We start from the raw sequence: 57,671 nt of genomic DNA on the forward strand, positions 1-57,671 counted from the left end.
CCATTCCGAACACAGAAGTTAAGCCCACCAGCGCCGATGGTACTGCTAACGCGGGAGAGTAGGTCGCCGCCAGTTTTTATTAAAAGTCTCATAGATTATTCTGTGAGACTTTTTTTTGTTTGAAACTCAAAGAAACCCATACTCAAAACTCAAAGAGTTAGCTTTGCCTATTGCCTATTGCCTATTGCCTATTGCCTATTGCCTATTCCTATTGCCTATTGCTAGAAGCGTTCGTGATGACAACAGATGCTAATAATTATGACTTAAACCTAGCCCCGATTGCCGCGACATCCTTTTTTGCAAGGATTAGAAATGGCAAAAAAGATATAGCAGAAAGCGGGATTAGCTCCTGAAAATTCATCATATTAATTTTAAAATCTTTAGAGATTATTTTTAATCATAAAAATTAAAATAGATTAAATCTTTTGAAGACGTCTCGATTTATGTTGTAACTTTATCATATGAAAGAGCATATTGTGAGAGGGTTCAGATTTGAAACTTACAAAGCACCAGAATTATCTGTGTTTGATCGGTTGCTGGAAATTTTTACAGATTTGTTGACCCATACCTCGGGAGATTTTGATGAAGCGATCGACTGGCTTCGAATGTTGGATGAAGAATACCAGCTTACAACTCCGGAATATACTATTGATGATTTTATTGAAGACCTGAAAAAAAAAGGTTATATCCGTGAAGAAGTTGATCCAAATGGAAGCGGAAATGGTATGACTTTGAGTGCAAAAATGGAACAGAATATCCGTAAACAAGCACTTAAACAAATATTTGGGAACCTTGAAAAAAGTGGAAATGGGAATCATAAAACCAATAAAAGTGGAACGGGAGAAGATACAACAGGAGAATTCCGTAACTATAGTTTTGGAGATCCTGTTGAAAAAATTTCTATCACAGAAAGTCTTAAAAATGCCCAAATTAATAACGGAATCGGAGATTTTCATTTGACTGAGGATGATCTGATTGTAGAAGACAGTATTCACCAATCTCAGATGAGTACGGTTTTGATGATTGACATCAGCCACAGTATGATTTTATATGGTGAAGACCGGATCACTCCTGCGAAAAAAGTGGCGATGGCTCTTGCTGAGTTAATCACGACTCGTTATCCGAAAGATACTTTGGATATTATTGTTTTCGGTGATGATGCATGGCCCGTTAAAATCCAGGAATTGCCTTATCTGCAGGTGGGACCTTATCATACCAATACGGTAGCCGGACTTCAGTTGGCAATGGATATTTTACGCAGAAAAAGAAATACCAATAAGCAGATTTTCATGATTACAGATGGAAAACCGAGTTGTGTTCGCCAGCCGGATGGTACGTATTACATGAATTCTTACGGTTTGGATGATTATGTAGTTCAGAAATGTTACAATATGGCGTCACAAGCGAGAAGGCTACATATTCCAATTACAACTTTCATGATTGCGCAGGATCCGTATTTACAACATTTTGTGAGTGAATTTACAGAAGCCAATCAAGGCAAAGCTTTTTATACAGGATTGAACGGATTGGGTCACATGATTTTTGAAGATTATGAAACCAATCGTAAAAAAAGAATTCGTTAAAAAGTTACATTTTTCATAAAAATATATTTCAAGGAGTTTATAAATCAGATTTTAAATAAAATGACTGAAAAGCCAACTATCAAAACACTAGGCTCATTAAGGGCATCAGGATATACAACAAAAAATATTAAAGACGAGTTAAGAGATAATTTAAAAACTAAAATTCGTAATAAAGAATCTGTATTTGAAGGGATTTTCGGGTATGAGAATACGGTTATTCCTCAATTGGAGCATGCGATCCTTAGCAGACACAATATTAATTTATTAGGATTAAGAGGTCAGGCAAAAACAAGACTGGCAAGAATGATGACGTCATTGTTGGACGAATGGATTCCTTTCGTTGCAGGAAGTGAAATTAATGACGATCCATTTAACCCGATTTCCCGTTTCGCGAAAGAATTAATTGAAACAGAAGGTGAAAATACTCCAATAGAATGGCTTCACCGAGATGAAAGATTTTTCGAAAAATTAGCAACTCCGGATGTGACGGTTGCCGATTTAATAGGTGATGTAGATCCTATTAAAGCTGCCAATCTTAAACTTTCTTATGCAGACGACCGGGTAATCCATTTTGGGATGATTCCGCGTGCGAACCGTTGTATTTTCGTTATTAATGAATTACCGGATCTTCAGGCGAGAATTCAAGTTTCTTTGTTCAATATTTTACAGGAAGGAGATGTTCAGATTCGTGGATTTAAGGTGAGAATGCCTTTGGATATCCAGTTTGTGTTCACTGCGAACCCTGAAGATTATACGAACAGAGGAAGCATTGTGACTCCATTGAAAGACCGTATCGGATCGCAGATTCTAACGCATTATCCTGAAAATATTAATATTGCAAGAGAAATTACAAAGTATGAATCGAGCTTAGACAGCCGTCAGAAAAATGGAGTATATGTTCCATCGTTGGCAAAAGATCTTTTGGAACAAATTGGTTTTGAAGCTCGTGACAGCGAATATGTAGATTCAAAAAGTGGAGTAAGTGCCCGTATGAGTATCACTGCTTTTGAAAATTTATTGAGTACGGCAGAGCGTAGAGCTTTACTAACAGGCGACGAAGCAACTTCTGTAAGATTAAGCGATTTTGTAGGTGTTATTCCGGCAATTACAGGAAAAGTAGAATTGGTATATGAAGGTGAACAGGAGGGTGCAGAAGCGGTTGCCCAATTGTTAATTGATAATGCGATCAGAACTTTATTCACCTCTTATTTCCCAAAAGTGGAAAAGTTAGAGAAAAAGAGTGTTGACGGTCCTTTCAGTCAGATTACAGATTGGTTTTTGGAGGACGATGGTTTTTTGGAAATCACAGATGAATCTTCTGATGAAAACTATGCAAAATCTCTTAACAGAATTGATCCTCTTGATAAAATCATAGAAAAATATCAGCCAGATACACAACCGGAAGATATTTTATTCTTAAAAGAATTTATTCTTTGGGGGTTGGCAGTGAATAAAAAACTGAATAAAGAAAGATTCAGAACGGGAGTGTTCTTTTCTTAATTTAAAAATATTAAAACTAAAAAGGCTTAGATTAAAAAATATCTGAGCCTTTTTTAATATTAAATTTATTTTTTTTAAAGTTTAATCCCGCTTTCTGCACTCGCTATTTTTTTGTTTTCGGGTTCGGCGCGGCAAAGCCGCGCCGAACCCGAAAACAAAAAAATGAGCTCAAACAAATGCTGCAATCGGGGCTAAGATGCAGTCGATATTTTGAAGATTTGGAATATCTATTAAAGTCTATTTTTCTAAAATATCCAGAAAAGCATAAAAAAAGATGTGGAAAATCTATTCCACATCTTTTTTATTTTAAATATAATAAGATAATTATCAAACCTGAATAACGCCCAAATTGAATTTCTCAGTAATCGGAGAATGATTTGCTGCTTCAATACCCATAGAAATCCATTTTCTGGTATCAACAGGATTGATGATTGCATCCGTCCAAAGTCTTGCAGCAGCGTAAGTTGCCTCCGTCTGCTTCTGATATTTTCTTGTAATAGTATCTAAAATTTCCTTGTGCTCTTCCTCAGAAATTTCTTTTCCTTGTTTTTTCAAAGTGGATTCTTGGATTTGTGCCAAAACTTTCGCAGCCTGAGCTCCGCCCATTACCGCAAGATCTGCCCATGGCCAGGCCACAATCAATCTAGGATCATAAGCTTTTCCGCACATCGCGTAATTTCCGGCACCGTAAGAATTTCCTGTGATAATCGTGAACTTCGGAACTACAGAATTAGAAACAGCATTAACCATTTTTGCACCATCTTTAATGATTCCGCCATGTTCAGATTTTGAACCTACCATGAAACCAGTCACGTCCTGTAAGAAAACCAAAGGAATTTTTCTTTGATTACAGTTTGCAATAAATCTCGTCGCCTTATCCGCAGAGTCAGAATAAATTACTCCTCCGAACTGCATTTCTCCTTTTCCGCTTTTTACCAGCTTTCTTTGGTTGGCAACAATTCCTACAGACCAGCCATCGATTCTTGCCGTGGCACAGATGATACTTTTACCGTAATCAGGTTTGTATTCTTCGAATTCTGAATTATCCACTAAACATTTGATAATTTCGTAAGTATCATATTGTTCTGCTCTGGAAGCCGGCATAATTCCGAAAATATTTTCCGGTTTTTCTTTTGGCTGAGCACTTTCAATTCTGTCGAAACCGGCTTTGTCGGTGCTGCCTAAAGATTTCATAATATTTTTAATTCTGTTTAAAGCATCTTTATCATCTTTAGCTTTATAATCGGTAACTCCTGAGATTGAGCAGTGTGTTGTCGCTCCACCCAAAGTTTCATTATCGATACTTTCTCCTATTGCAGCTTTTACCAGATAACTTCCTGCAAGGAAAATAGAACCTGTTCCTTCTACAATCATCGCTTCATCACTCATAATTGGTAAATACGCCCCGCCAGCAACACAACTGCCCATTACAGCGGAAATCTGAACAATTCCTGCAGAACTCATTTTGGCATTATTTCTGAAAATTCTTCCGAACATTTCTTTGTCTGGGAAGATTTCGTCCTGCATCGGTAAATAAACACCCGCAGAATCTACTAAATAGATGATGGGAAGTCTGTTTTCCATGGCAATTTCCTGCGCTCTCAGGTTCTTCTTTCCTGTGATGGGAAACCAGGCGCCGGCTTTTACAGAAGCGTCATTTGCAACAATGATACATTGTCTTCCCGAAACGTAACCCATCACCACAACAACGCCGCCACTTGGGCAACCGCCGTGTTCTTCATACATTTCATATCCTGCAAAAGCACCGATTTCTATGGAATCTGAATCTTTATCAAGAAGATATTCAATCCTTTCTCTTGCCGTCATTTTTCCTTCGTCACGAAGCTTTTGAAGCCTCTTTTCACCACCTCCTTTTTTGATTTCCGCAAGCAAACGATTGATGTCGGATAATTTTAATCTGTTTTGATCTTCTCTTTTGTTGAATTCAATGTCCATAAAAATTTCAATTTTTTCCGCTTAAAGATACTATTTTTTGTATGGAATGAAAATTGATGTAAACAATTGTTTAATAAATTGGTTTTCAGAATTTTATGAAATATTTAACAAAAAATATATTTTTTATGGTGCGTATTTTGCTAACTTTACATTAGAGAAAGTGAGAGTGAAATCTTACACTTTACTCTAAGTTCCTAGTTTATTTTTTTAATAGTTTATTATTTGAAGGCCCTGAAAGTTGAACAAATTTTCAGGGTTTTTTTATTGTCGTTTTATTTTAAGATTGTAAAATAAATCATATAAAATTTTCAGTACTTACTTTATTTAAAAAAGTGATGTGACTTTGTATATTATTAAATCTCGCAAGTAAAATTTTTAAATAACCTTTGTCCTACTTTGCGTTTAAAAAACTATCGGAAGAATAAACAAAGTTTTTATTTAAATGGATTAAGTTTTAGGGTAGAAAAGGGCGCTTCGTTTATATAAGTAAAACAAATTATTTAAATTGCTGATTATTAAATATTTGATTTTTATTTAAAAAATTGAAATAATTTTTTAAAAATAATTTGGAAAATAAAATTTTCTCAAAAAAATCATAGTTTTTATACAAAATTATTGCAGGATTTGTAAAAGCTATTTGTATTTTTGCACTTAAATTAAAAAGAAGCGGGATATGCATAAATTGGCTCTTTTCAGATTGCATTTGATTGTGTTTTTATGGGGATTTACGGCAATTTTGGGAAAACTTATTCATGCAAATGCAGAAATTCTTGTATTTTACAGGATGTTGTTTGCAGCGATTTGCCTTTTTGTTTTTATTAGAGTTTTTAAAAAGGATAGCATTAAGGTTTCAAAGAATATTTTTTTCCAGCTGGCGGCAATTGGCTTCTCGATGGCGCTGCATTGGTATTGTTTCTTTCATTCCATAAAAATTTCGAATGTTTCGATTGCTTTAAGCTGTCTTTCTTTATCAACCTTATTTGCTTCGATTTTAGAGCCGATTATTTTTAAGCGAAAGATTGATGTTTCTGAAGTAGTAATGGGAATGGTGATTGTTGCCTGCATTTTATTAATATTTAAAACAGAGTTTCAATATAAAGAAGGAATTTTCTACGGAGTTCTTTGTGCGATTTTTGGGACGATATTTTCGGTTTTTAATGGAAAGATGTTTGGCAAAACGAGTTCAGGAAACATTATTTTTTATGAAATCTTCTGTGGATGGTTTATTTTGATGGTCATTTATTTATTTACAGGGCAAATTTTTTCAATGAACGAAATAAGTTACCGTGATATTGCGTTAATATGCTTGTTGGCAAGCGTTTTTACAGCTGTCCCTATGTTGGAATCGGTAAATCTGATGAAATATATTTCGCCTTTTACACTAATTTTAACAGTTAATTTAGAACCGGTTTACGGAATTATACTAGCTTTTTTTATCTTTGGGGAATCAGAACACATGAGCCCGATTTTTTACATCGCATCAGGAGTTATGATACTGGCAATCATTGCTAATGGATTAATAAAAGCTAAAAAACAGAAAACGTTAAATTAAGCATCAATTTATATGATGAAAAAATATTTTTTACTTGTATTTTCTCTGGTTTTTGGGATATCGCAATCTCAGATTATCAGAAAGTATTCCAACGAATTCCTGAATATCGGGGCAGGAGCCAGAGGTCTTGCCATGGGAGGAGCTGTGGTTTCTAACCAAGACGATGTCTATTCTCCGATGTGGAACCCGGCAGGTTTAATGGCCATCGAAAGAGATTGGCAGGGAGCAGCGATGCACGCCGAGTATTTCGAGTCTATCGCAAAGTATGATTACCTGGCGTACGCAAAAGTTTTGGAAACAGGGGTTTTTGGGGTCTCGGTGGTGAGATTGGGGGTTGATAATATTTTAAATACAACTCAATTGATTGATACCGAAGGAAATATCGATTATGATAAAATCACAAAATTCTCTCAGTCCGATTATGCGGCGATTTTGTCTTATGCATTCAATCCTGCAGGAAACACGAAATTAGATGTTGGTATCAATGCTAAAATTGTGTACAGAAATGTAGGGAAATTTGCCAACGGATACGGTTTCGGTTTTGATATCGGAGCGATCTATAAATTAGATAACGGATATAAAATTGGGGGAATGTTGAGAGATGCAACCACTACGGTGAACTTTTGGAGCGTTAATCAAAAAGAGTTATCCACAGTGGTAAATGGTGAAGAATTCAACCCTGCGCCGAAAGATAAGATGGAGCTTACGATGCCAAAACTGAACGTTGGGGTCAGTAAAAATTTTGAAATCAACAGCAGTGTATATGTTTTACCGGAAGCGGGTATCAACGTTGATTTTGCTAAAACAGCGGCATTGGTTTCTACCGATTTTGCCAGTTTAACACCTTATGCCGGAGCTGAATTAGGTTATCAGAAAATGATTTTTGTGAGATTAGGGGTCAACAGATTCCAGTCGATTACGGATATCGAAGATCTTAGAAGAAAGGTTTCTTTCCAGCCAAGTGCGGGGATCGGAATCAGATACAGAGGTCTTACACTGGATTACGCGATTACGAACTCGGGAATCGGCGGATCTAATTTCTATTCCAACTTCTTTTCTCTGAAATTGGATATGGGACAGTTTAGAAATGACTAAAATTTAAATGAAAATGAAAAAACTTTCACTTGTTATATTAACAGCTTGTTCAATGTTTGCCTTCGGACAGAATATTTCCGATTACAAATATATTTCTCTTCCCGCAAAATTCGAGACCTTTAAAGAAGATTTCGGATTAGGCGAAATGCTGACAAAAACATTAAAGGGCAAAAATTATACAGTTATTCCGGCGGACAAACTGCAGTGGCCTACCGAAGCGCAAAATAATCCATGTAATGTATTATTGGCAGATATCGTAAATGACAGCGGATTTTTACGGAATAAAGTACAGGTTCAGTTTAAAGACTGTCAGAATAAAGTGGTAAAATCCATTAAAGGAGCTTCCAGCATCAAAGAATTTAAAGAAGGTTTTCAGGATGCCCTTAAGCAGACGTATTCTTCAATTTCTCCCGCGAATCCTGTTAATCAGGCCAATACTAATAGTATTTCAAATACCAGCACTAATATCAATACCGATACGGCAGTTTCTGCAACGAAAGAAATTGATATTACTAACAGAAACTCAGGGGATAATAATGCCATCAAATTCAGTAATGGAAAACAGGAGTTGATCAGGATTCAGGTTGATAATAAACAATTTATCTTGGTAGGGCAAAACAGCTCTTCACCCTTTGCTACTTTCAGAACAACTACGAAAGAAGATGTTTTCAGAGTAAAGCTTCAAAATGGAGAATCTACTTTAGGATACTATGAAAATGGAAATATTGTCATAGAAATGCCTTTGTCGAATGGGGATTATGCTAAGGAGGTTTTTTCTAAAAGATAGTAAAAAAAAATATAAGAAATATTTTATCCTTAATTCAAACGAAAGAATGAGTTAAGGATAAATTTTAAAAAAAGAACCATGAAAAAGATTTATACGACATTATTAATCGTATTTTCGATGTATTCGTATGCTCAAACATTGAATACGCAACTCAATGAAATTAATTTTGGAGAGTCTAGCTCACCTGCTAATTTGATTAAACTTAATGATCAAATCATTTTTTCCGCTGAAAGAAATATGGATGAAGGTAGAGAACTGTGGGTTTATAATTCTGCAAATCAAAGATCTACTTTGCTGAAAGATATCTGGCAGGGACACAACAGCGGAATGTCCAATAATCCATATTTCGGTAAAATAAATAATAAAATATATTTTATTGCATCCGATAATTCATCTTATAACCAAATTTGGGTAACAGACGGAACAGTTGCGGGAACACAAAAAGTTAAAGATCTGAGTTCAAATTATGAAGCTATCGCGCAGGTGGCAGGAAATAAATTTTTTATTTTCTCCAACAAAGAACTTTCTGTTTACGATCCCTTAACCAATAATCTGACATTATTAAAGGCATTTGAATATACATCGGGAACGATGAGGCTGGAAACATTTAATAATCAATTGTTTTTAGCAGCAAACGACGGAATAAGCGGCAAAGAAATCTGGAAATCGGACGGAACTGTGGCAGGAACTACTTTATTGAAGGATATTGCAACAAATAGTGGAAGCGGAATTCCTGCTGATTTTAAAATCCTGACTCTAAATAATGGAAAGTTTTATTTCATAGGAAATACAGCAACAGGATACCAGCTTTTTGCAAGTGATGGGACAGAAGCAGGAACAATTCCTATAAGAGCAATGCAGAATATAGGTGAATTAAACGGTGCTTCTACAGGAAATTATTTCGTATTCTCAGGATTTGATTCTACAAACGGAGGTTCTGAACCTTGGGTGTCAGACGGAACGGCTGCCGGAACTATGCTTTTAAAAGATATTCTTCCGGGAACTTCAAGTTCTATGGGAAATGGGAAATTTTTTAAGTTTAATAATAAAATTTATTTTGAAAGCAATTCGAACGGAACTCCAGGTTATGGTAACTATATCTGGGAAACCGATGGAACTACTGCCGGAACCGTTTTATTTCCTACACCTACCAACAATTTGTTATATGGAACCAGCTCAGACGGGCAGTATTTAGTTTTAACAAAACCAAATGAAGGAAATCGTTATTGGATAGCCAATGGAAACTCTGCTCAGACATTTGAGATTACAGATATCGGAATGTCCTACAATAATAATTTCATCGATTTAAACTCAAAAATATATTTAACAGGAAATAAGGCAAAATATGGAATTGAATTGTTTTCCTTAGATCCCATTTCACACGAATCTATAATAGCTTCTGATATTAGTCGTTATTCCAGCAGTTCACCACATTCTTATGAATTACTAAATGATAATTTAATCTTTATTGCATCAGATAGAGAATTCAATAATCAGATTTACAAAAGAGACAAAGCAAGTCAGCAGATATCTCGTCTTACAAATTTTGGCGGAACTTCTTTTACAGGTATGTTTACAAGTTTTAATGATACCTTCTTTAAAGTCGGAAACTTCTTCTATACCAAAAACAGTAGCCCAAATCCGATAAGCGGAATTTATAGAACAGACGGAACTTCAGCTAATTCTGTATCGGTTTCTACGGGAAATACAAGTATTTATGACACTTCTTTTTTTGCTAATCTAAACGACAATACCTTATTATTTTCAGGATATAATAATGTAGTAGGGACAGAGCTTTGGAAGGTTGATAACAATTCTAATACGGCTGTTCTGGTAAAAGATATTTCGACAGAAAGCATGGGAAGTATGTATAATACAGACTCTAAAACGGCTGTAATTAATGGTTTTGCATACTTTGTTGCTAAAGAGAACGGAAAATTGGCAATTTGGAAATCGGACGGAACCGAAGTGAACACCACAAAAGCGATTCAGTTTAATTTCTCTGACGGAACAGACGGCGATATAAAAGTGTTGGGTAATTTCAATAATAAATTATTATTAACAACAAAAAAGGAAAATTTTTCCAGTTCTGCAAATACTGAGCTTTACGTTTCCGACGGAGATCAGGCATCTACAATGCTACTCAAATCACATAATGCATCTTTTGGATCTGCTAATCTTAACAGAGATACGGAAGTACTGAATAACAAGCTATATTACATTGTTACAGGATATCCGGGAGGTGTTTATTCTACAGACGGAACTATCGCAGGTACGACGGAAGTTTTCTCGAGTAACTTTTTTGGGGATATTAAGTTAAAAAAATGTGGAAACCAGTTATTTTTCACCAATAACAACGGAACCCAGCTTTGGAAAACAGATGGTACAAACGCAGGCACAGTGAATTTATCTTCTAATTTAAGTAGCGTTAAAGACATGATTTGTGCAAACAACTATCTTTATTTCTTAAATGGAGATTCTCAAAAAGTATGGAGAACAAATGGTATAGCAGGAAATACTATTCCTTTGGACATTTTCATTACAAACGATGATAGTCAATTATTAACAAATGAAAATATTCTGAAACTGGCTACAGATAATGAAAAACTTTATCTTACCGTTTATACGAAAGAGCACGGAAACGAACTTTATACAGTTACAGATCCACTTCCGCTTTATTTGGCAACAAATGATACAAAGAGTGACGAAAAAAGCTCAATAGGAAATATTCAGGTATATCCGAATCCTGTTGTAGATGGTTTCTCATTAAAGTTGAAAGACAACCAGAAAATAGAAGGAATCAAAATATTTGATACCTCAGGAAAAATAGTGAGAAGCCTTGTGTATGACAATGAAAAGATAAACGTTTCAGATCTTACTTCAGGAATTTATTTCATAAAAATAAAAACTGATAAAGGAGAATACATCAGTAAAATTATCAAGAAGTAATATAAAAGTCCTCAATCGTATTGGGGACTTTTTTTGTAAATTTAAATATGAAAGTGGTTAACTTTTTACAGAAAAATAATTTTCTAACACTAAATTATGAAAAAAAAGTTAATTTCCAAATTTTGTAAATAAATAATTTAAAAATAAATCGATTGGATTAAATAATTAACTGGTATTGTTGGTGTTTTGTTTAATTATTGAAAAAATCGTGAATTACCTTGGCCTTACTTTTTCCTAAAATTTCCTCTAAAGTTTCCAGATTAGATTCTTTAATCCTTTTTACCGACTTTAATTTAGATAACAGTAATTCAATCGTTTTCTCTCCGATTCCAGGAATTTCTTCCAGTTCAGATTTTATAGTCGAGTTTTTTCTTCTTGTTCTGTGATGTTTTACTCCGAAACGGTGTGCCTCGTCTCTTACTCTTTGTAAAATTTTCAAGGTTTCGGATTTTTTATCAAGATATAATGGGATTGGATCTTCGGGGAAGAAAATTTCCTCCAAACGTTTTGCAATTCCGACAATAGTTATTTTTCCGTATAGTCCTAATAATCGTAAACTTTTTACGGCAGAAGATAATTGTCCTTTTCCACCATCAATCAGGATCAGTTGTGGTAAATCTTCACCTTCATCCAGCATCCTTTTATAGCGGCGGTAAATTACTTCTTCCATCGTTGCAAAGTCATTCGGGCCTTCTACAGTCTTCGGGTGAAATATTCTGTAATCAGCTTTGCTCGGTTTCCCGTCTTTAAAAACAACACAGGCAGAAACGGGATTCGTTCCCTGAATATTCGAATTGTCAAAACCTTCAATATGTCTTGGCTCTACGGGCATTCTCAGCAGCTTTTGCATTTCAGCCATGATTCTGTTGGTGTGTCTTTCAGGATCTACAATCTGAACCTGTTTTAATTTTTCCAGACGATATTCTTTCGCATTCTTTTCGGAAAGTTCAACAATACGTTTTTTGTCACCAACTTTAGGAACAATTAGCTTCACATTTGGGATTTCCACAGACAAATGAAAAGGAAGCAGCACTTCTTTTGAATTTGAATCAAATTTTTGTCGGATCTCTATTAAAGCCTTTTCCATAATATCTTCATCACTTTCCTCAAGAATTTTCTTAATCTCTGTAGTAAAACTCTGGATAATATTTCCGTTTCTTATTTTAAAGAAATTTACGTAAGCTGCGGTCTCGTCACTCGTCATGCCAAAGACATCCACATCGTCAATACTTGGATTTACCACCGTATTTCTCGATTGATAATCTTCAAGAGCGTCGATTCTTTCTTTAATAATCTGGGCATTTTCAAACTGAAGATTCGTTGCATACTTCATCATCTGGTTTACCAGATAATCCTTAGCTTTCCGGAAATCCCCTTTAATAATTCCGCGGATAGCGTCGATCTTTTCATCGTAATCTTCCTTGCTTTCCAATCCTTCGCAAGGGCCTTCACAATTTTTAATATGATATTCCAGACAGACTTTATATTTTCCTTCGTCAATTTTATTGGGAGCTAAATTTAAATTACAGGTTCTTAATTTGTAGATATGCTTAATCGTATCGAGTAAAATTTTTGCCGGCCGCACTTTTGCGTAAGGACCATAATATTCCGAACCGTCTTTAATTTTAGTTCTTGTGAGAAAAATCCTCGGAAAATCTTCATTTTTAATGCAGATCCAGGGATAGGTTTTGTCATCCTTCAGCATGACATTATAAAACGGCTGATGTTCTTTTATTAAATTATTTTCCAATAAAAGAGCGTCATATTCGCTGTTCACAATGGTGGTTTCCAATCGTTGGATTTTTCCGACCATTATTTTTATCCTGTATCCTGAAAGGTTTTTATTAAAGTAAGAGAGAACCCTTTTCTTTAAATTTTTTGCCTTTCCTACATACAAAAGCTGATCGTTTTTATCATAATAACGATAAACGCCGGGTTCGGATGGTAATGTTTTGAGCTGTAATTCTAAAGAAGGATTCATATAACAAAATTAAGGAATTTAAAGCCACAAAAAAAGCCGCAGAAATCCCGCAGCTTTATAAATGTATGTTAAAGTTAATTTTATCCGTTGCTCATTTCAGTATACTGATATACCAAAAAGCTGAAATAATCCCATTCCACAGAATTTTTAGGGAACTTTTTTACAAATTCTGCATTGTCTCCGAAAAGAAAATCATAATTATCTTCAAAGTCATCTTTGTGAAGCCACATTACTTTATCTCCTTTTTTTACGTAATAAGATTTGATAACGCCGCCTCCTAAGCTTGGTGAGCCCATCACAGAAAATCCTGCGGTCTCTTTTGCTCTGGGATCGTGATATACAGAGATGATATCGTCAAACTCAGGGTTGATGACCTGCATTAAGAATTCTTTGTCGTCTTTTTTATTTTTTAAAGAAACTGTCTGGTTTACAAAATGGATACGGTCTTTGGTTGTTGTATTTTTTAATTTTTTTGTCTGATAATTTCTGATGTTGCCCATGTATTTTGCCACTTTCATAAATTTCTCAGCTTCATTTGGATACAGATACATTTCATCAATATTATCGGCAACAAGTACAGTTGGTTTTTTGGTAGCACTGTCTTTAATAGATACCTCGAAAATCTGTCCTTTTTTAGTGTCGATTTTGTTACAGAACCCTTTTACAGTTGTTCCGTCTTTTAAAACTACGGTTGAAGTTTTTTTAGGAGATGGAGTGTTGAAGCCTTCATTGAAAAGATACTGTTCCATTTTTTTGATCTCTTCTTTGGAGTATTTCACTTTCTGTGCGAAAGAAGCTGTGCTTACAAGAAACAGTGCAAGCAGCATTTTTTTAAGTTTCATAGGGATATTAATTTTTTATTTTCGGAGCAAAAGTAATGAATTAATTGAGTTGTTGTAAGAAAAACTTAGGACCTGAAAATTAGTTTTTCCAATTATTGTTAAATGTGTAATTTTAAGACAAATTTTTAGAGAATGATATACGGTGTAGATGTTTTGAGTTTCCATGATGTTTTGGAGATCTGCAAAACTCCAAATAAAGCTAAACTTAACAAGGCTGCTAAAGAACAGATTTTAAAATCTCAAAAGAACGTAAAGGAAATTGTAGAGTCAGACAGAACAGTTTATGGAATCAATACAGGTTTCGGACCTTTGTGTGATGTGAAAATATCTGAAGAAGAAACAGCGCAGCTGCAATATAATTTAATTATTTCCCATGCGGTGGGGGTAGGAAAGCCAATTGATAAGGAATTTTCAAAAATCATGATGATCGCTAAAGTTCATGCCTTATCAAAAGGATTTTCGGGAGTTTCTCTGGAAGTAATCGAAAGAATGATCTTAATGCTGGAGAAAGATATTATTCCTGTAGTTCCGGAGCAGGGTTCTGTTGGAGCTTCAGGTGATTTGGCTCCTTTGGCTCATTTGGTTTTACCGCTTTTAGGCTTAGGAAAAGTTTGGGTGGGAGATGAAATTTTTGAAACAGCCGAAATTTTAGAAAAAAATGATCTTAAAGCATTGACTTTAGGTCCGAAAGAAGGTTTAGGATTAATTAACGGAACTCAGTTCATCCTTTCTCATGCGATCAAAGGATTGGAGAAATTCGAGTATTTACTGGATTTGGCAGATATGACTGCAGCTATGAGTCTTGAAGCCTACAGAGGTTCTGAAAGTCCTTTCAAAAAAGAGCTTCATGAAATCAGACCGTTTGAAGGAAGCAAAAAAGTGGCAGCAAGAATGCTGAAATTTTTAAAAGGCTCTGAAAATATGAAAGCTCACGAATATTGTGACAGAGTTCAGGATCCTTATTCCATGCGATGTGTTCCGCAGGTGCACGGAGCGAGCAGAAATGCGTTTGAACACCTGAAAATGATGGCTGAAACGGAATTGAATTCTGTAACCGATAACCCAATTGTTTTAAGTGCTGAAGAATCGATTTCCGGAGGGAATTTCCACGGACAATTGATGGCTTTACCTTTAGATTATGCAACATTAGCGGCGGCTGAATTAGGAAATATTTCAGACAGAAGAAGTTATTTATTATTGGAAGGAAAATACGGTTTACCAAGATTATTAACGGAAAGCTCAGGATTAAATTCGGGATTCATGATTCCTCAGTATACTTCTGCAGCGTTGGTTACGGAGAATAAAACATTATGTTTCCCGGCTTCTGCAGATTCCATTCCGACGAGTTTGGGTCAGGAAGATCATGTTTCTATGGGAAGTATTTCAGGAAGAAAATTCAATCAGGTTTTGGGTAACTTGGTGAATATTTTAGCGGTTGAATTAATGTTTGCTGCTCAAGGTCTGGAATTCAGAAGACCTGCAAAATGCTCAAAAATAATTGAAGAAAACTATGCCGTTCTTCGCTCAAAAGTGGCTAAGCTTGAAGACGACCGATTGATTGGTGAAGATATGCTGGCTATTGCGGAATTGATTAATGAAAGAAAATTTGTGGTTAATTAATTTTTTAACTTAAATAATATGAAGACTTCCAGAATGGGAGTCTTTTTTGTTTTGTCCCACAGGTTGCACAGATTTGCACAGATGAATGATCATATTTTATAATTTTTAATGAGCATTATAAAACATAAGCATATGTGTAAATCCGTACAATCTATGGGGAAATTAAAAAACAAAAATCATTAATTTTGTAATGCAAAGACAATTTAAATGATAATAAAAAGAACAGATTCTTCCAATACAGACTTTCGATATTTAGTGAAATTTTTAGACCAGGATCTTGCTGTTCGTGATGGAGAAGAACATGCATTTTATCACCAGTTTAATGCTATTGATCAGCTGAAAAACTGCGCGCTTTTCTATATCGGTGAAAAACCAGTTGCTTGCGGTGCATTCAAGAAATTTGATGATGACACGGTGGAAATCAAAAGAATGTTTGTTTTACCTGAATATAGAGGGAAAGGTTATGCCTCAAGAATACTGGGAGAACTTGAGATATGGGCAAGAGATGAAGATTTTACCTTCGCTGTTTTGGAAACTGGGCTGAAACAGCCGGAAGCCATTGCTCTGTATACAAAAAATGGTTATCAGCTTATCCCTAATTATGGACAGTATGTCGGCGCAGAAAATAGTGTTTGCTATAAAAAGACTCTCTGATTCATTACGTTAATTTATATTTCAGGCATAATAAAATAAGAAATATTTAAAATTCATTTTTCTGTAATTCAATGTAAAGTGATATCTTGGTTTCACCAATCAAATATTATTTTTTTATGAAGAAAAATGCTTTTTACTTACTCATGCTGTTTTTTGTTTTTACGGCGTGTAACAGAGACGACCTTCAGAACAATCTTGCGGAAACAGAGATCACACAGAAAGATCCTTTAACGGCAAAGCAGATCAATGAAAAAATCAACGGAACGATCAAAACCAAAGGAAGATTTTCCTGGAAAGAATCTTCTGACCATTTCGTTTGGAGTGCCATCTTTCAGGGAAACCATATCGCATCAATAGGATTTGGATCATCTTTCGACAGAAATTTAGATTCAAACAACAAAACCATCGAAGCGGAAATTTTAAAAGTAATTGAACAATATGAAGGAAAAACCGAAAGAATTCTGTTGTCTTCCGACCAATATTTAAATCAAATCGATGTTGTGATTGAGAAGCAGGAAACGGTAATTGCCCTCAGAAAAATGAAAAATATCCGTTATCTGGAACCTGCAGATTATCATTATTTTGAAAACGAACGAAAATACGGAACAACAGCAAAATCAAGCAGCAGCTCATCAGGCTGTGGGTTTGAATCAACAGCTTTAAATGCATCAGATTACACGACAGTTACGCCTAATGCGAAAGCACCCTGGTCGTTCGCTAAACACGATATTATCAATGCATGGAACTACAGCACCGGAGCCGGAGTTACTATCGGAGTTATCGACAGTGGTGTTTCTCCTGAACAGACTTTGCTGGGGAGCAGTTTCAATAATGGGTTGTCTTCCGGAAGAACAATCAGTAAAAACGGAGTATACGTAGATTCTGTGTGGCCGTGGAGTACGGGCTATGATGGTTCTGCGGATCAATGCGGTCACGGAACAAGTATGGCTTCGGCGATGGCAGCGCCGAGAAATAACTTGGGGCAGCCAGTCGGTGTAGCTTATAATGCTAATTTAGTGACATACAGAGCGGCTTCCAATGTCGTGTTGGATGGTTATCATGAACAAAACGGAGTGAAAATTGCCTTTACGGAATTGGGAAATAATACCAGTGTGAAAATCATTTCTATGTCGATGGGACATATTTTTTCTGTAGGAAAAATTGAAGACGGAGTGAAATATGCGTATTCAAAAGGAAAACTGATTTTCTGTGCAGGAGGAACTTCTACAAGCTTTACAACTTTCGTAGGAGTGATTTTCCCGGCCTGGATGCCCGAAACACAGGCGATCACCGGTGTAAAAGAAAATACCTCTAATCAGAAATGTGACGTTTGCCATTCCGGATCTGAGATTGATTTTACCTATCAGATGGAAAGAGCTTCAGGAAACAGCATTCCTGTACTCAGCTACTACAACGGACAGACAGATTACGTGGGTGGCTCCTCGGTAGCAACGGCTTCCACGGCAGGAATTGCAGCGTTGGTATGGGCAAAAAATCCTTCATGGACGAGAGATCAGGTGCTGAATAAAATGAGACAGTCTTCTATCTATTATCCAACTAAAAATGCAGATTATGGGTATGGAAATATTAATGTTTTGCAGGCTGTACAATAAAAGTTTAAACTGAAAATTAATTTTAACCGCAAAAGAGGCGAAGACTTCTCAAGCAATTTTTGTCCCTTTTGTGGTTATTTTTTCTATGCTAAATAAGTTCAATTTAATCTCCCAATTGATAATCCAAAGGAAGCATATTTTCAATCCTGTTTTTAGAAAAATCCCCTTCTGTGATGAGCAAATCGGGAGTCGAAATATTTCCGTCCTTTGATACTTCAAAAGTTTCGCCGTCAGGATGAAGAAATGATGAAAGTACTACCGGGATTTTACTTTTTATAAATTCTCTGTTCTTCAGCTCGTAATAATATTTTTTATAATTCACCTGAAGCATATCTTTAAAGCTGAAAAGTACTACTTCTCCGTTTCTTTTCACATAGTCTGAATCGGGAATCAGGGTCCTGGTAATTGCCAGTGCATAAGGTTTCTCGTTATTTTTCCGGCGGGAAATCTCACTGATATTTTCAGGAATACTGAGAACTTTATTGGTTTTTACGGTTTCTGCAAAGTCCTGCAACATTTTTAATTCTTCTTTTGTCGGATATTTTGGATTGGGAACTTTCAAGACATGATTCACCACAAACTGATCTTCGGAAATCTTATTGCTGTATACACTTCTGAAAAAGTGGAGCAAACTTCCGTCATAGGCATTCATGCGATTTAGCCTGATCTTGTCACTATTTTTGATTTCTTTAAAGAGGCTCGTTCCAAAAGAACTTACAATTTTAGTATTAAAATCTGCACTGAAATTCACAAGATTATATTCAATTTCGTACCCCAGGTTTTTATTTTCTATGATTAATGTTTTCGGTGCTTTTACTTTAAGTGTTTTATTCTTTTTGTCGTAAGCGAATTTTAAGGATCTTTTATTTTTAATTTTCACATTTTCAAGATCGTAACCGATAAAATTCTGAAGAAAGTAAGTGATGTAATTTCTGTAGGCTTCTTCGGTGTAAGGTATGATGGTGACTTCTTCAATATCATTGGTTTTAAGAAGGATAACCTTTAATGTCTTGTCTAAAGCTTGTGAAACCGGTGTTGCAACGGTTTCATAATTTTCTTTCTGAAAGATAATATTTCCCAAATTTTTCGAAGGCAGATTCAGAATAAAAGTTCCGTCTTCTTTTGAGGTGGTCCCGATTTTTGTGCCGTCAATATATATACTGACATTGTCGATTTTCTGTCCGGCATCATTTACAATTCTGCCTTGGATAACCTGTGCAACTGAACAGCAAAAAGAAAACAGAAGTAAAAAAAGTAATATCGTTTTTTTCATGGTAAACAATATTACTAAATTTTTTGGTTTAAATATGTTTAATTTTCAGATGATTAAGTATTTCTACTAACTGTGAAAAATTAGTATATCTACGCTAACCCATTCGTTTTATCTGTTATACATTTGCTAAGTGATCACAACAACACTAATAACCATGGAGACCAGAAACCATTAAAAACGGGGCGAAATCCGAAAAGCCACAAGAGTAGGAACCCAAAAATATTAATTATGGAAACACAAGAATTAGTAGTAGGAGGCTGGACAAAATACCACACTCTTACGCCGGAAGATCAAAAAGTATTTAACGAAGCAATGCAGGGATTAGTAGGTGTAAATTACAAACCTCAAGAAGTCTCTACCCAATTGGTAAACGGAACCAATTACCGTTTCAAATGTTTAGCATCTTTGCCAGGCGGTTCTCAGGTAGTTTGGGAAGCTATTGTGGAAATTTATGCACCGATTAACGGAAATCCGCATATTGTTTCTATTCACAGAATTTAATTTCCCTTCATTCATAGAAATCGGAAGATGACTTTATCTTCCGGTTTTATTTTTATCCGATTCTCACACTCGTCATACTTAGTGAGCCACCAATCAGTTCATCATTAAATAAGGTCAGACTTTCAGGTTTTTCTTTTAGTCCTAATGTATAAATCAGCGGTAGATAATGATCCGGTGTAGGAATAGCGTACTGCAATGAAATTCCCTGTTTCTGATAATTGATGATATGTTGGAAATCGCCGTCCAGAAGCCAGTTATTGGTTTTCTCACGGGCTTCAATCGCCCAATCCCATCCGGCTCCGACTGTATTAATGTTTCGCCAGTCGATCAGTCTTAAGTTATGAACAATATTTCCGCTTCCAATAATCAAAATCCCTTTTTCACGAAGCTTATTCAGCCTTTTAGCGAGATCAAAGTGATATTGAGGAGGTTTTGTATAATCAATACTCATTTGGATTACCGGGATATCTGCATTAGGGTACATGTGTTTAATCACCGACCAGGCTCCATGATCCAGTCCCCAATTATGATCCTCTTCCACCAAAACTGGCGCCAATAATTCTGCCGTTTCTCTTGCCAGCTCAGGATTGCCGGGAGCAGGATACTGAACGTCAAACAAAGCCTGTGGAAAACCTCCGAAATCATGAATCGTGCGTGGCATATCCATCGCTGTCACTTTAGTTCCGTTGGTAAACCAGTGTGCCGAAATACATAAAATCGCATTCGGTTTCGGAATTTCGGTCGCTGCTTTTCTGAAGCCCTGTACAAACTCATTTTCTTCAATGGCATTCATCGGTGAGCCGTGTCCCAAAAAAAGGACTGGCATTTTCTCAGTGTTTGCAAAGTTTTCGCTGATATTTTGTAGATCGTTGAGGTTCATTGTATTGATTGTTAAATGAAAAAAGGTTCAAGGTTTTTAGAAAGCCCTGAACCTTTTTATGTTGAAATTTTTGTGGATTTTTATTTAATTCAAATAGGATTTGCATCCTATTCTTTACGAAGTCGCCCTTTCAGGGCTCTTAAAAAAAATCCCTTAATTTGTTACGCTTGTTTCACGAATTGTAATTCACCAGCGATTTTTACTTCTTCGCTTACCATTACACCTCCCGCTTCAAGAGCTGCATTCCAGTTTAATCCGAAATCTTTTCTGTTGATTTTCCCTTCAAAAGAGAAACCAGCTTTGGTATTTCCCCACGGATCTACGTTAATTCCGTTGAAATCTACATCCAAAACCACTGGTTTAGTGATTCCGTTGATGGTAAGGTTTCCTGTTACTTCGTTATTCAATGCAGAAGATTCGAAAGTAATCGTAGGGTTTGCCTCAGCATTGAAGAATTCAGCAGATCTAAGGTGGTTATCTCTGTCTGTGTTGTGTGTAGAGATAGAAGACGTCTGGATAGTGGCCGTAGTTTTTGCGTTGGCGAAGCTATCGTCTTCCGTTTCAATTTCAGCGGTAAAATCTGTAAAGTTTCCTTTAATATTAGAAATCATCATGTGTTTTACTTTGAAAGTAAGTTCACTGTGCGCTGGGTCTAGGTTCCATTTTGTTGCCATTGTATTGTATTTTTTGTTGTTATTTATAGTGCAAATTTATATCAAGTGACAGGTACAAATCATTGACGTAGGATAAGAAATGATTTTCGCATGCATTAAACGAAAAAGTTATCAATTTCAAAAAGAAGAAATTTTAGAACACAGCTTATCCAAAATGTTTAACTCCCATCCTTAAACTTTCAAACTCTAAAACACTCTTACTCTCAAACCCAATGAGGAGCTATTTCCCGCTATCCATTATATCTTTTTTGTTACGGCTTCCACTTCGTTCCAGCCGCAACAAAAAAGGATGCCATTCCTATCGGGGCTAGGGATTAGCTAAAATCAACATAGAAATTCCTTCAACAATCAACGAAAACCATTCATAAAACCGAACATTAAGGTAAGCAATATTTCTTATCAATACCACAAAATCATTTTTAATTTAACATTTCTTAACGAGTGGTTTTTATTTCTTATTTTTGATGGATTCAATTTTATACAATGAAATTATCTAAATTATCTTTAATGATGCTGGTTTTGGGAAGCAGTGCATTTGCTCAGACCCAAAAATTTACGATGGCGGAGGCCGTAAACGGAATGAGAACCAATTTAGCCGTTAAAAATATCGTTCAGTTTTCATGGTCTGCAGATGGAAAATCTTACATTCAGGCAGTGAAAGGCGGATATTTAATTACAGATCTGAAGACTAGCAAACAAGATACGCTGGTATCTTTAACGCAGCTGAATAAAAATCTGGCGGACAACAAATTGAAAGCAGTTCCACAAATTAAATTTATCAGCAATTCTCAGGGATATTTCAATTCAAACGGAAAGATGATCTGGCTTGAAAAATCGGGAAGCGACTGGAAAACAAAAAGCTCAGTTGCCGTTGATGAAAATGCATCGAATGTAAAAGTCTTCGGAGATAACCAGACGTTTGCATTTACGGTAAAGAATAATTTATTCATTAATAAAAACGGAAAAACAATTGCAGTAACCAACGATACCGACGAAAATATTCTGAACGGAGCTTCCAATGTTCACCGAAACGAATTTGGGATTGACACCGGAATTTTCCCTGCTCCCAACTCTGAAAGCGTTGCGTTCTACAGGATGGATCAGACCATGGTTGCAGATTATCCGATCATCGATTGGTCGGTAACTCCGGCTGTTAATGAAAATATCAAATATCCTATGGCGGGAAAAACTTCTCATCAAGTGACTTTGGGTGTTTTCAATATCAAAACTGAAAAAACGACTTTCTTACATATTGAAGGAGAAAAAGATCAGTATTTAACGGCTGTAACGTGGAGCCCGGATTCAAAATATATTTTTGTAGGTGTTCTGAACAGAGGTCAGAACCATCTGCAGATGAATCAATATGATGCAGCGACAGGAAATTTAGTGAAAACTTTATTCGAAGAAACAGACAGCAAATATGTTGAGCCTCAGCATCCGTTAACTTTTTTCCCAAACTCAAATACGGATTTCATTTGGCAGAGCCAGAGAACAGGGTACAATCATTTGTTTCATTACAGCCTGGAAAAAGGATTGGTTTCCCAGATTACAAAGGGAGATTGGCTGGTAACGGATATTTTAGGTTTTAATGAGAAGAAAAAAGAAATTTATTTTACTTCTACAAAAGAAACTCCTTTAGAAAAACATCTGTACAGAATCAACTGGGCCAACTTTAAAATGCAAAGACTGGACAATGCTGAAGGTGTACATACCGGAATTTTAAGCAATGACGGAAGTTACCTTTATGATGTGTACAGTAATGCGGATACACCAAGAGTTGCCAATATTATTAATACCAACACATTAAAATCAAACAATCTGCTTACGGCTGAAAATACATTAAAAAACTATCAGAGACCTGAAATTAAAAGTGTAAATCTGAAAGCAGATGACGGAACACCTTTGTACGGAAAAATCATTCTTCCAACGAATTTTGATCCAAACAAAAAATATCCTGTAATAGTTTATTTGTATAATGGACCGCATTTACAATTAATAACAAACACGTTTCCGGCTTCAGGAAACCTGTGGTACGAATACATGGCGCAGAACGGATATATCATCTTCACAATGGATGGAAGAGGTTCTGCCAACCGCGGAATGAAATTTGAGCAGGCCGTTTTCAGAAATTTAGGAACAACCGAAATGAACGACCAAATGAAAGGAGTAGAGTATTTGAAATCTCTTCCTTATGTAGATTCGGAGAAAATGGGAATTCACGGATGGAGTTTTGGAGGTTTCATGACGACCAGCTTCATGCTTAGACATCCGGAAGTATTTAAGGTAGGTGTGGCAGGTGGTCCTGTTATCGACTGGAGTATGTACGAAATTATGTATGGAGAAAGGTATATGGATACACCGCAGGAAAATCCACAAGGGTACGCAGCAGCTAATCTTCTGGATAAAGTACAGAACCTTAAAGGTAAGTTATTAATGATCCACGGAGCTCAGGATGATGTCGTGGTTTGGCAGCATTCGATTAAATTTATCAAATCTGCGGTCGACAAAGGCATACAGATGGATTATTTTGCATATCCGGGACATCCTCATAACGTGATCGGAAAAGACAGAGTACATCTGATGCAGAAAGTAACGGATTATTTTGATCTTTATCTGAAGAAATAGAATATTTAAAATCCAGCCGATGAGGTTGGATTTTTTTTTGATTAAAATTATTAGAATTAAACAACGTCCATTCTTATCAAAGATCAATGCGTCTGATTTTTAGTTGAAGTAAATTTGTATCTATAAAAATCAACAATATGGAATTAGGAATAGGAATGTTTGGCGACTTAGGTTTCGACCAAAATACCGGAAAATATAAAGATGCAGGAATCAAAATCCGTGAAATCATTGAGCAGGTAAAACTGATGGATGAGGTAGGAATTGATGTTTTCGCAATGGGAGAACATCACCGTCCCGATTACGCGGTTTCTTCACCGGAAATCGTTTTGGCTGCAGCGGCAAGCGTTACCAAAAACATTAAATTGGCGAGTGGGGTAACGGTTCTAAGTTCGTCTGAACCCGTAAAAGTGTATGAAGATTTTTCGACGTTGGATTTAATTTCCGATGGTCGTGCTGAAATTTTTGTCGGTAGAGGAAGTTTTATCGAATCTTTTCCTCTGTACGGTTATTCATTGAATGATTACGAACAGCTTTTTGACGAAAAATTAGAATTATTATTAAAAATAAATTCAGAAGAAAACGTTTCGTGGACTGGGCAACTGCGTGCCCCAATGCAGAATCAGACCGTTTATCCAAGAGCAAAAAACAACGGAAAACTTTCAATCTGGAGAGCAGTTGGAGGAACTCCGCAATCCGTTTTGAGTGCTGCAAAACTGGGAATGCCTTTAGTCGTTGCGATTATTGGAGGAATGCCGATTCAGTTTAAAAACTTAATTGAATTCTATAAGCAGGAATATCTTAACGCTGGTCACCCTGAATCTGAAATGCAGATTGCGATTCATTCACACACTTTTGTAAGTGATGATCCAAATGTTGTGGATGGATATTTCCATAATTATAAGTCTCAGATGGACAGAATCGGTTCTTCAAGAGGATGGGCGCCTTATACAAAAATGCAATATGAAGGCGGAAGAAGCAAAGACGGAGCATTATTTATCGGAAATGCCAATGAAGTCGCCGATAAAATTGCTTACATGAAAGAGATTTTTGGAATTACAAGATTTATCGGTCACATGGATGTTGGAGATCCTGCAAATGATGTGATGATGAAGTCTATTGAACTGTTTGGTGAAAAAGTTGCGCCACAGGTAAGATAAAACCAAACTCCGCTGAAAATATTTTCAGCGGAGTTTTTATTTAGATTGTCTCGAATCTAGCTTTGTACTCATTCAGAAGGTCTGCAAGTTTTTGTGCAGACATTCCGTAAGTATCAGGAAAAGCACCTGTTTTTGATTTAGTTTTGGAGTTTTCTAAAAGTTTCTGGTCGATATCAAAAACTACCATTTTATTAACGAAAATATACTTTGTTCTAAAACTACTAACTGCTTGCCAAGGAATAAAAGTGGTTCTAAAAAGGTTTTTCATTTCAATTCCTCTTTTGTCGATTTTCAGATAAGATGAATTTGGGAGCTGGTTGATAATGAATATAATCAGTCCGATTCCGAAGAAAACAATGTTCAGCACGGCAATCAGCATATTTTTTTCTAACAATGAAATTCCTAAAGCAACAAAACCGATACTGATCAGAATAAGAATGACACTTTTAACTTTCGAAGGTTTTAAGATAAGGGGTAAATTCTGCATGATAATTTTTAATGATTCAAATGTAAACAAAAATTGAAAATCTTTAATTTTCAACTCAAGTGTTCTAAAATATTACAAAGTATAAAAACTCATGTAACTGATGGATGTGTTAAAGAATTAAACAATCTCAATTAAGCTTCCTCTTTCCTCATCCTTTTTAATATTCAGTGACACCGGAATTTTCTCCTTCAGTTCCTCCACGTGCGAAATAATTCCCACAATCCGGTTTTCTTTCTGAAGATTCATCAGCGTTTCAAAGACGATATTCACCGATTCCACATCCTGAGTTCCGAAACCTTCGTCGATAAAAAAGAAATTTTTCTCCGACTGTGCATTTGTCTGTACACTTTCAGCCAAAGCCAGCGCAAGACTTAAAGAAACCTGAAAAGCCTGTCCTCCGGAAAGCGTTTTCACACTTCGGCTTCGCCCTTCATTCAAATAATCGATAATTTCAAAATCGTTATTTTCGTTCAACTGTAAACTTAGTTGATTTCTCGTCATCCGATGAAAACGAACATTGGCATGATCACATAACTGACGAAGATAAATCGAGGAAACATACTGCACAAAACCCGCTCCTTTAAAGAGATTGGTCATGATTTTCAGATTTTCTGCACGTTTATGAAGTAGTGCCAAATCCTTTAAAAGATTTTCTTTTTTCCTGAATTCTTTTTCAAGCCTTTCAATTTCTGTTGCGATTTTTACCACAGAATCGTTGGCGGTTTTTAAATCATTTTCAAAAGTTTTGAACTGATTTTCAATGGCTGAAAATTCTTCATCGTTGAATGAAAAATCTTTAAGCTTATTTTCCAGTTCAAGAATACTGTTTTTTAACGTCTCAAACTGAATTCTGAATTGCTGAATCTGATTTCTTATTTCCTGAACATTGATTTCCTGAGCAAGAATTTGATAAACTTCTTCCAAAGTGCTGAATTGCTGTTCAGACAAAGCTTTTTCAATCTGATTTATATTCTCTGAAATTTCTTTTTCCAGTTCAGAAATCCGTTTTTCCAATTGATGAACAATCGTTTTTTGTTCGGCTAATTTGGGCGAAATTTCTTTTTCTTCTTTGATGAATTGATTGTAATTCTGTTCCGTTTCAAGGTTTGATTTCGCAAGTTTCGTGTAAATTTCTTCTACCTCAACAATGGCTTTTTCTTTATAGTTAATCCACTGCAAAACCTTTAAATTGGCTTCATTGGTCTTGATTTGCTCTTCTTTTTTTGCCTCATCAAGCCTGAATTTTTCCAACGCTTTATTATAACTGTCGAGATTTTCTCTTTCCTTTTCAAGATTTTTTTGCTCTAAAGAAATCTGCTGATTCAGCTCATCGATTTGTTTTTCAATAGAAAAAGATTGCTGTCTTTTTTCTTCGAAATCATTTTGGTTTTCTGCATTAAATGTTGCCCAGTTAAAGTTTTTTAAATGTTCAGCAATTTGAGTTTGAATCTGTTTTAAACTTTCCTCTTCCGATTTCAACTGTTCCTCAAAAATCTTTTTCCGGTCAAGAATTTTTTCAATTTCTAAAGATTGTTTCTGAATATTTTCTTTTTGAATGTCAAGCTGCTCAATCTGCTTCTGAATTTCATTTAATTCTAAATTCACATCATTAAAATGCACAATATTCGGATGCTCCAAAGCGCCACAGAGGGGGCAGGATTCTCCGTCGTGCAGCTCATTTGCAAAATGTGCCAGTTTCTGCTGAACTTCAAGATGATTTCGTTTTTCGGCAAGCGCTTTCTTCTTATTTTCTAATGCTTCAACCTGCGTTTTAAAATCATTTTTAAAAGTTTCAGGATTGATTTCAAACGGCTTTAATTCATCAAGAATTTTTTCGGTTTCAAGTTTTTTTAACTCAATTTTCCCTGATTGAATTTGTAATGTTTCCGCTAATTTTTTCTTTTCTGAAAACCAGTTTCCGACATTTAAAAGTAAATTGGAATCTAATTTTTTAGGTTTTAAAAGTTCAGCGTTTTTTGAAAGTTCTTCAATCTTGCTTTGAATTAATTTTTGGTTCGCTTCAACTTCTTTTACTTTTTCCGAACCTTTTTTTGTTCGTTCTTGTAAGGTTTTAATTTCATCCGAAAATTTCAGCATTTGAATAATAAGACTCAAATCGTTTTCCTGAATTTTAGACTGATGCAAAGCTTCATATTTCGGCTGAATGGCTGAAAGCTTACTCTTAATATTTTCAAACTGAACTTCAGTTTCCTGTAAAATTTCAGATTGAGCTTTTTTATTGCTCAGCTGTTCAGAAATTTCTTTCGCGATTTTATTTTTCTCGGAAATTAAAGGGGTGAAAATTCGGGAAACTTTGTCATAAAGTTCTGTTTTTATCTCTAAAACATCAATCTCAGATTTTTGTTGAGCCAGTTTTTCAAAATCTGATTTTTTCTGACCTAAAAGCTCAAAATCATCTTTTAAAGTTTTCAGTTTAACATATTTTTCTTCCGTTTCTCTGAAAATTTTCTGTACTTCTTCAAACTTTTGCTGTTCCGTTTTTAAATGTTCTTTCTGAGCTGTAATCTGTTCTTCATTGACTTCTTCAAAACCTTTCAGCTGACCTTCCAACTGATCGAGTTCTGATCTGTTTTTCGCATTTAATACCGAAACATTATTCTGCAAATCAAAACGCTGAAGATTGAAAATTTCCTTCATCATATTGGTTCGTTCTGTTGCGCCGAGTTCCAGAAATTCTTTAAACTGACCTTGAGGAATAATGATGGTTCGCTTAAAATTTGCATAACTCAAACCCACCAATTTCTCCGCATTGGAATGTTCCAGAGGAATCCAGTTTTCATTTTTCCATTCGTAAAATGTAACGGTGGGTGTTTTTACATCTTCAAAATTCTTAGAATTTCGTCTGAATTCTCTTGTCGCACGGAATTTTTTATTTTCATAATTCAAAAAATCAAACTCGATATACGATTTGTTTGATTTCAGATTCATCATATTGTATGTGCGCTTATCTCTTGCATTCAAGCGTTCAGTTTCACCGTACAATGCAAAAGAAATGGCTTCCAGAATAGAAGATTTGCCGGAACCGACCGACCCGAAAATGCCGAAAAGACCTGCTTCCGTAAGATTTTCAAAATCGATGTTTTGCCTTTCCTGATAAGAATATAGACCTTCTAAAGTCAATTGAATTGGAATCATTTTTATAAGTGTTTTTATTTTACCGCAAAAGGAACAAAAGATTTTGATGCTTCTTAGATATTCAAAAGTTTGCAAAACCAAGTTTCTTACATTTTGTAAACTTTTGACTTAATTATTTTCAAAATTTTCTTTTGTCTCTTTTGCTGTTAAAAAATCCTTTTAATTTTAAGTTACGAATTATTTGAAACGATTTCATTAAACAAATTAATGAGTTCTTCATTCGCTTCCTGACCGCCGTTTTTAGATTTAAAATAATCTTTAAACAAAGCCTGAATGTCCTGATTAAGATTAATTTCACTCAGATTATTTCCGTTCGTTTCCTGATTTTTTATCTTCGGAATCAGATGAACAATTCCGCTATGCGATTGATACAGCCTTTTTCTCTCATTAGCGGTTAAAAAAGTTTCACTTTCTAAAGTTAATTCGACCAATGTATTTGGATTTTCATTAAGCCATTTCACTGTATTTTCGATGGAATCAAATGTTTTTCTGACTAATTTTTTGCCGTGTTGCAAAGCAATTTTTTCAAACGAAACTTGTTGATTAGGTTCACCATTGATTATTGATACATATTTTGTTTGGCCTGCTTCACTAAAGCTGTAACAAAGCGGAGAAGATGAATAAATTACAGGTTTTTCATCCGTTCCGATATTTTGAAAACCGTGCAAATGTCCCAACGCGGTATATTGAATCTGTGTTGGAATAATATCAGAAAAAACCAAGTCTGCGTTACCTATTTTGATGGGTTTTTCGCCTTCCGGTTCTTCTAATATCGGAGCTCCTTTTTTATTTATATACAAATGCGTCATCAAAAGATTGATTCCGTTTTCATCACAGAATTCATCGGCGTTTTTTTTCCAGTGTTCGGCTAAAACATTGTTTAATGCAGCTTCTTTATCTTCTCCAAAATATTCTTTCAGACGGATTTCATTGGCGTACGGTGTGTGAAGAATTCTTACGGGGAATGGGCGGCTTTTAAGCTCCAGTTCGATAAATCCTTCTGCAGATTTTGAAATTTTAAAATGCTCAAGTTCAAAAGGATGAACGGTTGCTTTCGGATGGCCGATTAAAATAATTCCGCATTCTCTTGCTAAAGGATCGGGCGCATCAATCAGACTCGGAGAATCGTGATTTCCAGAGATGGCAATGACGGGACGTTTTCCGTTTAAAGATAAACGCTTCAGGGTTTTATAAAAAAGTTCCACCGCTTCCACACTCGGATTGAAATTATCAAACAAATCTCCGGCAATCAAAACTAAATCAACATTCTGTTCATCGGCAATATGAACGATTTCATTCATTACCAAAACCTGTTCTTCCAGTCTGGAAAAACGGTCAAGACGTTTACCTAAATGCCAGTCGGCGGTGTGTAGAATTTTCATGTAACTAATCTTCGTTTTCTTGCTTTTCGTCTGATTTTTCTTTTCTATTTTCGCGCATTTCCTTCAGACGGTTTTTCCTTTTCAGTTCGGCTTCCTGAATTTTACGTTTTTTATTATCGATTTTCTTTTTGTGCAGTTTTCTGTTGGCATCGGTATTTCTACTCATTTCAACTTTATTTAAGGTAAGTTTTGCTTTTCAATTGGATTAGCTAAATTAATCTATTATTTAGAGAAAGTTTTATTTCAGATAGAATTTAGATGCTTAGTTTGATTTAAATAATAAATAATTTTTGTTCGAATAGATTAAATACAATGAACAGATCGCTCCTCAGGAGCTATAACTTTAAAAGACATTATTTTCTATGAACAGAAAACTCCTCCGGAGCTTAATTAATCCCATCGGGATTTACTGTTAGTAGAAAGAAAAAAGCAGTCTTAGATTTAAGCTCTGGAAGAGCGACCTGTCGATTTCTGTTATTAATAATGAAGTTGTCTATCTCTGTATGCTCTTTATTTGAAAATTATAAGTTCAGATTTAAATCAAATCAATATATCTCCAGCGTGTTTTTAAATTTAAAATAACGTGTAAAAATATTACAATTTATTATGAAATAAAATCGTACATTTTTTTCAACCCCATTTGCAGCTTTCGAAGTTCTCCGTTTGTTAAAAACAATCTTGTTTGCGACTTCCGTATATCACATTTTATTTAAAACAACCCTGTCTGTAACAAAATGCAATTTAAGTTGGTTTATTTCAAGGTTGTTTGTAGCGAAATGCAGAATACTTTTGTTTAAAACAACCTTGTTTGTAATAAAATGCAGTTGTAGTTAGTTTGTTTCAGTGTTGTTTGTAACTAAATGCAATTTTACCCCATCAAACCTAACGGGTTTCTAAAACCCGTTAGGTTTAGCACTGTACATTTCTTACAGGTGAATTTATAGCATTAGATGAGGTTAGAAATGAAATAATTAACTTTACAGAATGGAACAGCAATCTAAAGACCCACTTCACGGAAAAAGACTTGATGCCATTCTCGAAGAACTGGTAGAATATTATCATGGTTTTGAGGAGCTAGGAAAACAAATCAATATCAAATGTTTTACGGATAACCCGAGCATCAGTTCGTCTCTGAAATTTCTGAGAAAAACGCCTTGGGCAAGAACGAAGGTGGAGAGTCTGTATCTGTATGTTTTAAGGCAAAAGAAAAAGCAGGCTAAAAATAATGAAGAATAGCTTTTACAAAGGCTGGATTTCACTTGTGCCAGAATATTTTCAGTAAATGATAGAGGAAGTCTTAGCTGAGTGTCAAGCTATTGCGAACGGAAATTAGTAGCCATTCAATCAAAATACTTTGTGACCATAGCGTTTAAATAAATTTTAGTTTTTTGATTTATTATGAAGTTAAATTAAACTCACTCATTCCAGCAATCATTTCAAAAAGACTATATTTGTCGAAATAAATCGTGAAAAAATTCACGAAGAAAAGAAAAGAAATATGACAATCGACAACAATCACGTGGTAGCTGTAAAGTACATTCTTCACACTATCGAAGAAGATGGAACTAAAATTCTTGTAGAAGAGACAACAGCTGAAAATCCACTTACATTTTTATATGGCGTTGGGATGATGATTCCTAAATTTGAGCAAAACATCCTTGGTTTGAAAGCAGGCGATACTGCAGCTTTCGTTATTCAGCCTGAAGAAGCTTACGGTGAAAAGCAGGAGGATGCGATTGCACAATTGCCAATCGATATGTTCGGAGAATCTGGAATTCCACCTGTTGGAGCTATTTTGCCTTTATCTGATAACCAGGGAAATAATTTCCAGGCTTTTGTTGTGGAAGTTACACCTGAATTTGTGGTAGCAGACTTGAACCATCCAATGGCAGGAAAAGTTTTGGATTTCCAGGTTGAGATTTTAAATACCCGTCCTGCAACTGAAGAGGAATTGTCTCACGGACATGCTCACGGAATTGATGGAAACGAAGGTCACTAAGATCTTTCTAAAAGTATAAAATGTCCGGCAGAAATGCTGGACATTTTTTGTTTACCTGTAAAATTCTTGATAAATAATTGTATTTACAAATCAATTTTATGATTCAGTTCCAATGGATGATATCTTGGCTTTATTCTCTTTAATAAATCTTTTGTTGCCTGGTTCAAATCGACTTCAGTATACTTATCGGGAGTTGTCTCCTGTAAAATATCACCTTTTTTAAGGGATGAAAAGGGATTAGTATAAAAGTTTTTTTGAATCTTTTTAAAGTCTTCCCACGAGATTAATTTTTGATATTTGGGGATATGTAAATTTTTCCATTCAAAATTTTGAATTTGAGCTAATTCAAAATTAAAATCTTCCCGGTCATCAGATATTTTAACAATAAGTCCTGGTAATCCCTTAAAAATATAGGGGCCGTCGGAGATATTAATATTTGTGGTAAACCATGCGGTCCATTTTCTGCCTCCGTACATCAGGGTTGCTTTTTGACAATCATATTTGCCTATTTTTAATTTTTCAGGAGTAATATTCCAGTCGAGATTGTCTTTAATGTCAATGGCAAACGTTGCATAAACAACCGGAACAAAAATATATTTTAAAGTAGTATTTGTGTTTGTATTTTTTTCAACATACAGCTGCTTATTATTAAATTCTGTCTCAAAACCATTCGGATAACCTCTGACAGCCTGCAAAGAATCCGATTTTCTAAACATACCTGAGCGAAAAACAGATTGCTGATCTTTAATATCTAAGTAAAATTTAATTTTATCCACAGATAAAGTATCCGGATAGTTTCTGTATGTTAATTCATAAATAAAACTTGAATTTTGTGCTGTGAGAAAATTCGACAGGATTAGTAATAGAAAAAATAAGTGTTTGTTGTTATTCATATGCTCTTATTTTCTTTTTTAAAAATTCATTTTCATGCAATAAATTTTTGATGTATTTTATTGATATATATATGTTTAAATTGTCAACTGAATTGTCAGAAGTAGTTTCTTTAAAAAGATTTATTCTAAATTCGCTTTCATATATGCTATCAAGGCTAACATTTAAAAATTTAGACATTTTTAGCCATTCTTCGATGGTCAATTTTACTTGTCCATTTTCTTTTCTGCAATATGCGGACACATCTTTACAAATGACTGATGCCATCTGTTCTTGTGTTAATCCCATACTTACTCTCATTTGTTTTAATTTTTCCTTTTTCATGATGAATAAAAATAATGAAAATTATTCACTTTGAAGAGATTTTTTTAAAATGCAATAAAAATGCAAAAAGAAATTAAAGGTGATTAAAATATTTATTTCTACTTTTAGCGTGTTACTAATAACAATAACATATAAATTCAATTATTATGAAAAAATTAACAGGCTTAAAGAGATCTTTATCATCTTTAGAAAACAAAAAATTAAAGAATCTTAAATCAATTGTAGGAGGGAGATATAAAATCCAATCTAACATTAGTGTTAATGGTTCGGTAGAATATGATGTATATGAATATAACGGAGGACCATATATTGGAAGAGAAACTTGGTTTAATGAAGATGTTAATTAAACATAGTTTACTTAATATCAAAGTTTATACAAACCGGCTTCAAGATTGAAGCTGGTTTTATAATGTCTTAATATATGATATTGATTTTTTCATCAAAAAAGGATTACACGACTAATGAAGTGATTAAATGGCTAATTTTTAAAAAGAAAAAATTTATTCGAGTTCATGATTCTGAGGTATTTGAAATTAGTGTAATTAATAGAAAGTTTTTTTTAAAAAGCGCCAGAAATTCATTTTATATCGATGATATCACTAGCGTATGGTTTAGAAGAGGTGGTTTAAAATTCAAAAGACTCAAGTATCAAATTAATTCGATTAATTTGATGATGGATGAAACACAATTTTTATTAGAGGAATATATAATAAAAACATTAGAATCAAAAAAACATATCAATAAGCAGAGTAATAAGAGGGCTAATAAACTGCTTGTTTTGGAAAAGGCAAAAGAGGTAGGTCTTGATGTACCCGAATATTTTATATCTACTAATACAGATGATGTAAAGCTAAATGAAACTATAACAAAATCAATAGCTGAAACCATTATTGTTGAATCTGCTTTTGAAGATTTTGATGGAATTCTTTATACTCATGTAGTAAGTAAAAAAGAAGAAGATTCTTTTTTTCCAACATTTTTCCAACGTAAAATTGAAAAAGAATTTGAAATTAGAAGTTTTTATCTGAATGGGGAAATTTGGTCTTGTGCTATTATTTCTCAAAACGATGAGCAAACTAAAGTGGATTATAGACTGTATAATATTGAAAAGCCTAATAGAAATGTCCGTTATGTTTTACCAAGAGAAATCTGTAATAAAATCTCCTTATTAATGAAAATATTAGATTATAATTGCGGATCTATTGACATCATTAAATCTATTGATGGGAAATTCTATTTTTTAGAAGTAAATCCTATAGGTCAATTTCTAGGCATATCCAGCCTTTGTAATTATTCATTAGAAAAAGTAATAGCAGATTATTTATAACTATGAAAGATATCATATTAAAAGAGAAACTTCCTCTTAATTTTAGATACATGCAAATATTTGGTTCTGATAAAACAAAAAAAATAAAGGAAGCAGTTAAGTATGTAGTTTGTAGTAAATATCAAACCGATAGTTTGGAACGAACTCCTCCATTTAAAAACTTTACTCGAATGCTATGAGATATTTTAATTTATTTAGTGATATCTTAATAACAAAAGGAGCAAGCAGAATTTTAATTTCTGATTTGCAAAGAAATATTTCTGAAGTATTTCCTTTAGAATTTTTTCATGTAATAGAGGAATTAAAAACCAAATCGATCGAGCAAATTTTATCCAGGTATGATATTGAATCAAAATTACTTTTTGAAGAGTATATTGAATTTTTCTTAGAAGAAGAATATGGTTTTATAAGTTATAATGATTGGGATAAAAATTTTGTTCCATATTCATTCAGTCACCATGAGCCTTCTAAGATAAATAATATCTTTTTAGAATTGGATGACTTTTCTATATTTGAAAAAATTAAACAATCAATAGAAAATTTAGGTGTTCAGTATCTGAGTATATGTAGTTCCCGAAAAATTTTAATTAAAGAAATTTTAGAAATTGAATCAATTTTTGACGGTACTTCATTAGAAGGCATTGAAATCTATTGTCCTTACCATGAAGAAATTAATGATAACTCATTAAAAGCTTTAGACAAAAGTTTCAAGAGAATTTATAACTTGGTATTTTACAATTGTAATGTTAAATTTCATGATTTTAATGAAGATTCGGTGTTTAATTTTACTGAAGATAATTTAAATATAAAAAAATGCGGAATTGTTGATTTGAAATATTTTTCAACTAATATTCCAAAGATTATTGAAAGTAAAAATTATAATTCTTGTTTATTTAAAAAAGTAGGAATTGATTCTGAAGGAAATATTAAAAATTGTCCGGCATTCGAAGAATCTTATGGTAATATTTATAAAAACTCACTTGAAGATATAGTTAAGATTCAGGGTTTTAAAAAATATTGGAATATTACTAAAAATGAGATCGAGATTTGCAAAGATTGTGAGTTTCGCTATATTTGTACGGATTGTAGAGCTTATACTGAAAAAACTCATATAAATAAAGATGGATTAGATATATCCAAACCACTAAAATGCGGATACAATCCATACACAGGAGAATGGGAAGAGTGGAGTCTTAATCCTTTAAAACAAATGGCCATCAAATATTATGATATGTATGGATTACTAAAAATCGATTAATTTAATTCTGTTATCACTTTTGGATTCAAGGAATTAACTATTCTTATAGTTGTTTAGAATTTTTCAATAATTAGCCACTAAAGGCTTTTTCAAGTCTTCAGCTCGTTTATATTCATTTGATATTGAAAAGTTAATGAATCAATCTAAAAACTCACCACTCACATAAAACCAACGGTTTTGAATCATTTTAAATTGCGATAATTCGTGATGAATATGTTGTTGTCCCTCTTCATCAGTATAATATGCTTTGAATTCAACTTTATTCATTGATGGTTTGTCTACAATTTCCAGTTTCGTCCATTCATTGATTTCTCCCCATTCCTGTAAATCTTTTGTATTATGAAATTGTCTTTTGCTTGGCGAAGTGGTTTCCATTAAATATTTTCCGTTCGGAATGGCAAATGCAGAAAATCTTGAGCGCATCAAAGCTTCGGCGGTGGGTGCATTTTTTTCTCCGGTATGGTAAGGTTTACAACATTCTTCGTAAGACTTTCCTGAAGAGCAAGGACAATTCATTTCTTTGATTTTTATTTGGATACAAATTTACGTGAATATTATTACTTTTTTGTTTTCCAAGAATTCACGAATATAATGGAAGACATAATTATATCAATAGGAACAGGCTTTAGCCCGTTTATCAAATAGGAATTTCAATTTGGCTTTAGCCAAAATATATTTTTCCACAGATTTCACAAATTTTCACAGATGTTTACGTTTTAATTTTAAAAATCTGCTTAATCTGTAAAACAACGAGAGAAAATTGTATCATTTGTATACAAACAAAAAAAGCATCCAAAAATTGAATGCTTTTAAAAATTTATTTAATAAACCCTCTGTTTCTCAACAACGGCTTAATATCAGGATCATGTCCTGTGAAATCTCTGAATGCCTGATTCAGATCAACAGAATTTCCGACAGACAGAATGTATTTTCTGAAACGGTCTCCGTTCTCTCTTGTTAGTCCACCATTCTTTGAAATCCATTCCCAGGCATCGTTATCCAATGTTTCAGACCACAAATAAGCATAATATCCTGCAGAATAACCACCACCCCAGATGTGTGCAAAATATGGAGTATGATATCTGGGTGGAACGGTTGCCAAAGTAAATCCGTGGTTGGCTAACGATTGTTTTTCGAAATCTAAAACCGGAGTCAATTGACTTTCATTCGTCACGGTATGCCAATCCATATCTAAAGCTGCTGCAGAAACCAACTCGGTGGTCATGTAACCCTGATTGAAAGTCGCTGCTTTTTTAATTTTATCAACCAAAGTTTGTGGAATCGGCTGTTTTGTTTCGTAATGTAAAGCGTAATTTTTCAAAACGACAGGATCTAGAGCCCAATGCTCATTAATTTGAGAAGGGAATTCCACGAAATCTCTCGGTACATTCGTTCCTGAAAGTGAAGGATATTTCTGGCTCGCAAACATTCCGTGAATCGAGTGACCAAACTCATGGAAAATAGTTGTTACATCGTCATAGCTGATCAAAGAAGGTTTTCCTGGAGCCGGTTTTTGATAATTATAGCAGTTGACAATCACAGGTTTTGTTCCCAAAAGGTAAGACTGCTCTACGAAATTACTCATCCATGCGCCGCCGTTTTTAGAATCTCTTGTGTAGAAATCCAGGTAATAAATAGCAATAGATTTTCCGTCGTGATCGAAAACTTCATACGTCACCACATCAGGATGATAAACCGGAAGGTCTGTTCTTTTCTTGAAAGTTAACCCATAGAATTTTTCAGCAGCGAAGAAAACTCCTTTTTCCAAAACTGTCGTGATTTCAAAATAGGGCTTGATTTGATTTTCGTCTAAATCATATTTTGCTTTTCTTACCTGCTCCGCATAAAAATTCCAGTCCCAAGGTTCCACTTTGAAACCACCTTTTTGCTGGTCAATCAAATCCTGAATATCTTTTGCTTCACGTCTTGCCGTTTCTACGGCTGGTGTTGCAATCTGATTCATCAGTTTTGTTGCAGCTTCAGGATTTTTTGCCATCTGATCCTGCAACTTCCATTCTGCGAAACTTTTCTTACCCAAAATCTGAGCTTTCTTCAGTCTTAATTTGGCTAATTTTTCAATCGTTTCTCTTGTGTCATTAGCATCGCTTTTTTCAGCTCTTGTCCAAGAGGCTTTGAATAATTTTTCTCTTGTTGCTCTGTTTTTTAGATTCTGTAAAAGTGGCTGTTGCGTCGTATTTTGTAAAGCCAATAAATACTGACCTTCTTTTCCTGCATTTTTAGCATCACTTGCAGCGGCAGCAATTTCGTCAGCCGAAAGTCCGTCTAAGTCTTTTACATCAGAGAAGAAAACTCCGCCCTGCTTTCTTGCCTCCAATAATTTGTTGGAATATTGTGTAGAAAGTGAAGCCATTTCCTGATTGACTTGTTTTAATTTTTCTTTATCAGCCGAAGAAAGATTCGCTCCTGCAATTTCAAAGTTTTGCTTGTAAAACTGTACCAGTCTTTTGCTTTCAGAATCTAATCCGTTTTCAGAAATAGATTTAATTCTTTTATACAGATTTTCATTCAGGTACATTTTATCTGAATGTGCTGCGAAAATCGGAGCGTATTCTTCGTCTAAAGCCTGTAAAGTAGGGTTTGTATTAGCACTCGTTAAATTTGAAAATACAATAACCGCTCTTTTCAGAACTTCACCACTTTTTTCCAATGCAACGATGGTATTTTCAAACGTCGGAGCCTCGGAATTGTTGGCGATTTTTATAATTTCGGCGTCATGCTGTTTTAAACCAAATTCAAAAGCAGGTTTGAAATGTTCGTTTTTAATTTTATCAAACTCCGGAGCTTCGTACTGAAGTTTGCTTTTCTTCATGAAAGGGTTTGATGAAAGGGTGGGATCCAGCGTAGGAACTTCCTGTTGTGTATCGGTGTTTTTCATTGTAGTACAAGATTGATTAAATGCTAATGCAGAAATTAATAATACCGATGAAATCTTCTTCATAAATTATTTATTAATAAACCATAAAGATATTAAAACTTAGCTGATAATCATGAATAAGATATTTGCACTTCTTCACTCGATAAAAATAAGTGTTTCCCTGTAACAGTGAAACCGTATCTGACATTGGAAAATAATCTGTTTCGGCTTGTAAATTAAATATGTTAGATGGGGTGAGGCGACCAATCCAAATGAATTTAAATAGAATATAGTATTTCTGCCTAGAGAAATAATTGTAAAAGAGATTATTATGATCAGTTATGGTAAGAAAAGTAATATTTTTTATACATTAGTTGTTATTAAAATAAATAATTAATTATAATAAAATAAAAGATAACATGAAATCACAAACTATTTTTATTCTTTCAGCCTTTGCTTTTTTAGCATCTTGTGAAGGAAAACATGACAACAAAAGCAAAAATAATTGGGTTGATAAAGTTGTAAATAAAGACAGCGGACCGATCAGGCAGAAAGAAGTAGCCGGAGATTTTGATAAAATTGAAGTTTCTCAGGCAATTAAAGCTGAAGTTATTAAATCGGATGTTGAAAAGGTAGTGATTTCGGCTCCCGAAAGTATTATCGATGAGATTTTAGTGGATAACAGTGGTGGAAGTCTTCATATTCATTATAAGCAGGGAATCAGAGTGATGAATAACCATAATGTTTCGGCAAAAATTTACACCAGAGATTTTACCAAGCTGAATGCCAATTCTGCGGCGAGCATCACAGTAAAAGATAAATTTATTCAGGATAAAACAGACATTGAAGTATCCAGCGCAGCCAGCATTACCGGAGATTTGGAAGCCAATGATATGGATATTAATGTAGGAAGCAGCAGCAGCTTCAGCGGAAAGATCTGGGCTGTAGATTTGGATATCGAAGCCTCTTCGGCGGGAAGTATTTCTGTTTCCGGGAAAGCAAAAAATGCTGATATTTCTTCATCTTCGGGCAGCAGTATTTCTGCCGATGGACTCATCGCTGATCATTTGAAAGCAGAAGCTTCAAGCGGAGCAAGCGTAGACATTGGTGCAACTTCCAGCATACAGGCTGAAGCTTCATCTGGAGGAAGTGTAAATGTAAAGAAAAGAGGAAATGTAACCTCTGTTTCAAAAGAAGAAAGCAGTGGCGGAAGTGTGAATATCGATTAATCAATCATTATTTTCCTCATCTTCATCGTCTGCAGATGGGGAATCTTCCCAGTTTGTATGATCGAAATTCAAATTATCATAAGCCAATAATTCCTCCTCTCGCTGGAGGATTTCTTTTGTGGTAAACAGATGAATTTCGTCATCGTCATCAGATTTAGCCAATTTTCTGATGGAAGCTTTATCAATGGCCATGAATCTCTGCCCGAGGCGTCTTGCTGCGTATTTTCGCATTCCTGTTTCGTGAAGAACGTCGACAGCCATATCTACAGCTGTTCCCAACGTTTCACGATAAATATTATTAATTCCGTTGTTGAGGTAAGAATAGGCATCAATTCTGTTTTTAGCCCTTACAAAGATTTTTACACCGGGATAATGTTCGCGCACAACATCAGCAACAAATTTATTGTCATCAGGATCATCTAGGCATAATACAAGAATTTCGGCGTCTTCAATTCCGGCAGCTCTTAAAGTTGGAATTTTTGTTGCGTCACCATAATATACTTTAAAACCGTAGCTTCTTAACAATTTTACACGATCCGAATCTCTGTCCAAAACAGTGGCCGAAATTTTATTGGCCTTAAGCAATCTTCCTACCGTACTTCCGAAATGCCCGAAACCAACGATAATAATTTTCTTTTGCGATACATTGCTGTCAAGAATATTGTAATCATGATCGCCTTCCGGAACTTCTTTGATGAATTTGGGAGTGATGAGTTTATCATTGATAATTAAAAGGAAAGGAGTGATGCACATGGTAATTGCCGTTACCGCCATCATTTGGGCATTCAGTTCAGGGCTTAAAAGATAAAGACTTGATGCATAATTAATTAATACAAAAGCAAATTCTCCTACCTGAGAAAGGGCAAATGCATAGAAAAGGCTTTGCGGCGTATCAATTTTAAAGAACTTTCCGATAAGGAAAAGCACAAGAAATTTTATCGCTAAAACAGCAAAAACGGTTGTGAAGATAAAAGTGGGATCCCGCTGTATCACATTAAAATTCATTGTGGAACCTACGCTTACAAAAAATACAGCCAAAAGTAATCCTTTGAAGGGATCGATCTGTGCCTCGAGTTCATGGCGAAATTCGCTGTTGGCTAGCATAACTCCGGCAAGAAAAGCCCCTAAGGCAGGGGAAAGACCGAGCGCTACCATTAGTTCAGAAACGCCGATCACCAAAAAAAGGGAAGAAGCGGTCAAAAGTTCTGTCATTCCTGATTTTGAGACATATCTTAAAAAAGGAACAAAAACATATCTACCCAATAAAATTAAGATCACAACGCCTAAAATTACTGTTGCAAACTGCATCCATTCGGGAAGTGTCTGGATTAAAACCTGTATTTCGTTGTCGTGATGTCTTGCTTTATAATTGGCAATAAGCGGAAGAATCGCCAAAATAGGAATCACCGCAATATCCTGAAAAAGGAGGGTGGAAAAGGACGCTTCTCCTGCTAATGTTTTTAAATTGTTTTTTTCCTGTAAAGTCTGCAAAACAATGGCAGTGGATGAAAGAGCGAAACACATGGCAATGGCAAACGCTTTATCGACTTTCCAGCCTGACCAGATGAAAACCAGGAACAGTAAGGAAATGGTAAGCAACATTTGCGTTAGCCCCAATCCTACTATTTTCTTTCGCATTTCCCAGAATTTCCTGGGCTCTAACTCAAGTCCGACCAAAAACAGCAACATAATGACACCAAATTCACTGGCGTGCATGATATCGTTTACATCTTTTCCGGTTAATTTTAAAACATAAGGACCAATAATAATTCCTCCTGCAATATATCCGATTACAGAACTAAGCCCAAATTTCCTTGCCAGCGGAACCATAATGATGGCAACGCCCAGAAAAATGAGTGTATTCATTGCTAATGTAGATTCCATATTTTATTGGTTCAGAAGTTCTACAAATTCTTTTTTATGTAAAACGATTGCTTTTTTTGATAATTTATTGGCTTCGTAAACGATTTTAATGTTTTTAATATTGGCTTTAAAAACGTTTAAAGAAACGATAAGTCCGCTGATGAGCTCTTCCACAGTGTATTTATAGGTGCCTTCTTTGGAAAAAGATCTTTCTTTTCCGCCGGTCGTCACCAGAATGTAGACTTCTTTACCTTCCAAAGGATTGTATTCGCCTTCTTTCAGCCAGTTGCGGTCGAAAACTTCATCAATCCACAATCTCAATAATGGCGGAATTCCGAACCAGATGATAGGAAACTGAAAGATAAAACGATCATAATTTTTTAATCTTTTTCTTTCTCTGAAAGCAGCAATATGAAAGTCAGGATATTCTTCATAAAGATCACGTAAGGTGAAATGCTGGTGACGAACATAGAAATTAATGAGCTCTACATTCGAGTTTGAGTGCTCTAAATAGGGATGCGCAAAAACTACCAACGTCTTCTTCATAAAACCTGTTTTGAGTAAATATAATGATTTTTTTTTGAATTAAAGGTAGGTTTTGAGTGGGTTTAGTAATTTTTTAATATTAAAAATGAAGTTTTATGTTAAAATAAATTAAAGAAAGAGAGTTTAAATTTTGTTTTCTTTAATCTGAATACCACATTTTTGTTAAATTTATTTTAAACGCAAAGCTCGCTAAGATTTTTCTAAGTTATTGAGGAAATATTTTTTGTTCGCGAAGGCGTTTCACCCAGCAAAAGACTGTATGGTTGTTATTCTGACGAAGGAAGAATTTGGTATCCAATGAATCCAAAATTAAATATATATAACGTTTGTCATTCCATAAGAATCTAAGCTGTTATATTTAAAAACTATGCAGAGATTCCTAACCGAATGACAAACGTTGAGGAAATTTATTCCAAATAATTATTTTGAATTTTAGAAAGAATTTAGAAGAAAGAAAAATAAATATTCGATAAAATTTACCATCCACCAGAAGCTCCACCGCCTCCGAAACTTCCGCCACCGCCAAAGCCTCCAAATCCACCACCGCCGCTGCTTCCGCCAGAGCTTCCTCCACCGAATCCACCGCCTCCGAAACTGCCCGGGAAAGGAAAAAATCCACCTGGATAATTTCTACGGCCTCTTCTGGATAGGATAACATCATCATCGTCATAATTTCCTCCACCTTTTCCTCCGCCACGGTTTCCAAAAAGAATAGCAATGATAATAAAGATGATAAAGGCAATGACAATGATCTTTACAAGTCCTCCGCTACCACCACTACTTTCCTTGTTGTTCAAAGGTTTGAATTTCCCCTGCACTGCTTCCATTAATGCAGAAGTTCCGCGATTGATACCTTCGTACCATTCTCCCTGCTTGAAGTGTGGTGTTACGATATAATCCAGAATTTGTCCTGCGACAGATGCTGTTAAATACTGTTCAACCGCTCGTCCCTGCTGAATCGACATGGTATGATCTTCCGTTGCGATGAGAAAGACGATTCCGTTGTCAACATTCTTTTTTCCGATGCCCCATTTTTCTCCGAACATGGTTGCAAGGAAATTGACATCTTCACCTTTGGTCGACGGAATAATGATCACTTCAATTTCCGTTGAGGTGGAATCTGCGAATGCGATCAATTTTTTATTGAGATCATCTTTTTCCTGTTGGCTTAGTAAATTGGCTTCATCAAAAACAGGATAAAGAACACTTGGTTTTGGGGGAATCGTGTATTGTGCCGATACAAAAGTGTAAAAGCATACTAATAAAAATGAAAAAACTATTTTAAGAGAACGTAATTTCATTAGGAAGTTCGTTGTGATTTTCTCCCGTTACGGGAAAATATTTTTTGAGTTCTAAACCTGTTTCAAGGATTCCGCTTTTTAAAGCTTTGTAATAATTTCCTTTGGCAAATTCAGATGTGATGTAATCGTGGAGATGATCCCAATAAGACTGACTTACTTTTTCATGAATTCCGGTATCTCCGATGATCGTAAGATATTTTTGTTCAAAATTCACATGGAAAAGCACAGCATTTCTTTCAGCAGTTTTATTCATGCATAGTTCTTCGAAAACTTTAAAAGCAATTTTGGCATTGTCTTCATCGGTATTGGAGTCGATATGCACCCGGATTTCACCGGTAGAATGTTCTTCTGCCGATTGAATAGCTTCCACGAGGGAAGCTATCTGCTGATTGGTAAGGAAAGGTGTTGCCATTATTCTGAGAATACTTCAGGTGCCTTTTCTGCTCCTGCTGCTGCTTTGAAATAAGGTTTTTCCTTAAAGTTGGTAAAATTTGCCAGAATATTATTCGGGAAAGTTTTGATCGATGTATTGTAATCCTGAGCCGCAGCGTTGTAATAAACAGTTTCTGTTCTGATGCTGTTTTCAATTGCTGTATATTCTCTCTGGAAATTAATGTATTGCTGATCTGCCTTTAAGTTAGGATAAGACTCGACAACAGCCATCAATCTGCTTAATGCTCCTGACAATTCACCTTGTGCCGCCTGAAATTTGGCAAGATCCTGTTCTGTCATGTTCGTAGGATCAATATTGATAGAAGTTGCTTTAGAGCGGGCTTCCACAACTTTTGTTAATGTTTCCTGCTCAAATTTAGAATATGATTTTACTGTTCTTTCCAGGTTTGGGATTAGATTGGCTCTCTTCTGATATACCGTTTCTATATTAGACCATTTTGTATTAGCATTTTGTTCTTTGGTTACGAAGTTGTTGTAGCCGCTTTTGCCCCAAAAGAAAATCACAGCAACAATAATAAGGAGAGCGATACCGATAGTTCCTGCGCTCAGACACCCTTTATTTTTCATAGTTTAATTTTTTTAATATTTTTTGTGCTAACCAAATATACAAATTATGTGCTAATTTTGTAAAAAATTATTTTAATGACAACAATTGTGGTGGCAATGGGAGAGAAGAACGAAATTGGTTTTGAAAATCAGTTGCTTTGGCATCTTCCGAAAGATTTAAAACACTTTAAAGAGATCACTTCAGGGCATCCGGTGATTATGGGAAGGAAAACGTATGAAAGCATAGGGAAACCGCTTCCTAACCGCACGAATATTGTTGTGTCGAGAAAAACCGACTGGTTTGAAGAAGGAATTTTAATCGTCGGAAGTATTAAAGAAGCTGTGAAATTCGCAAAAAAGATCGATGAGGAGGTCTTCATTATCGGTGGAGGAAAAATTTATGAGCAGACCATGGATGTTGTTGATAAATTGGAAGTTACTTTAGTAAAAGCTGATCTTGAAGCAGATACCTATTTTCCAAAAATTGATCTTAAAATCTGGAAAAAAGTAAACGAAGTCTGCCATGAAAATGACGAAAAAAATCAATACGACTTCTGTTTTCAAACGTTTGAAAAGGTTGATGGCAAATAGTTGTTGGTTGATAGTTTTAAAATGCTTGAGAAAAATGATAAAAGTTTTAGCCATAAACCATCAACAAACAACAAACAACTACCAACGAATTTCTTATCTTTGCACTTCTAAAATTTAATAATGAATAAATACATAAAAATTGCAGTTGCGGCGGTTCTTATTTTTTTAGGACTTTATATGATGTTCTTTACAAGAAGTCTAGGTTGGGGAATTATAGTTTTCCTTCTGGCTGCAGCACCGATTCTGCTTTTCTTTAAAAATGAATATATTCTTTTGGCTTTCTGGCAGTTGAGAAAACAAAATATGGAAAAAGCAGGAGAGTGGCTTAAAAATATTACGGATTATAAAACTCAGCTTCATAAAACCCAATACGGATATTTCCACTATTTAATGGGATTAACACAAGCTCAGGATCATCCAACGAAAGTAGAACCTTTCATGAAAAAAGCTTTAGAATACGGTTTAAACATGAAGCATGACAGAGCAATGGCAACATTGAATCTTGCAGCAGCAGCGATTTCGAAAGGAAGAAAGCAGGAAGGGCAGAAACTTTTGGATGAAGCAAAAAGATTGGACAGCGCAGGGATGATGACCGATCAGATCAAAATGATGAAAGATCAGCTGAAAATGCCGACAATGCAAAAGCACATGCATAACCCGAACATGAGAAACAGAGGGAAATTCTTTTAATTGGGAATACTTTACTTTATAAAAAAACAAAGCATCTAATTTATTTTAGGTGCTTTTTTATTTGAATGATGGAGGAGGTGGTGGTTCTGGTGATTTAAAAAATGTATCATCAGGATAAATTTTCTTGCGGATTAAGGCAAATCGATCCAGTTTATTAAATTTATCTTCCAACCCATCATCATAGAAAGCTTTAGATTGAGCCTTGTTCTTATAATAAAGAATCACAAGAGGCTAATGGATGTCAGTTTTAGGCTTGTCTTCTTTTTTTAAGTATTTAAAATAATTTTCAAAAGATAATTGACCTAAAATCTGAAAGTTATAAACCCTTTTTTGTATATCCTGTTTTCTATTTTCAAACGAATTGATCTCCGAATGAGCTTTTAAAAATACAGTATCATTTTGTTTGATAAAAGTAAAAACCTCATGTGCAGCATACATACATGCGGAATAATCTATATTCACTTCAACAGTATCTCCATTTTCCATTTTTTCTGAAAACCGATATAGATCTTTTTCCAAATCAAATTTACTCTCATATTTGCAGGAGAATAACAGTGAAAGAAAAAATAGAGAAATTACAACTTTCATAAATTACATTTCGGAATTGGTTTCATACCCATAAAATTTAGGGATCTGCCAATGGTATTTTACAGCTAAAGTTCTTATAGTTACAATCAATAAAATCGTGAAAACCTGAATAATAGTATAAGAAAGAGTAGTGAATTTTGTTAAGAGTAAAAATATAGAACCTCCCACAATACAAGCGGTGGCATAGATTTCCTTCCTGAAGATCAAAGGAATTCTATTGAGCAGTATATCCCGGATGATCCCTCCGAAGCAACCTGTTATCGTTCCCAACCCGATACATATCAGAGGATGAATATCGGCGTGAAGTCCTTTCTGGACCCCGATAATGGTAAACAACCCCAATCCAAAACTGTCAAAAATAAATAAAGTTACCCTGAAATTTTTTTCAAATGATTTAAATATCATGGTGAAAATGCTTGTCAGAATAATCAAGGCACAGGTCAAAAGATCATGCATCCAGAAGACCGGGATATCAAGCAAAAGATCTCGCACGGTTCCTCCACCCACGGAAGTTACGAACGCGATAATCAATACACCAAACGGATCGAGACGTTTCTGCATCGCTGCAAAACTTCCCGACATCGAAAAGGAGATCGTTCCTAAGACCTCTATGGCAAAATTGAACTGTTCGTGCATGTTTTATAAAAATAAAATGATAATTGATGAATGATTTTCTTTTTAAGCAAAACTTCTACCATTCTCCAATTATCATTTAAAGCTTATTGAAATTTTCTTTATTTCTCCACTCTCACGGAATCCGGAACTAAAAGTTCATATTCCCCGCCGTGATTAATAATTTCCCTCACAATGCTGCTGCTGATGAAAGATTTTCCGGATGAAGTTAATAAAAATACGGTTTCCAGTTTTTTATGAGCTAATGTCCTGTTGGTATGAGCGATGGCTTTTTCAAATTCAAAATCCGCAGGATTTCTTAAACCTCTGATGATGTACTGCGCATTTTTTTCAAAACAGTAATCCACTGTTAAGCCTTCAAAAAAATCAACTTCCACGTTAGGAAATTCAGCCACGGAGTTTTGAATGAATTCTATTCTTTTTTCTAAAGGGAACATATATTTTTTTTGAGAATTCTGTCCGATTGCGATAATCAATTTATCAAAAAGCGGGGCAGCTCGTTCTATAATATCGTAGTGTCCTAGAGTAATCGGATCAAAAGAACCCGGGAAAACAGCAATTTTCATGCGTATAAAAGTTATAAGTTATAAATTATGAATGATGAGGGAGACAAATACGGAGTTATCAACTTCCATCTTCTATCCTCCATCGTCCATTCTTTTAATTTTTATGTAAAGCTTTTTCAACCTCGTTTCCACAAAGGTCTTTGATAGAAATTCCGTAGATTTTTGCCTGTTGAGGAAGAATACTTGCCGGTGAGAATCCCGGATTGGTATTCATTTCCAGCATATAAGGAATTCCGTCCATTAAGATAAATTCACTTCTCGAGAAACCGCTCATTCCAAGAGAATTATAAGCTCTTTTCGAGATTTCTTCCACACGGATTCTTGTTTCATCGTCGATTCTTGCAGGGGTAATTTCTTCAGAAGCACCTTCATATTTGGCTTCGTAATCGAAGAATTCATTTTGTGGAACGATCTCTGTAATTCCCAAAACGATGGTTTCGCCTTTATAATCGATCACTCCCACAGAAACTTCCATGCCGTCTAAGAAACTTTCAATTAAAATTTCATCATCTTCTTTGAAAGCAATTTCCGTCGCTGCAATTAATTCAGACTTTTCTTTCACTTTTGAAATTCCTAAGGAAGATCCGGATTGGTTTGGTTTAACAAAAACCGGTAATCCTAGATTTTCTATGATTTCGTCAACATTGATTTTTTCTCCTTTTCTTAAATAGACACTTTTTGCAGAAGGAATTCCGTATTTTGAAAGTACAGCTAATGTATCTTTTTTGTTGAACGTTAAAGCACTCTGATAAAAATCACAACCTGTATATTTTTGTCCGATGGCATCCCAATACGCCTGAAGAATACCATTTTCTCCCGGCGTTCCGTGGATGATATTAAAACAAACATCGAATTTCAGGGTTTTATTTTCTAATTCTACTGAAAAATCGCCTTTATTGATTTCGTATTTTGTATCATTTTCGCCCAAGAAATACCATTCATCTTTCAGGATCACTACTTTATATACATCGTAAAGTTCTCTGTCTAAAGAATCGTAAATTAATTGTCCGCTTTTTAATGATACAACATATTCGTCAGAATAGCCTCCCATTACTACGGCAACTTGTTTTTTGCTCATATTCATATAGTATCAATTAAGGCAAATTTAATCATTTTCTATAATGGATAACCGCAAAATCAGAATTTTTGAAATCAAAAATGAAATGTGTTAAATAAAAAGCACATTCTAAAATTATTAGTTATATTTGCTGTTTAATTATAGTCATTTTAAGTATGCTTAAATCACTTTTCAATTGGAAAGTCTTACTGAACTTAGTCGTAGCCATCGGTGTTTTTGTGGGGTTGGTTTGGCTTACATTTCGTTGGTTAGAATATCATACCAATCACGGTCAGGAAATTCCCGTTCCCAATATTGTCAATAAATCTGTACAGGAAGCCATCAAAATATTAGACGATTCCGGGTTGGAATATGAAGTCGATAGTTTTAATTATGATCCTAAATACAGACCTTTTCAAGTTTTACAGGTATATCCGGTTCCGGGTTCCCGTGTAAAAGACGGAAGAGCCATTCAGTTAAAAGTTAACCCAAGAACCTGGGCGAGAGTGGAGGTTCCTGATGTTATCAATAAATATTCAGGTTTAGCTTTCCAGCGACTGGAACAGGTAGGATTGAAAGTGGGGGATACGATTTACGAGCCAAGTATCCAAAAAGATGCAGTAATAAGAATCCTCTATAAAGGAAATGAGGTAAAACCTAAAACAAAACTGGCGAGATTCTCTATCGTTGATGTGGTAATCGGTTCCGGACCGATGAGGAATATTGCTATTCCTAATGTGGTAGGATTAACAGTGAAAGAAGCGAGACAGGTAATTGCTAAAAGCATGTTTGAAGTAGGTCTTGTTGATCATGAAGATGGCAGCAAGGACGAATCTGATGTGATTTATTATCAGGATCCGGCTCCGGGAGATGTCCGGGATCAGGGAATGCAGATTGACCTCTGGGCGAGTAAGAGAACGCTTGCTGAATTGAGCGCCAAAATAGAACAGCTGAATTCTACCTACAGAATGAAAGTAGATACGGCTTTACCTCCGGTCCAGTATCAGGAAATGCCGATGCATCAGGAACAGAATTACGATACGCCTCCGCCGGCACCGCCTAAAAGAGACTATCCGAAACCGGCAACAGATGCCCCTAAAACTGATGTTTCTAAAACAACAGCAACAAAACCTGCAGCTTCGGTAGCAGAAAACAATAAACCTAAAACAACTACTTCTAATTCAGGAAGTAGTTCTGGTAATAATACGGCGGCAAACAGCAGCAAGCCTGCGACAACAGCAACAAAACCTGCTGAAAAGCCAAAAGCTAAAAAAGTAGTCGTAGAATAATAAATTAATTATAACACAAAATACAGGCTTCAACTTTCATTATGTTGAAGCCTTTTGTATAAAAGATAAAAGCAATGGCAGAAGATAACGAAGATTTTTTAGATGAAGAATTATTAGACCAAAACAGTATTGATAATATTGATATTGATGAGGAAAATAAAGGGCTGTACGAGCATCTTAATATCACTGTAGACAAAAGTCAGGAGCCGTTAAGAATTGATAAGTTCCTGTTGATTTTCCGACAGAATTCTTCAAGGAATAAAATTTCACAGACCTGCAGAGCCGGAAATGTTATCGTAAACGGAATTGCGGTTAAGCAAAATTATCGTGTAAAACCGGGCGACCAGATTTCTGTATTACTGGCACATCCTCCAAGGGAAAATGTTATAATTCCTCAGAATATCCCTATTAATATTGTGTATGAAGATGATGATCTTATTGTGGTAGACAAAGATCCGGGAATGGTGGTACATCCTGGATTCGGAAACTGGGACGGAACTTTGGTCAACGCTTTAGCTTATCATTTTGAACAAAATGGTGCAAAATCAGACCTCGACAGGGTAGGTTTAGTGCATAGAATCGATAAAGATACTTCAGGACTTTTGGTAATTGCCAAAAATGAATATGCCTTAAGTTTCCTGGCAAAACAGTTCTTCGACAGAAAAACGAAAAGATTATATTGGGCATTCGTTTGGGGGAATGTACAGGACGATGCAGGTACAATTCGAGGTCATATAGGGCGTCACCCGAAAAACAGGATGCAAATGCATACCTATGAAGACGGAAGCCAGGGGAAACATGCCGTGACACATTACAAAGTTCTGGAAAGATTTAAATACATGACTTGGGTAGAGTGTAAACTGGAGACAGGTAGAACGCATCAGATCAGAGCGCACTTTAAGCACATCGGGCATACCTTATTTAATGATGAAAGATATGAAGGTCATACCCCGCTCCGTGGAGTGAATCTTCCTAAATATAAGCAGTTTATAAAAAATGTCTTTGAGATTTTACCCAGACATGCGCTCCATGCCCACACTTTAGGATTTATACATCCGACTACAAAGAAAGAATTATATTTTGAAAGCCCAATGCCGAAAGATATGGCGGATGCTGTAAAAAAATGGAGAAATTATTTAGAAAACTAAAAATATATTGAGAATTTTTTTATATTTGTTGAATTGAAATCAAGATTTGTTATGAGAAAACTATATGCTATCGTATGTTTAGCTCTTTTGTCAAATGCATACAAAGCACAAGAAACTTTACCGTACTATCAACAATATCTTTTAGATGGTGAGTTTTTGTTCAACCCGGCACAATACGGAAAAACCGACTACGTGCAGCTTAATCTTAACTATCAGCAGCAATTTTCAAAGTTCAGCGAGTCTCCAAACGTTCAGTCGGTTGGGATCAACGCGAATATCTTTGATAGAGTAGGGGCAGGTTTATCTGTATTCAGAGACAGCAACGGGCCTATTTCTGCGGGAGGTATTACAGCGGGTGCTTCATATTTTATTCCTCTTAGCAGTGAAGGAGATAGAAAAGACCAGTTCTCTTTCGGTACAAGTGTGAGTTTCTACAATATGAATTTTGATTATTCAAAAATTAATACGCAGGATGCTTCAGATCCTTTATTACAGGGTAGTGAAAGTAACATCTTCATGGCATATGCCAACTTCGGTGCACAGGCTACTTACAGAAATATCTTTGCAGGAGTTTCTGTTAACGATATCGCTCTTACCAACGACGAAGCTATCGTAAACGGACGTGAGCCTTCTCCGATCAAATTTTTCTTAAATTTAGGATATGACTGGCATGTTGGAGATAACATTTATTTCACTCCATCAGCTTTAATCAACTTGAATACGAATTCTACAAGAACAATCGATTATAACTTAATGGGTACGTTCTTTAATGATATCAATTCATTCTCTTTCGGGGTAAGCTACAGATCTGTTCAGAACAGATTCGACAGCCAGCAGTTACAGATTGCTCCGGTTGTAAAAGTAAGATTCAACAAATTCATGATTGGAGCTACTTACAACTTAGGACTATCTGATATCCAGGAGTATGGAGGAAACAGCTTCATGATCGGGTTAGGATATAACTTCGATAACTTCATTAACCATAGAGGTTATAGATATTAATTGATTTAATTTAAATAAATTTGAGCTCTGAATTTTTTCAGGGCTTTTTTTATGATTTATATTCACATACCGTTTTGTAAGCAAAAGTGCAGCTATTGCAATTTCCACTTTTCAACATCTTTAAACTTTAAAGATGAAATGCTGGCTGCCATGAAGAAGGAAATCTTTTTGCGAAAGGATGAATTACAAAACAAAAACTTACAATCCCTTTATTTTGGTGGCGGAACTCCGTCGATTCTTTCTCCTGACGAAATAAAATCTTTAATAGATGAGGTTTTAAAACATTTCAGTTTTGATAAGGATATTGAAATTACCTTAGAAGCGAATCCTGATGATTTAGATAAAAACTTTCTGAAAGGTTTATCAGATTCGCCAATCAATCGCTTGTCAATCGGAACTCAAAGTTTTTTTGAAGAAGATTTGAAATTAATGAATCGTGCGCACACCGCCAATGAAGCGGAAGATTCTATCAAAAGAGCGCAGGATTTTGGCTTTGAAAATTTAAGCATTGATTTAATTTACGGTTCGCCAACCTCCAATCTTGAAATCTGGAAAGAAAATCTAAACAAAACAATTGCTCTTGAAGTTCCCCATATTTCATCTTACGCATTAACAGTTGAGCCAAAAACAGCCTTAGAAAACTGGATTTCAAAAGGAAAAGTGAAAAGTCCAAGAGAAGAGGAACAGAACATAGAATTCTACTATTTATCCGACTTTTTGAAGGATAATGGTTTTGAACATTATGAAGTTTCAAATTTTGCAAAACCTGAATTTTATTCAAAACACAATTCTTCGTATTGGAAGTATAAAGAATATTTAGGAATCGGCCCATCCGCGCATTCTTACAACGGTTTTGATGTAAGAAGCTGGAATGTTGCGAATAATCAGCAGTATATTAAAAAATTAAACTCGAATTTTTTGGCTAAAGAAGAAGAAATTCTCTCTCAAAATGATCAATTTAACGAAATGATAATGATTGGCTTAAGAACAATCTGGGGCGTTGATCTCGAAAACTTGAAACAAAAGTTTAATAATGAAGTTCTTGATCACTTCCAAAGCGAAATTAAATCAAAACTGGAAGATCAAATTCTAATAATTGAAAATAATCATCTTAAAATCCCGGAAAAACATTGGTTTATGGCGGATGGAATTGCTTCAGATCTGTTTATTGTGTAAAACATGCATATTTGCATGTTTTGTAGTAAAATTCCTTATTTTTGTATAAAATTTCAACTCAATTTTGAAAACGAAAAAGCAAGATTATTCGCATCTTTCACCAAAACAGCCTATCGGAATTTTTGATAGCGGAGTTGGCGGATTGACGGTTGCCAAAGAAATAAAAAGACTTCTTCCCAACGAAGATCTGATCTATTTTGGTGATACAAAACATCTTCCCTACGGTGAAAAATCAAAAGAAGCAATTATCGAATATTCTACAAAAATCACGAATTTTTTACTGGAACAAAATTGTAAAGCAATCGTTATTGCCTGTAACACGGCAACAGCCAACGCTTTGAATGAAGTGATGCAGTCTGTTGCAGGGAAAGTTCCTGTCATCGACGTAATCAATCCTGTGGCGGAAAAAGTTTCGTATGAAATTCACAATAACGTTGGAGTGATTGCAACAAAAGCAACTGTGAATTCAGGACTATACAAAAAAAGTATCCGTAAGCATAATAAATGGATTAAGGTAGACGAATTGGCAACGCCACTTTTGGTTCCTGCGATTGAAGAAGGCTTTAAAAATCATCCGATTACGCATGCGATTATTTATAATTATTTGAGTAATAGTAAATTAAAAAACATCGAAACATTGATTTTAGGGTGTACTCATTATCCTTTATTAATTGATGAAATTAAACAATATTATGGTAACCGGGTTCGCGTGATTGATTCACCGAATATTGTAGCCAATCATTTGAAGATTATTTTGGATAAATATAATCTTCTGAATGATAATAACCCGAAACCGAATTATCATTTCTACCTTTCGGATCTTACGAAAAACTTCGAAAAAATCTCAAAGAAATTCTTCGGAAAATCAATAGATTTAGAATTGAAAGTATTATAATATAAAAAAGACTCAAAATGAGTCTTTTTGTTTTATACTTCCAGAATGACTTCTTTCTTTTCATGTCTTGTTTTAGGAGTAATGGTAGGCTGATTGCTGTCTTCTTCAGCTCTTACACCAATCGTAACGGCAAATAGAGTTTCATATTTTTCGTTATTCAAAATTGCATCATACTTTTCAGCTTCAATCCCTTCCATCGGCGTAGAATCGATTCCCAGTTCTGCACAGGCTGAAAGTAAAACTCCTAATGAAAGATAAACCTGATGACCCAGCCAGGATTTTATGGCAGTATTACCTTTGGGCCTTACAAAATTTTTATAATAATTCACATTTCCCTCGGAAAGATAACCTTCAATTTTATTTTCAAAATCTTCAGGATCTTTCATGACCTGAAATACGATTAAGCAATTGCTGTCCAAAACTTTTTCCTTATTCCAATAAGATGCTTCGGCCAAAGGTTGTTTTAATTCGGAAGAATTATTTACAAAAATAAAATTCCAGGGCTGGCTGTTGATGGAAGAAGGACTCAGTTGTAAAATATCCTTTAGCTGTTGGGTTTTTTCTTCACTTATTGTTCCTTGAGGATTATACTTTTTTACAGTATATCTCGATTTCATTTTTTCTAAAAAGCTCATATTTTAAACTATATTTTTTATAGTTGCAAAACTAATTTAAGTTTAATATATTTGCAATAACGGTAAAAAAGGATAGTATAAATGTATACCATAGACAATAAATCTTACCCATGCTGTACAAGTGTGACCATGAAATTCATTGGTGGAAAATGGAAGGCTGTCATTTTGGTGCATCTCATAGACGGCCCGAAGCGGTATAACGAATTGAGAAAATTAATTCCCACCATTACGGAAAGAACCTTAAGTCTTCAGTTAAAACAATTGGAAGAAGATAACGTGATTAACAGGAAAGTATATACGGAAAAGCCCCCTTTGATGGTGGAATATACATTGACGGAATTTGGAAATACCTTGATTCCTGTATTAGAATTGATTACAGAATGGGGAAGGGAAGCTGATAAAATATCAAAAAAAATAATCAAGGATATGCCTTGATTATTCTGTTATCTCTGTATTTTCTTCTTTATTCGGTTCGAAAAAGCTGAAACTTACATTTCCGTATTTTCTGGTATCAATTAAATTCGGATGATCAAATTTCATTCGGCTCTGATGCTCTACGACCAATATTCCGTTTTCTTTTAGGTATTTATTATTTAAAACCAAAGAGATTAGTTCGTGGTATTTTTTTTCTTCCATTTCAAAAGGCGCATCAGAAAATACAATTTCGAAAGATTTTTTGTTTCTGAATTTTTTTAACCAATCAAAAACATCACCTCGCTGAACATTTACCTGTAAGCTGAAACCTAATTCAGAGGCGGTAGAATTTAAAAATGAAGTATGTTTCGGATTCATTTCCACAGAAGTGATGTCCTGAGTTCCTCTTGAAGCAAATTCAAAGCTGATCGAGCCAATTCCTGCAAACAGATCCAGCACAGAAACCGACTGCATATCATATGTATTCTCCAAAATACTGAAGAGAGCTTCTTTTGCAAAATCCGTCGTCGGTCTTACGTCAAAATTTTTGGGAGCGGCTATTTTCTTGGCTTTCCATTTGCCTGAGATGATTCTGTACATAGTTGGTAGGTTTTAGATTCTAGGTAAAAGGTCGCAGGTAAACTAAACCTGCCATCTGATAACTGCAACCTAATTTAATATAAAATTTTTAGTAGGAATATTATCAAATACAATTCTCATATTCTTCACGAATTTCTGTAATTCTGAAATAAAGGTTTCATTTTCAGTCGTTTCTCCGTAAGCGAAAAAGCTGGTTTCATTGATTCCAAAACCGATTTTACTCAGTGTAAACATAACGAAATAAAGGAAATCAACCTCAGAGTTGACGTCGAGATTATTGTATAAGATAATTTTTTTGTTGTCTATCGCGAAAAACTCACATTGATTATGATAAAGATTAATGTGAATTTCCTTGTTATTTTTGTTATGGATTGAATTTAAAAACTTCTCACCCGAAAAATTAAAATGAATAGGCAATGCCAGTTCTTTAATTTTTTTGTAAAAATTCTTCGGAAAAGTATAATAAAACTGAACCTTGAACTTTTCGTTAATCGAAAGCATTAATTCTTCTTTTTCCTTATCCACAGGCGCATTGAAAGAAATTAAATCAAATCCCGTTTCGTGTTCCGAAAATCCTTCAGGCATCAGTGTAAAATGATTCAGTGCAGAAACTACATGAATTTCATCATACCTTTGTTTAATCAACACTTCATCCAATTTATCAGCAATCAGATTTTCCGGAGATTCTTCGTCTACGAAATAAGATTTTTCCTCCAAGATGCTTTTATTCTTCGCAATCTGGTAGATTAATCCGTCTTTGGTAAAAAGTAAATTAAGTATATTCATAATTCGATTCCTGCAAATTTAGTGAAATTCTACCATTACCGCACCCGATTGATGATGAAGTATTTCCTTATTATAAAAATCAAGATTCGTCTGGCCTTCCAGAACATCGAAAACCATTCTCTGTAAAGTTCCGTCACCGATTCCGTGAACGATTTCCAGTCGTTTTAAATTATTTTTCCGGCAAAAAGCAATGACTTCCATCAATTTTTCTTTTTGGATAAAAAGTCGCTCAAAACTATCGTAATCGCTTGGGTTTTTAACCAGATTTTCAAAATGAAGATCTAAAACCAAATGATTTTTCTGATGTTTTTTGGAAACCGTTTTTTTTGGTTCTGCTTTTTTTACGACTTTGATGTTTTCATAAAGATCAGGATTTTTAGGAACAAGTTTTTCTTTGGGGTATTGATGGGTAAATCCGTATTCATCTTTAAAAACCACAGTATTTCCGTGCACCGAAGTTACCACCCCGCTTAAATCTTCGTCTACCACAGAAACTTTATCTCCAATCTTCATAATTTGTCATTGCGAGGAACGAAGCAATCTTTTAATATTCCTAATTCCTCAATTAATATATTCTTAAACTTTTGGTCCCAATTCTATTATTTCCAAATCCTTAATTTCAGTATCATCGATCACAAAACGCATCATTGTTCTCATCTTATGCCAACCCTGTTTTCCACAGGCTCCGGGATTCAGGTGAAGAAGATTATTCTTCGAATCAA

At 35.0% G+C, this 57,671-nt stretch carries 54 protein-coding genes and 1 rRNA gene (1 of these 55 running past the window's edge); 27 read left to right on the forward strand and 28 right to left on the reverse strand.

The features are described from left to right. The 3 genes from rrf to BUA89_RS10755 form a co-directional block, all read left to right on the forward strand. Positions 1-75: ribosomal RNA gene (gene rrf, locus BUA89_RS23560) — 5S ribosomal RNA — on the forward strand; the annotation flags it as partial. Positions 76-461: 386 nt separating this feature from the next. Next, on the forward strand, positions 462-1,583 hold the full coding sequence (locus BUA89_RS10750; RefSeq protein WP_072957169.1) for a vWA domain-containing protein: 1,122 nt from the start codon (positions 462-464) through the stop codon (positions 1,581-1,583). 60 nt (positions 1,584-1,643) lie between these two features. Beyond that, complete coding sequence (locus BUA89_RS10755) at positions 1,644-3,083, forward strand: AAA family ATPase (protein ID WP_072957173.1); 1,440 nt, start codon at positions 1,644-1,646, stop codon at positions 3,081-3,083. 327 nt (positions 3,084-3,410) lie between these two features. Here the strand turns inward: BUA89_RS10755 and BUA89_RS10760 are convergent, their stop codons facing one another. Continuing rightward, on the reverse strand, positions 3,411-5,039 hold the full coding sequence (locus tag BUA89_RS10760) for an acyl-CoA carboxylase subunit beta (RefSeq protein ID WP_072957176.1): 1,629 nt from the start codon (positions 5,037-5,039) through the stop codon (positions 3,411-3,413). Positions 5,040-5,712: 673 nt separating this feature from the next. Between BUA89_RS10760 and BUA89_RS10770 the strand changes: the two genes are divergently transcribed. The 4 genes from BUA89_RS10770 (at position 5,713) to BUA89_RS10785 (ending at position 11,422) form a co-directional block, all read left to right on the forward strand. Then, the gene (locus BUA89_RS10770) at positions 5,713-6,591 is read left to right on the forward strand and encodes a DMT family transporter (RefSeq protein WP_072957182.1); all 879 of its coding nucleotides are present in this window, start codon (positions 5,713-5,715) and stop codon (positions 6,589-6,591) included. 12 nt (positions 6,592-6,603) lie between these two features. Further along, complete coding sequence (locus BUA89_RS10775; RefSeq protein WP_072957185.1) at positions 6,604-7,686, forward strand: putative type IX sorting system protein PorV2; 1,083 nt, start codon at positions 6,604-6,606, stop codon at positions 7,684-7,686. A 13-nt stretch (positions 7,687-7,699) separates the two neighbouring features. Continuing rightward, on the forward strand, positions 7,700-8,473 hold the full coding sequence (locus tag BUA89_RS10780; RefSeq protein ID WP_072957954.1) for a hypothetical protein: 774 nt from the start codon (positions 7,700-7,702) through the stop codon (positions 8,471-8,473). Positions 8,474-8,551: 78 nt separating this feature from the next. Beyond that, positions 8,552-11,422, forward strand: a complete 2,871-nt coding sequence (locus tag BUA89_RS10785; protein WP_072957188.1) for a T9SS type A sorting domain-containing protein — start codon at positions 8,552-8,554, stop codon at positions 11,420-11,422. 190 nt (positions 11,423-11,612) lie between these two features. Here the strand turns inward: BUA89_RS10785 and uvrC are convergent, their stop codons facing one another. Both uvrC and BUA89_RS10795 read right to left on the reverse strand, forming a co-directional pair. Next, complete coding sequence (gene uvrC / locus BUA89_RS10790; RefSeq protein ID WP_072957191.1) at positions 11,613-13,403, reverse strand: excinuclease ABC subunit UvrC; 1,791 nt, start codon at positions 13,401-13,403, stop codon at positions 11,613-11,615. A gap of 80 nt (positions 13,404-13,483) precedes the next feature. Beyond that, complete coding sequence (locus BUA89_RS10795; RefSeq protein ID WP_072957194.1) at positions 13,484-14,245, reverse strand: hypothetical protein; 762 nt, start codon at positions 14,243-14,245, stop codon at positions 13,484-13,486. A gap of 132 nt (positions 14,246-14,377) precedes the next feature. Between BUA89_RS10795 and hutH the strand changes: the two genes are divergently transcribed. The 3 genes from hutH (at position 14,378) to BUA89_RS10810 (ending at position 18,132) form a co-directional block, all read left to right on the forward strand. Continuing rightward, on the forward strand, positions 14,378-15,865 hold the full coding sequence (gene hutH / locus BUA89_RS10800) for a histidine ammonia-lyase (RefSeq protein ID WP_072957198.1): 1,488 nt from the start codon (positions 14,378-14,380) through the stop codon (positions 15,863-15,865). Between the two features lie 207 nt (positions 15,866-16,072). After that, on the forward strand, positions 16,073-16,519 hold the full coding sequence (locus tag BUA89_RS10805; protein ID WP_072957202.1) for a GNAT family N-acetyltransferase: 447 nt from the start codon (positions 16,073-16,075) through the stop codon (positions 16,517-16,519). 116 nt (positions 16,520-16,635) lie between these two features. Continuing rightward, positions 16,636-18,132, forward strand: coding sequence for a S8 family peptidase (locus BUA89_RS10810; protein WP_072957205.1), 1,497 nt, complete (start codon positions 16,636-16,638; stop codon positions 18,130-18,132). Positions 18,133-18,235: 103 nt separating this feature from the next. Here BUA89_RS10810 and BUA89_RS10815 read toward each other — a convergent pair whose 3' ends face one another. Continuing rightward, positions 18,236-19,405 carry a carboxypeptidase-like regulatory domain-containing protein gene (locus BUA89_RS10815; protein WP_072957208.1) on the reverse strand — a complete coding sequence of 390 codons (1,170 nt, stop codon included), beginning with the start codon at positions 19,403-19,405 and terminating at the stop codon, positions 18,236-18,238. A 228-nt stretch (positions 19,406-19,633) separates the two neighbouring features. Between BUA89_RS10815 and BUA89_RS10820 the strand changes: the two genes are divergently transcribed. Next, entirely contained in the window at positions 19,634-19,906 is a 273-nt protein-coding gene (locus BUA89_RS10820) for a hypothetical protein (protein ID WP_072957211.1), read from the forward strand. Between the two features lie 52 nt (positions 19,907-19,958). Here the strand turns inward: BUA89_RS10820 and ygiD are convergent, their stop codons facing one another. After that, positions 19,959-20,786: a 4,5-DOPA-extradiol-dioxygenase gene (gene ygiD / locus BUA89_RS10825; RefSeq protein ID WP_072957214.1), complete on the reverse strand. Its 828-nt coding sequence runs from the start codon at positions 20,784-20,786 to the stop codon at positions 19,959-19,961. A 161-nt stretch (positions 20,787-20,947) separates the two neighbouring features. Next, on the reverse strand, positions 20,948-21,460 hold the full coding sequence (locus BUA89_RS10830) for a YceI family protein (RefSeq protein WP_072957218.1): 513 nt from the start codon (positions 21,458-21,460) through the stop codon (positions 20,948-20,950). Positions 21,461-21,943: 483 nt separating this feature from the next. Between BUA89_RS10830 and BUA89_RS10835 the strand changes: the two genes are divergently transcribed. Both BUA89_RS10835 and BUA89_RS10840 read left to right on the forward strand, forming a co-directional pair. After that, complete coding sequence (locus BUA89_RS10835) at positions 21,944-24,085, forward strand: S9 family peptidase (protein WP_072957222.1); 2,142 nt, start codon at positions 21,944-21,946, stop codon at positions 24,083-24,085. Positions 24,086-24,222: 137 nt separating this feature from the next. Next, positions 24,223-25,242, forward strand: a complete 1,020-nt coding sequence (locus BUA89_RS10840) for an LLM class flavin-dependent oxidoreductase (protein WP_072957227.1) — start codon at positions 24,223-24,225, stop codon at positions 25,240-25,242. A gap of 40 nt (positions 25,243-25,282) precedes the next feature. Here the strand turns inward: BUA89_RS10840 and BUA89_RS10845 are convergent, their stop codons facing one another. The 4 genes from BUA89_RS10845 to BUA89_RS23125 form a co-directional block, all read right to left on the reverse strand. Next, positions 25,283-25,729: a PH domain-containing protein gene (locus tag BUA89_RS10845; protein WP_143152326.1), complete on the reverse strand. Its 447-nt coding sequence runs from the start codon at positions 25,727-25,729 to the stop codon at positions 25,283-25,285. Positions 25,730-25,846: 117 nt separating this feature from the next. Continuing rightward, positions 25,847-28,885, reverse strand: coding sequence for an AAA family ATPase (locus BUA89_RS10850; RefSeq protein WP_072957233.1), 3,039 nt, complete (start codon positions 28,883-28,885; stop codon positions 25,847-25,849). A gap of 170 nt (positions 28,886-29,055) precedes the next feature. Beyond that, positions 29,056-30,267: a metallophosphoesterase family protein gene (locus BUA89_RS10855; RefSeq protein ID WP_072957236.1), complete on the reverse strand. Its 1,212-nt coding sequence runs from the start codon at positions 30,265-30,267 to the stop codon at positions 29,056-29,058. A 4-nt stretch (positions 30,268-30,271) separates the two neighbouring features. Further along, positions 30,272-30,433 carry a hypothetical protein gene (locus BUA89_RS23125; RefSeq protein WP_178362455.1) on the reverse strand — a complete coding sequence of 54 codons (162 nt, stop codon included), beginning with the start codon at positions 30,431-30,433 and terminating at the stop codon, positions 30,272-30,274. An 818-nt stretch (positions 30,434-31,251) separates the two neighbouring features. Here BUA89_RS23125 and BUA89_RS10860 point away from each other — a divergent pair. Further along, entirely contained in the window at positions 31,252-31,503 is a 252-nt protein-coding gene (locus tag BUA89_RS10860) for a VF530 family protein (protein WP_072957240.1), read from the forward strand. A 262-nt stretch (positions 31,504-31,765) separates the two neighbouring features. After that, positions 31,766-32,266 (forward strand): FKBP-type peptidyl-prolyl cis-trans isomerase, encoded by a 501-nt coding sequence (locus BUA89_RS10865; RefSeq protein ID WP_072957244.1) that lies wholly within the window; start codon positions 31,766-31,768, stop codon positions 32,264-32,266. 83 nt (positions 32,267-32,349) lie between these two features. Here BUA89_RS10865 and BUA89_RS10870 read toward each other — a convergent pair whose 3' ends face one another. Both BUA89_RS10870 and BUA89_RS10875 read right to left on the reverse strand, forming a co-directional pair. Continuing rightward, entirely contained in the window at positions 32,350-33,159 is an 810-nt protein-coding gene (locus BUA89_RS10870; protein ID WP_072957248.1) for a GLPGLI family protein, read from the reverse strand. Then, a complete protein-coding gene (locus BUA89_RS10875; protein WP_072957251.1) occupies positions 33,152-33,481 on the reverse strand; it encodes a helix-turn-helix transcriptional regulator in 330 nt (109 codons plus the stop codon). Before BUA89_RS10875 ends, BUA89_RS10870 begins: the two co-directional genes overlap by 8 nt. 146 nt (positions 33,482-33,627) lie before the next feature. Between BUA89_RS10875 and BUA89_RS10880 the strand changes: the two genes are divergently transcribed. The 3 genes from BUA89_RS10880 to gwsS all read left to right on the forward strand — a co-directional run bounded on the left by BUA89_RS10880 (position 33,628) and on the right by gwsS (position 36,066). Next, on the forward strand, positions 33,628-33,828 hold the full coding sequence (locus BUA89_RS10880; RefSeq protein WP_072957254.1) for a TIGR04139 family peptide modification target: 201 nt from the start codon (positions 33,628-33,630) through the stop codon (positions 33,826-33,828). Positions 33,829-33,902: 74 nt separating this feature from the next. Then, entirely contained in the window at positions 33,903-34,808 is a 906-nt protein-coding gene (gene gwsG, locus BUA89_RS10885; protein ID WP_072957257.1) for a grasp-with-spasm system ATP-grasp peptide maturase, read from the forward strand. Between the two features lie 175 nt (positions 34,809-34,983). Next, a complete protein-coding gene (gene gwsS, locus BUA89_RS10890; RefSeq protein WP_072957261.1) occupies positions 34,984-36,066 on the forward strand; it encodes a grasp-with-spasm system SPASM domain peptide maturase in 1,083 nt (360 codons plus the stop codon). A gap of 138 nt (positions 36,067-36,204) precedes the next feature. Here gwsS and BUA89_RS10895 read toward each other — a convergent pair whose 3' ends face one another. Together BUA89_RS10895 and BUA89_RS10900 are read right to left on the reverse strand one after the other, a co-directional pair. Next, on the reverse strand, positions 36,205-36,582 hold the full coding sequence (locus tag BUA89_RS10895; RefSeq protein ID WP_072957264.1) for a YchJ family protein: 378 nt from the start codon (positions 36,580-36,582) through the stop codon (positions 36,205-36,207). Between the two features lie 301 nt (positions 36,583-36,883). Beyond that, positions 36,884-39,025 (reverse strand): M3 family metallopeptidase, encoded by a 2,142-nt coding sequence (locus BUA89_RS10900; RefSeq protein ID WP_072957267.1) that lies wholly within the window; start codon positions 39,023-39,025, stop codon positions 36,884-36,886. A gap of 335 nt (positions 39,026-39,360) precedes the next feature. Here BUA89_RS10900 and BUA89_RS10905 point away from each other — a divergent pair, with 335 nt between their 5' ends. After that, complete coding sequence (locus BUA89_RS10905) at positions 39,361-40,170, forward strand: head GIN domain-containing protein (protein ID WP_072957270.1); 810 nt, start codon at positions 39,361-39,363, stop codon at positions 40,168-40,170. Here BUA89_RS10905 and BUA89_RS10910 read toward each other — a convergent pair whose 3' ends face one another. The 5 genes from BUA89_RS10910 to BUA89_RS10930 form a co-directional block, all read right to left on the reverse strand. Beyond that, positions 40,171-42,054: a monovalent cation:proton antiporter-2 (CPA2) family protein gene (locus BUA89_RS10910; RefSeq protein ID WP_072957273.1), complete on the reverse strand. Its 1,884-nt coding sequence runs from the start codon at positions 42,052-42,054 to the stop codon at positions 40,171-40,173. Positions 42,055-42,057: 3 nt separating this feature from the next. Continuing rightward, positions 42,058-42,579, reverse strand: coding sequence for an NAD(P)H-dependent oxidoreductase (locus tag BUA89_RS10915; RefSeq protein ID WP_072957276.1), 522 nt, complete (start codon positions 42,577-42,579; stop codon positions 42,058-42,060). Positions 42,580-43,055: 476 nt separating this feature from the next. Next, positions 43,056-43,880 (reverse strand): TPM domain-containing protein, encoded by an 825-nt coding sequence (locus BUA89_RS10920; protein WP_072957280.1) that lies wholly within the window; start codon positions 43,878-43,880, stop codon positions 43,056-43,058. Continuing rightward, positions 43,861-44,292 carry a TPM domain-containing protein gene (locus BUA89_RS10925; protein ID WP_072957283.1) on the reverse strand — a complete coding sequence of 144 codons (432 nt, stop codon included), beginning with the start codon at positions 44,290-44,292 and terminating at the stop codon, positions 43,861-43,863. Before BUA89_RS10925 ends, BUA89_RS10920 begins: the two co-directional genes overlap by 20 nt. Then, the gene (locus tag BUA89_RS10930) at positions 44,292-44,900 is read right to left on the reverse strand and encodes a LemA family protein (RefSeq protein ID WP_072957287.1); all 609 of its coding nucleotides are present in this window, start codon (positions 44,898-44,900) and stop codon (positions 44,292-44,294) included. Before BUA89_RS10930 ends, BUA89_RS10925 begins: the two co-directional genes overlap by 1 nt. A 75-nt stretch (positions 44,901-44,975) precedes the next feature. On the opposite strand from BUA89_RS10930, the gene BUA89_RS10935 reads away from it, so the two are divergent. Both BUA89_RS10935 and BUA89_RS10940 read left to right on the forward strand, forming a co-directional pair. Next, positions 44,976-45,470 carry a dihydrofolate reductase gene (locus BUA89_RS10935; RefSeq protein WP_072957291.1) on the forward strand — a complete coding sequence of 165 codons (495 nt, stop codon included), beginning with the start codon at positions 44,976-44,978 and terminating at the stop codon, positions 45,468-45,470. 120 nt (positions 45,471-45,590) lie between these two features. Next, complete coding sequence (locus BUA89_RS10940) at positions 45,591-46,160, forward strand: DUF5336 domain-containing protein (RefSeq protein ID WP_072957294.1); 570 nt, start codon at positions 45,591-45,593, stop codon at positions 46,158-46,160. A gap of 231 nt (positions 46,161-46,391) precedes the next feature. Here BUA89_RS10940 and BUA89_RS10945 read toward each other — a convergent pair whose 3' ends face one another. The 4 genes from BUA89_RS10945 to BUA89_RS10960 form a co-directional block, all read right to left on the reverse strand. Then, a complete protein-coding gene (locus BUA89_RS10945; protein WP_143152327.1) occupies positions 46,392-46,646 on the reverse strand; it encodes a hypothetical protein in 255 nt (84 codons plus the stop codon). Positions 46,647-46,751: 105 nt separating this feature from the next. Then, the gene (locus BUA89_RS10950) at positions 46,752-47,384 is read right to left on the reverse strand and encodes a trimeric intracellular cation channel family protein (protein WP_072957302.1); all 633 of its coding nucleotides are present in this window, start codon (positions 47,382-47,384) and stop codon (positions 46,752-46,754) included. Positions 47,385-47,482: 98 nt separating this feature from the next. Then, the gene (gene coaD / locus BUA89_RS10955; RefSeq protein WP_072957307.1) at positions 47,483-47,947 is read right to left on the reverse strand and encodes a pantetheine-phosphate adenylyltransferase; all 465 of its coding nucleotides are present in this window, start codon (positions 47,945-47,947) and stop codon (positions 47,483-47,485) included. Between the two features lie 94 nt (positions 47,948-48,041). Continuing rightward, complete coding sequence (locus BUA89_RS10960; protein WP_072957311.1) at positions 48,042-49,025, reverse strand: D-alanine--D-alanine ligase; 984 nt, start codon at positions 49,023-49,025, stop codon at positions 48,042-48,044. Positions 49,026-49,180: 155 nt separating this feature from the next. Here BUA89_RS10960 and BUA89_RS10965 point away from each other — a divergent pair, with 155 nt between their 5' ends. The 5 genes from BUA89_RS10965 (at position 49,181) to murI (ending at position 54,514) form a co-directional block, all read left to right on the forward strand. After that, positions 49,181-50,293 (forward strand): PASTA domain-containing protein, encoded by a 1,113-nt coding sequence (locus BUA89_RS10965; protein ID WP_072957315.1) that lies wholly within the window; start codon positions 49,181-49,183, stop codon positions 50,291-50,293. Positions 50,294-50,367: 74 nt separating this feature from the next. Continuing rightward, positions 50,368-51,441: an RluA family pseudouridine synthase gene (locus tag BUA89_RS10970; RefSeq protein WP_072957318.1), complete on the forward strand. Its 1,074-nt coding sequence runs from the start codon at positions 50,368-50,370 to the stop codon at positions 51,439-51,441. Between the two features lie 51 nt (positions 51,442-51,492). After that, a complete protein-coding gene (locus BUA89_RS10975; protein WP_027380143.1) occupies positions 51,493-52,443 on the forward strand; it encodes a PorP/SprF family type IX secretion system membrane protein in 951 nt (316 codons plus the stop codon). A gap of 51 nt (positions 52,444-52,494) precedes the next feature. Beyond that, on the forward strand, positions 52,495-53,619 hold the full coding sequence (gene hemW, locus BUA89_RS10980; RefSeq protein WP_072957321.1) for a radical SAM family heme chaperone HemW: 1,125 nt from the start codon (positions 52,495-52,497) through the stop codon (positions 53,617-53,619). Positions 53,620-53,683: 64 nt separating this feature from the next. Further along, positions 53,684-54,514 carry a glutamate racemase gene (murI, locus tag BUA89_RS10985; protein WP_072957325.1) on the forward strand — a complete coding sequence of 277 codons (831 nt, stop codon included), beginning with the start codon at positions 53,684-53,686 and terminating at the stop codon, positions 54,512-54,514. A gap of 32 nt (positions 54,515-54,546) precedes the next feature. Here murI and BUA89_RS10990 read toward each other — a convergent pair whose 3' ends face one another. Next, positions 54,547-55,149: an NAD(P)H-dependent oxidoreductase gene (locus BUA89_RS10990; protein ID WP_072957328.1), complete on the reverse strand. Its 603-nt coding sequence runs from the start codon at positions 55,147-55,149 to the stop codon at positions 54,547-54,549. Between the two features lie 81 nt (positions 55,150-55,230). On the opposite strand from BUA89_RS10990, the gene BUA89_RS10995 reads away from it, so the two are divergent. Next, positions 55,231-55,584 carry a winged helix-turn-helix transcriptional regulator gene (locus BUA89_RS10995; protein WP_072957331.1) on the forward strand — a complete coding sequence of 118 codons (354 nt, stop codon included), beginning with the start codon at positions 55,231-55,233 and terminating at the stop codon, positions 55,582-55,584. Here the strand turns inward: BUA89_RS10995 and BUA89_RS11000 are convergent, their stop codons facing one another. The 4 genes from BUA89_RS11000 to BUA89_RS11015 form a co-directional block, all read right to left on the reverse strand. Next, the gene (locus tag BUA89_RS11000) at positions 55,585-56,163 is read right to left on the reverse strand and encodes an RsmD family RNA methyltransferase (RefSeq protein ID WP_072957335.1); all 579 of its coding nucleotides are present in this window, start codon (positions 56,161-56,163) and stop codon (positions 55,585-55,587) included. 69 nt (positions 56,164-56,232) lie between these two features. Further along, complete coding sequence (locus tag BUA89_RS11005; protein ID WP_072957338.1) at positions 56,233-56,949, reverse strand: DUF3822 family protein; 717 nt, start codon at positions 56,947-56,949, stop codon at positions 56,233-56,235. An 18-nt stretch (positions 56,950-56,967) separates the two neighbouring features. Continuing rightward, positions 56,968-57,462 (reverse strand): Smr/MutS family protein, encoded by a 495-nt coding sequence (locus tag BUA89_RS11010; protein ID WP_072957341.1) that lies wholly within the window; start codon positions 57,460-57,462, stop codon positions 56,968-56,970. Positions 57,463-57,525: 63 nt separating this feature from the next. Next, positions 57,526-57,671: the final stretch of a metallophosphoesterase family protein gene (locus tag BUA89_RS11015; RefSeq protein WP_072957346.1), read on the reverse strand. 352 nt of this gene lie beyond the right edge of the window; 146 of the gene's 498 nt are visible here — the last part of the coding sequence; its start codon lies beyond the right edge, outside the window; it ends in the stop codon at positions 57,526-57,528.

The sequence above is a fragment of the Chryseobacterium arachidis genome, assembly GCF_900129245.1.
Taxonomy (GTDB): domain Bacteria; phylum Bacteroidota; class Bacteroidia; order Flavobacteriales; family Weeksellaceae; genus Chryseobacterium; species Chryseobacterium arachidis.

Bases quoted from the DNA above. Each gene is read 5' to 3' on its own strand.
- BUA89_RS10760 (WP_072957176.1), bottom strand. From the start codon at position 5,039: ATGGACATTGAATTCAACAAAAGAGAAGATCAAAACAGATTAAAATTA.
- BUA89_RS10910 (WP_072957273.1), bottom strand. From the start codon at position 42,054: ATGGAATCTACATTAGCAATGAATACACTCATTTTTCTGGGCGTTGCC.
- BUA89_RS10935 (WP_072957291.1), top strand. From the start codon at position 44,976: ATGACAACAATTGTGGTGGCAATGGGAGAGAAGAACGAAATTGGTTTT.
- BUA89_RS10950 (WP_072957302.1), bottom strand. From the start codon at position 47,384: ATGCACGAACAGTTCAATTTTGCCATAGAGGTCTTAGGAACGATCTCC.
- BUA89_RS10845 (WP_143152326.1), bottom strand. From the start codon at position 25,729: ATGCAGAATTTACCCCTTATCTTAAAACCTTCGAAAGTTAAAAGTGTC.
- hutH (WP_072957198.1), top strand. From the start codon at position 14,378: ATGATATACGGTGTAGATGTTTTGAGTTTCCATGATGTTTTGGAGATC.
- uvrC (WP_072957191.1), bottom strand. From the start codon at position 13,403: ATGAATCCTTCTTTAGAATTACAGCTCAAAACATTACCATCCGAACCC.
- BUA89_RS10830 (WP_072957218.1), bottom strand. From the start codon at position 21,460: ATGGCAACAAAATGGAACCTAGACCCAGCGCACAGTGAACTTACTTTC.
- hemW (WP_072957321.1), top strand. From the start codon at position 52,495: ATGATTTATATTCACATACCGTTTTGTAAGCAAAAGTGCAGCTATTGC.
- BUA89_RS10880 (WP_072957254.1), top strand. From the start codon at position 33,628: ATGAAAAAATTAACAGGCTTAAAGAGATCTTTATCATCTTTAGAAAAC.
- BUA89_RS10815 (WP_072957208.1), bottom strand. From the start codon at position 19,405: ATGAAAAAAACGATATTACTTTTTTTACTTCTGTTTTCTTTTTGCTGT.
- BUA89_RS10775 (WP_072957185.1), top strand. From the start codon at position 6,604: ATGATGAAAAAATATTTTTTACTTGTATTTTCTCTGGTTTTTGGGATA.
- BUA89_RS10895 (WP_072957264.1), bottom strand. From the start codon at position 36,582: ATGAATTGTCCTTGCTCTTCAGGAAAGTCTTACGAAGAATGTTGTAAA.
- coaD (WP_072957307.1), bottom strand. From the start codon at position 47,947: ATGAAAATTGCTGTTTTCCCGGGTTCTTTTGATCCGATTACTCTAGGA.
- BUA89_RS10855 (WP_072957236.1), bottom strand. From the start codon at position 30,267: ATGAAAATTCTACACACCGCCGACTGGCATTTAGGTAAACGTCTTGAC.
- BUA89_RS10875 (WP_072957251.1), bottom strand. From the start codon at position 33,481: ATGAAAAAGGAAAAATTAAAACAAATGAGAGTAAGTATGGGATTAACA.
- BUA89_RS10905 (WP_072957270.1), top strand. From the start codon at position 39,361: ATGAAATCACAAACTATTTTTATTCTTTCAGCCTTTGCTTTTTTAGCA.
- gwsS (WP_072957261.1), top strand. From the start codon at position 34,984: ATGAGATATTTTAATTTATTTAGTGATATCTTAATAACAAAAGGAGCA.
- BUA89_RS11005 (WP_072957338.1), bottom strand. From the start codon at position 56,949: ATGAATATACTTAATTTACTTTTTACCAAAGACGGATTAATCTACCAG.
- BUA89_RS11000 (WP_072957335.1), bottom strand. From the start codon at position 56,163: ATGTACAGAATCATCTCAGGCAAATGGAAAGCCAAGAAAATAGCCGCT.
- BUA89_RS10970 (WP_072957318.1), top strand. From the start codon at position 50,368: ATGGCAGAAGATAACGAAGATTTTTTAGATGAAGAATTATTAGACCAA.
- BUA89_RS10945 (WP_143152327.1), bottom strand. From the start codon at position 46,646: ATGGAAAATGGAGATACTGTTGAAGTGAATATAGATTATTCCGCATGT.
- BUA89_RS10770 (WP_072957182.1), top strand. From the start codon at position 5,713: ATGCATAAATTGGCTCTTTTCAGATTGCATTTGATTGTGTTTTTATGG.
- BUA89_RS10805 (WP_072957202.1), top strand. From the start codon at position 16,073: ATGATAATAAAAAGAACAGATTCTTCCAATACAGACTTTCGATATTTA.
- BUA89_RS10780 (WP_072957954.1), top strand. From the start codon at position 7,700: ATGAAAAAACTTTCACTTGTTATATTAACAGCTTGTTCAATGTTTGCC.
- BUA89_RS10860 (WP_072957240.1), top strand. From the start codon at position 31,252: ATGGAACAGCAATCTAAAGACCCACTTCACGGAAAAAGACTTGATGCC.
- BUA89_RS10810 (WP_072957205.1), top strand. From the start codon at position 16,636: ATGAAGAAAAATGCTTTTTACTTACTCATGCTGTTTTTTGTTTTTACG.
- BUA89_RS10995 (WP_072957331.1), top strand. From the start codon at position 55,231: ATGTATACCATAGACAATAAATCTTACCCATGCTGTACAAGTGTGACC.
- BUA89_RS10750 (WP_072957169.1), top strand. From the start codon at position 462: ATGAAAGAGCATATTGTGAGAGGGTTCAGATTTGAAACTTACAAAGCA.
- ygiD (WP_072957214.1), bottom strand. From the start codon at position 20,786: ATGAACCTCAACGATCTACAAAATATCAGCGAAAACTTTGCAAACACT.
- BUA89_RS10820 (WP_072957211.1), top strand. From the start codon at position 19,634: ATGGAAACACAAGAATTAGTAGTAGGAGGCTGGACAAAATACCACACT.
- BUA89_RS10835 (WP_072957222.1), top strand. From the start codon at position 21,944: ATGAAATTATCTAAATTATCTTTAATGATGCTGGTTTTGGGAAGCAGT.
- BUA89_RS10755 (WP_072957173.1), top strand. From the start codon at position 1,644: ATGACTGAAAAGCCAACTATCAAAACACTAGGCTCATTAAGGGCATCA.
- BUA89_RS10975 (WP_027380143.1), top strand. From the start codon at position 51,493: ATGAGAAAACTATATGCTATCGTATGTTTAGCTCTTTTGTCAAATGCA.
- BUA89_RS10930 (WP_072957287.1), bottom strand. From the start codon at position 44,900: ATGAAAAATAAAGGGTGTCTGAGCGCAGGAACTATCGGTATCGCTCTC.
- BUA89_RS10965 (WP_072957315.1), top strand. From the start codon at position 49,181: ATGCTTAAATCACTTTTCAATTGGAAAGTCTTACTGAACTTAGTCGTA.
- gwsG (WP_072957257.1), top strand. From the start codon at position 33,903: ATGATATTGATTTTTTCATCAAAAAAGGATTACACGACTAATGAAGTG.
- BUA89_RS10840 (WP_072957227.1), top strand. From the start codon at position 24,223: ATGGAATTAGGAATAGGAATGTTTGGCGACTTAGGTTTCGACCAAAAT.
- BUA89_RS10920 (WP_072957280.1), bottom strand. From the start codon at position 43,880: ATGAAATTACGTTCTCTTAAAATAGTTTTTTCATTTTTATTAGTATGC.
- BUA89_RS10870 (WP_072957248.1), bottom strand. From the start codon at position 33,159: ATGAATAACAACAAACACTTATTTTTTCTATTACTAATCCTGTCGAAT.
- BUA89_RS23125 (WP_178362455.1), bottom strand. From the start codon at position 30,433: ATGAGTAGAAATACCGATGCCAACAGAAAACTGCACAAAAAGAAAATC.
- BUA89_RS10915 (WP_072957276.1), bottom strand. From the start codon at position 42,579: ATGAAGAAGACGTTGGTAGTTTTTGCGCATCCCTATTTAGAGCACTCA.
- BUA89_RS10795 (WP_072957194.1), bottom strand. From the start codon at position 14,245: ATGAAACTTAAAAAAATGCTGCTTGCACTGTTTCTTGTAAGCACAGCT.
- BUA89_RS11010 (WP_072957341.1), bottom strand. From the start codon at position 57,462: ATGAAGATTGGAGATAAAGTTTCTGTGGTAGACGAAGATTTAAGCGGG.
- BUA89_RS10865 (WP_072957244.1), top strand. From the start codon at position 31,766: ATGACAATCGACAACAATCACGTGGTAGCTGTAAAGTACATTCTTCAC.
- BUA89_RS10925 (WP_072957283.1), bottom strand. From the start codon at position 44,292: ATGGCAACACCTTTCCTTACCAATCAGCAGATAGCTTCCCTCGTGGAA.
- BUA89_RS10785 (WP_072957188.1), top strand. From the start codon at position 8,552: ATGAAAAAGATTTATACGACATTATTAATCGTATTTTCGATGTATTCG.
- BUA89_RS10900 (WP_072957267.1), bottom strand. From the start codon at position 39,025: ATGAAGAAGATTTCATCGGTATTATTAATTTCTGCATTAGCATTTAAT.
- BUA89_RS10940 (WP_072957294.1), top strand. From the start codon at position 45,591: ATGAATAAATACATAAAAATTGCAGTTGCGGCGGTTCTTATTTTTTTA.
- BUA89_RS10990 (WP_072957328.1), bottom strand. From the start codon at position 55,149: ATGAGCTTTTTAGAAAAAATGAAATCGAGATATACTGTAAAAAAGTAT.
- BUA89_RS10960 (WP_072957311.1), bottom strand. From the start codon at position 49,025: ATGAGCAAAAAACAAGTTGCCGTAGTAATGGGAGGCTATTCTGACGAA.
- BUA89_RS10850 (WP_072957233.1), bottom strand. From the start codon at position 28,885: ATGATTCCAATTCAATTGACTTTAGAAGGTCTATATTCTTATCAGGAA.